The sequence below is a fragment of the Stenotrophomonas acidaminiphila genome, from assembly GCF_001431595.1.
Lineage (GTDB): Bacteria > Pseudomonadota > Gammaproteobacteria > Xanthomonadales > Xanthomonadaceae > Stenotrophomonas > Stenotrophomonas acidaminiphila.
On sequence record NZ_LDJO01000019.1, the window covers coordinates 54,133 to 110,121 of the forward strand.

The window sequence follows — 55,989 nt, forward strand, 5'->3', positions numbered from 1 at the left end:
GGCGCACCCGTACGCGGCCGTCCGGACCTTCAGCTGGCCCAGGGCGGGCTGTAGGCGAGCTTGACGCGGCGTACCGCGGGGTCCTCGCGCAGGGCGTCGAGCAGTTGCGTGCTGACCCGCACCGCACCGGCGCCGCCGAGGTCGAGCATGCCGGCGACACCGCCGTCCCTGCCCTTCAGCAGCAGGTCCAGGCGGATCGGCGTGCGCCCGGGGCGGTGCGTGGCCAGCAGCGGCTCGATGCGCTGCCAGATGGGGCCGCCGCGGCCGTCCACGCGCAGCGACAGGCGCACCGCGTGGTCGGCGCACAGCTGCTCGAAATCCCAGCACTGGCGGATGCGCAGGGCATAGCCACCGTTGAATTCGTCCTCGCGCAGGCCGCCCTTGACCACCAGGATGCGGTCCTTGGTCATCAGGTGGCCGAATTCGGCCAGGCCATCGGAGAAGGCGCTGCACTCGACCCGGCCCTTGCCGTCCTCCAGCTGCACGAACACCTGGCTGTCGCCCTTGCGGCGCATGCCCACGACCATGCCGGCCAGGATCACCTGCGCTTCCTGGCGCCAGCCGCGCTTTTCGCCGTCGCGCGGTGGCGGTGCCGGCGCCACCAGCTTGTCCAGCGCGCCCAGGTCGGTGCCGACCAGTTCCTTGACGTCCTCGGCATACGGGTCGAACGGATGGCCGCTGAGGTAGAAGCCCAGCGTCTCGCGCTCGCCGCCCAGCAGCTGCGCCACCGGCCATTCGCGGCTTTCCGGCAGGTCCAGCTGCGCGGCGGCGTTGACCGGGTCGGGCGCGCCGAACAGTGAGTTCTGGCCCGATGCCTTCTCGCGCGCCATCTGGTCGGTGGCCTTGAGCACCTCGGGCAGCTGCAGCATCAGCGAAGCGCGGTTGCGGCCCAGGCCGTCGAGCGCGCCGCACTGGATCATCGCCTCCAGGGTGCGCCGGTTGAGCTTGGCCGATTCCACCCGCGCGCAGAAATCCAGCAGCGAGCCGTACTCGCCGCCGCGCAGGCGCTCGGCCACCACTGCTTCGCAGGCGCCCTGGCCGACGCCCTTGATCGCGCCCAGTCCGTAACGGATGGTGTCGGCCGAGGACGCCTCGAACATGTAGGCCGATTCGTTGACCCGTGGCGGCTCCACGCGCAGGCCGAGGTTGCGTACCTCGGCCAGGAAGCCGACCACCTTGTCGGTGTTGTCCATGTCCGAGGACAGCGTCGCGGCCATGAACTCGGCCGGGTAGTGGCGCTTGAGCCAGGCGGTCTGGTAGCTGACCAGGGCGTAGGCGGCGGCGTGCGACTTGTTGAAGCCGTAGCCGGCGAACTTCTCCATCAGGTCGAAGATCTCGTCGGCCTTGGGGCCGTCGACGCCGCCCTTGGCCGCGCCTTCGCGGAAGATCTCGCGGTGCTTGGCCATCTCCGCCGGCACCTTCTTGCCCATCGCGCGGCGCAGCAGGTCGGCGCCGCCCAGCGAGTAGCCGCCGACGATCTGCGCCATCTGCATCACCTGCTCCTGGTACACCATGATGCCGTAGGTGTCCTTCAGGATGGCTTCGGTGCGCGGATCGGGATAGATGATCTCTTCCTGGCCGTGCTTGCGCGCGTTGAACGAGGGGATCAGGTCCATCGGGCCGGGGCGGTACAGCGACACCAGCGCGATCAGGTCCTCGAAGCGGTCCGGGCGCGCGTCCTTCAGCAGCCGGCGCATGCCCGAGGATTCGAACTGGAACACCGCGCCGGTGTTGCCGTTGGCGAAGATGTCCTTGTAGGTGGGCGCGTCGTCGAGCGGGATCGCGGCGATGTCTACCGGCGGGATGCCGGCGCGTTCGTGGCGCCGGTTGATCGCCTTCACCGCCCAGTCGATGATGGTCAGCGTGCGCAGGCCGAGGAAGTCGAACTTCACCAGGCCCACTTCCTCCACGTCGTTCTTGTCGAACTGGGTGACCGGGTTCTTGCCCAGGCTGCCTTCGTCGTGTTCGGCGTACAGCGGGCAGAACTCGGACAGCGGCTCGGGCCCGATCACCACGCCGCCGGCGTGCTTGCCGGCGTTGCGGGTCAGGTCTTCCAGCTGCAGCGCCAGGTCGATCAGGTCGCGGACGTCGTCCTCGCTCTGGTAGCGCTGGATCAGCTCGGCCGAGGCCATTTCCGAATCCGGCCCTTCCTTGCCCTTGCCCAGCGCGTCCTTCAGGCCGATGCCGAGGATGTTGGGGATCAGCTTGGACACGCCGTCGACCAGGCCGTACGGGAAGCCGAGCACGCGCCCGGAGTCGCGCACCACCGCCTTGGCCGCCATGGTGCCGTAGGTGATGATCTGGCTGACCCGCTCGCGGCCGTACTTGCGCGCGACGTAGTCGATCACCTCGTCGCGGCGGTCCATGCAGAAGTCGATGTCGAAGTCGGGCATCGACACGCGTTCCGGGTTGAGGAAGCGCTCGAACAGCAGGTTGTACGGCAGCGGGTCCAGGTCGGTGATCTTCAGCGCCCACGCCACCAGCGAGCCGGCGCCCGAGCCGCGGCCCGGGCCGATCGGGATGCCCTGGTTCTTGCCCCACTGGATGAAGTCGGCCACGATCAGGAAGTAGCCGGGGAAGCCCATCTTGATGATGGTGTCGAGCTCGAATTCGAGCCGCTCGAAATAGTCCTCGCGGGTCTTGCCCGGCGCCAGCGGGTTCTTCTGCAGGCGTTCTTCCAGGCCTTCGCGCGACTGCTTCTGGATCCAGGTGTCCAGGGTCTCGTCGTCGGGCACCGGGTAGTTGGGCAGGAAGTAGGTACCCAGCCGCATCTCGACGTTGCAGCGCTGCGCCAGCGCCAGCGTGTTGTCGATGGCGTCGGGGATGTCGGCGAACAGCTCGCACATCTGCTGCGGCGATTTCAGGTACTGCTCGCGGCTGTACTCGCGCGGGCGCTTGGGGTCGTCGAGCACCCGGCCGGTGGAGATGCACACCCGTGCCTCGTGCGCGTCGAAGTCCTGCGGCGACAGGAAGCGCACGTCGTTGCTGGCGATCACCGGCAGGCCGCGCTGGCCGGCGGCCATCAGCGCGAACTGGTTGAACGCTTCCTCGCCGTCGCGGCCGGTGCGGGTCAGCTCCAGGTGCAGGCCATCGCCGAACACGCGCTGCCAGTCGGCCAGCTGCTGTTCGGCCAGGTCATGGCGGCCTTCGCCGGCCAGGCGTCCGGCCAGGCTCTGGCGCCCGGCCAGCGCGAACAGGTTGTGGCAACCGTCCTTCAGCCATTGCGGGTGGACGGCGACGCCGCCCTCGGGGCGATGGCCTTCCAGCCAGGCCCGGCTGAGCAGGCGCGACAGGCTCAGGTAGCCGTCGCGGTCGCGGCACAACAGGGTCATGCGCCACGGGTCGTGGCCATCCTCGGCGATCAGCACGTCGGCACCGGCGATGGGCTTGATGCCCACGCCTTCGGCGGCCTTGTAGAACTTCACCAGCGCGAACATGTTGTTCAGGTCGGTGACCGCAAGCGCCGGCGCCTGCATTTCCACCGAACGGCTGAGGAGGTTGGCCTGCTTGGCCTTCTTCGGATCGGCCTGGTCCGGCTTGGCCGGGACGCGGATGGTGGAGTCCACCATCGAGAATTCGGTGTGGACGTGGAGGTGGACGAAGCGGGGAGTGCTCATGCCGGATCACTGCGGTGAAAGGGCAGGGTAGCGGCGGGGGGCGGAGCGGACAAGGCTTGACGGGCGGCGAATGCGCCCGCGGGCAGGGGCTACGCCAGGGCCAGCGCGTCGCGGACCGGCGCGAAACTGCGCCGGTGCTCGGGGCAGGGGCCGTGCGTGCGCAGTGCGGCCAGGTGGGCCGGGGTGCCGTAGCCCTTGTGCTGGTCGAAGCCGTATTCGGGATGGCGCAGGTGCAGGTCCAGCATGTAGCGGTCGCGGCTGACCTTGGCCAGGATCGAGGCGGCCATGATCGCGCGGTCGATGGCGTCGCCGCCGACCAGCGCTTCGGCCGGGCACGGCAGGCCCTTGGGCACCTTGTTGCCGTCGATGCGCGCGAACTGCGCCACATGGGCCACGCCCTGCACGGCCCGGCGCATGCCCTGCATCGTGGCCTGGAAGATATTGATGTCGTCGATCTCGGCCACGTCCACCAGCACGATGCTGTAGGCCAGGGCGCGTTCGACGACACGCTCGAAGAGCTGTTCGCGGCGCGCGGCGGTGAGCGCCTTGGAGTCGTCCAGGCCGTTGATGCGCGGCCGCTGCGGGTCGAACACCACCGCAGCCACCGCCACCGGGCCGGCCAGCGGACCGCGTCCGGCCTCGTCCACGCCGGCGGTCAGGCGCGGGCCCTGGCGGGCGGCCAGCAGGCCGTCGTCGAACAGGGCCAGCGTTGCGGCCGCGTGCCGGCTCATGCCGATCGCGCCAGCAGCGATGCCACCGCGTCGGCGGCGCGGGCCGAGGCGTCCTGGCGCAACTGCAGGTGCAGGCGCCGGTAGTCGTCCTGCAGCCCCGGCACGTGGCCGGGGTGCTGGAACCACCGCAGTACGGCCGTGGCCAGCCGGTCCGGCGTGCAGTCGTGCTGGATCAGTTCCGGCGCCAGGTCGCGCCCGGCCAGCACGTTGGGCAGGGCGTAGCGGTCGACCTTGACCAGTTTCAGCGCCCGGGCGATGCGGTAGGTCAGTTCCGACACGCGGTAGCCGACCACCATCGGCCGCTTGACCAGCATGGTCTCCAGGGTGGCGGTACCCGACGCCAGCAGCACCACGTCGGCGGCGGTCAGCGCGTCGCGGGCCTGGCCGTCGAGCACGTGCAGGCGCGCGGCCGGCAGCGCCGAGGCGGCGATCTGCTGGTCGAGCAGCTGCCGGCAGCGGGCATTGGCTGCCGGTACCACGATATGCAGCCCGGGCATGCGCTCGGCCACCTGCCAGGCGGCCTCGAAGAAGGCCGGGCCGAGCCGGCCGACCTCGCCCAGACGGCTGCCCGGCAACACCGCCAGCACCGGCGCGGTGGCCGGCAGCGCCAGCCGGGTGCGGGCATCGGCACGGTCGCTGTCCAGCGGGATCGCATCGGCCATGGGGTGGCCGACGAAGCGTGCGTCGACGCCATGGCGCGCGTAGATCGGGGGTTCCATCGGGAACAGGCACAGCACCATGTCGGCGCTGCCGCCGATCTTCTCGGCACGCTTCTCGCGCCAGGCCCAGACCGAGGGGCTGACGTAGTGCACCGTGCGGATGCCGCGCTGCTTGAGCCAGCGCTCGACGCCAAGGTTGAAATCGGGCGCGTCGATGCCGATGAACACGTCCGGGCGCCAGTCGAGCACGCGCTCGCGGAAGGCGCGGCGCAGTTTCAGCAGGCGCGGCAGGTGGCGCAGGATCTCGGCCAGGCCCATCAACGCCAGCTCGCTGGCATCGAACCAGGTCTGGCAGCCGGCGCCACGCATGGCGTCACCGCCGATACCGGCGAATTCGGCATCGGGGAAACGCTGGCGCAGTTCGGCGATCAGGCCGGCGCCGAGCTGGTCGCCGGAGGTTTCCCCGGCCACCAGCGCGATGCGCGGGCCGCGGCCCACGCGCGCGCGCGCGGCGGCGATGGCCGCCGCGCCGCCGTCCCCGGGCCCTGCGTGCCCGTTCACGGTGCTGCCTTCGGCACTCATCGCTGCAGCGGACGGTCCGCGTGTTCGATGAAGTCCAGCATCTGCCGGACGTCGTCGCTGTCCCGGGCCTGCTCGGCCAGCTGCTGCTTGGCCTCGGCCAGCGGAATGCCGGCCACGTACAGGGTGCGGTAGGCGCGCTTGATGGCGCCGATGCGCGCGGGGTCGAAGCCGCGGCGCTTGAGGCCTTCGCTGTTGATGCCGCGCGGACGGCCGTGGCCGTCGATGCCGACCATGGTGAACGGCGGGATGTCGCCGGTCACCAGCGCACCCATGCCGAGGAAGGCGTGGTCGCCGATGCGGCAGAACTGGTGGGCACCGGCGAAGCCGCTGATGATCACCCAGTTGCCGACGCTGACGTGGCCGGCCAGGGTGGTGTTGTTGGAGAACACGCAGTGGTCGGCGACATCGCAGTCGTGGGCGACATGGGTGTAGGCCAGCAGCCAGTTGTCGTTGCCGATGCGGGTGACGCCGCCGCCGCCGCCGGTGCCGCGGTTGACGGTGACGAACTCGCGGAACACGTTGCGGTCGCCGATCACCAGTTCGGTGCGTTCGCCGGCGTATTTCTTGTCCTGCGGCTCGCCGCCGATGGCGGCGTGGCCGATGAAGCGGTTGTCGCGGCCGATGCGGGTCGGGCCGTGGATGCTGCAATGGGGGCCGACCACGGTACCGGCGCCGATCTCGACCTCGGCGCCGATCAGGCTGAACGCGCCCACGCGGACGTCGTCGGCCAGCCGCGCCGACGGGTCGATGACCGCGGTGGGGTGGATCAGGGGGGCGCTGTCATTCATGCGCGGGCTCCGGTCGGGATCATTCGCGGGTGCCGGCGCACAGCACCTCGGCATGCGCCACCACTTCGCCGTCCACCTTGGCCTCGCCGTAGTAGACGGCCATGTTGCGGATAACGCGCTTGACCTGCACGTGCAGCTCCAGCACGTCGCCGGGCACCACCTGCTTCATGAAGCGCACGTTGTCCACCTTGACCAGGTAGAACAGCTTGGACTGCGCGTCACGGCCCAGGCTCAGCTGGGTCAGCACGCCGCCGGCCTGCGCCAGCGCCTCGATGATCAGCACGCCCGGCATGATCGGCTGGGAAGGGAAGTGTCCCTGGAAGAACGGCTCGTTGATGGTGACGTTCTTGTGCGCGACGATCGTCCTTGCCTCGGTGTCCAGCGCGACCACCTTGTCCACCAGCAGGAACGGATAGCGGTGCGGGATCAGCGTGCGGATCGTGTTGACGTCGATGGGCAACGGCAGCGGTGAGTTCATTCCTTCTCCTTGCTCACAGCCAGGACCCGGCGCGCCAGGCTGTCCAGCTGCTTGAAGCGCGCGGCGTTCTTGCGCCACGTGCGGTTGTCGGTCAATGGGGTGCCGGACGAATACTCGCCCGGTTCGGTAATGGAGTTGCGCACGACCGACTTGCCGGTGACGACGACGTGGTCGCAGATTTCCAGGTGCCCGACCACGCCGACCGCGCCGCCGAGCAGGCAGTAGCGGCCGATCCGGGCGCTGCCGGCGATGCCGGTGCAGCCGGCGATCGCGCTGTGTGCGCCGATATGGCAGTTGTGGGCGATCTGCACCAGGTTGTCCAGGCGCACGTCTTCTTCCAGTACGGTGTCTTCCAGCGCGCCGCGGTCCACGCAGGTGTTGGCGCCGATCTCGCAGTCGTCGCCGATGCGCACGCCACCCAGCTGCGGCACCTTGATCCAGTGGCCGGCATCCATCGCCAGGCCGAAGCCGTCGGCACCGAGCACGGCACCTGGATGGATGCGCACGCGCTTGCCGAGGCGCACGCGGGTGACCAGGGTGACGCGGGCGATCAGTTCGCAGCCGGCGTCCAGCGAGCAGTCCTCGCCGATGATGCTGCCGGCGCCGACGATGCAGTTCTCGCCGACCACGCTGCGCGCGCCGATGCTGACGAACGGGCCGACGTGGGCGCTGGCGGCCACCTGCGCGGACGGGTCGATCACCGCGCTGGGATGGATGCCGGCCTCGCGCAGCGGCACCGTCTCGAACAGCGCGCCGATCTTGGCGAAAGTGGTGTAGGGGTCCTTGGCGACCAGGGCGGTGCCCGGGGCGGCCTCGGCGTCATCGGCGCGCAGCACGACGATGGCCGCCCTGCTCTCGGCCAGCTGCGCGCGGTAGCGCGGATTGGCCAGGAAGGTCAGCTGCCCGGGGCCGGCATGGGCCAGCGTGGCCACGCCGTGGATGACGGTGGACGGATCGCCGTGCACCTGCAGCCCGAAACGGTCGGCGAGGTCCTGTGCGGTATGGGTCGGAGTATTCACGCCGGGAGTTTAGCGTCTGGAAGTGGCGCGGTCATGCGGCGGCAGCCAAGAGTCCGCGTGGGGTGCGGGCGGCGGCCGGACCGTTCTGGAGGAAAGCCCCCTTTGGTGAAAGGGGGCGCGCCGAAGGCGGGGGGAATCGGAAGGCGGGGGCGCGACCCACCGGTCCGCCATGGCGGACCGACGGGTACCCGGGGCATTGCCCCCGGGTGCGCGGGCAGCGCCTTAGAACTGCCCGCCGAAGGTGAACTGCAGGCGCTCGATCTCGTCGCCTTCCTTCTTCTTGAGCGGGAAGGCATAGCTGATCGAGATCGGGCCGACCGGGGCGCGCCACAGCAGCGCGACACCGGCCGAGGCACGCAGCTCGCCCGCGTCGAAGTTGTCGGTTCCGTTGTAGACGTTGCCGAAGTCGAGGAAGGCCGATACGCGCGCCGACGGGCTGTCGAACAGCTTCGGGAAGTATGCCTCGACCGAGCCGACCGTCTTCAGCGAGCCACCCAGCGGCTGGCCGCGGTAGTAGCCACCGATGATCTCCGAGCGCGGGCCCAGGGTGTTGTCGCGGAAGCCACGCACCGAGTTGGTGCCGCCGGCGTAGAAGTTCTCGAAGAACGGCAGCCCCGACGCCTTCACCTGGCGGTGCTTGGCGGTGGGGTTGGTGGCGCAGTCCACCACTTCGGTGGTGCCTGGCGTGCCCGGGACGGCCGGCTTGTCGCCATCGGCCGGAATGCCGGGGACCGCAGGCGTCTCGAACCAGCAGATGTCGCGCACCTTGTCGTTGCCGTACGAGTCGCCGTAGCCGAACTCGACGCGGGTGTTGATCACCAGCGACGGCATGATCGGCCAGTACTTGGAGATCTGGTAGCTGAGCTTGTAGTACTCGGCGGTGGAGCCGGGCAGCGTGGCTTCCAGGCCCAGGCGCTGGTAGGTGCCGCGGGTCGGCATGAAATAGTCGTTGCGGGTGTCGCGCGCCCAGCCCAGTTCGGTACGCCAGGAGTGGAAGGTGCGCGTGCCCATCGCGTCGATGTAGTCGATGATCGACTGCGGGGTGTAGGTCGGGTACGTGGTGATCTGGTTGCTGTCGATGCCGAACATCAGCGAGAAGCTGTCGTTCTCGGTGATCGGCACGCCGAAGATCATCTGCGCCGAGCCGTTGGTGCTGTTGTACTGGGCGGTGTTGAAGTCCGAGTAGTCCAGCTCGCGCCAGGACAGGTTGTAGCCCAGCGAGACGCCGTCGTCGGTGAAGTACGGGTTCATGTACGAGAAGCCGTAGCGCTGCAGGTAGCTGCTGCGCGAGGCCTCGACCGACACGCGGTTGCCGCCGCCCAGGAAGTTGTTCTGCGACAGCTGCACCGAGGTGGTCATGCCGTAGGACTGCGAATAGCCCAGGCCGAACACGAAGCTGCCGGAGGTGGTTTCCTTGACGTTGTAGACCACGTCGACCTGGTCGTTGCTGCCGGTGACCGGCGAGGTCTCGACGTCGACCGATTCGAAATAGCCCAGGCGCTGCAGGCGGATCTTGGAGCGGTCGATGGCGGCCTGCGAGTACCAGGCGTTCTCGAACTGGCGCATTTCGCGGCGCAGCACCTCGTCGGCGGTGCGGGTATTGCCCTTGAACACGATGCGCCGCACCGACACGCGCGGGCCCGGCACCACCTGCATGTTGACCGCCACCGTGCGTTCGGCGCGGTTGCTGGTCGGGATCGGGTTGACCTTGGCGAAGGCGTAGCCGACGTTGGACAGGGTATTGGTGATCGCGTCGGCGCTGAACTCCAGCAGGCCGCGCGAGAACGTGTCGCCGGCCTTCTGGAACACCATGCGCTCGACGTCTTCCTGCGGCAGGATGGTGTCGCCGGTGACCTTGATCTCGGAGATCTTGTACTGCTCGCCCTCGGTCACCCCGGCGGTGATGAACATGTCGCGCTTGTCGGGGCTGATCGAGACCTGAGTGGAATCGACGCTGAAATCGACGTAGCCGCGGTCCAGGTACCAGGAGTTGAGCTTCTCCAGGTCGCCGGACAGCTTTTCCTTGGAGTACTGGTCGTCGCGGCGGTACCACGAAGCCCAGTTGTGCTCCTTGGATTCCCAGGTATCGAGGATGTCCTCGGACTCGAACTTCTCGGTGCCGACCAGGTTGACGTGGCGGATCTTGGCCGCCTTGCCTTCCTTGACCGCGATGGCCACGTCCACGCGGTTGCGGTCCAGCGGGCTCACCGTGGGGGTGATCTCGACGTTGTACTTGCCGCGGTCGTTGTACTGGCGGCGCAGCTCCTGGGTCACGCGGTCCAGGCTCAGGCGGTCGAAGGTGCCGCCCTCGTTCAGGCCGATGTCGGCCAGGCCCTTGAGCAGCTGCTCGCTCTTGATGTCCTTGTTGCCGGTGACCGTGAGCTTGTTGATCGCCGGGCGTTCCTTGACCGTGACCACCAGGATGTCGCCCTGGCGGTCCAGCTGCACGTCCTCGAAGAAGCCGGTCTTGTACAGGGCGCGGATGGTCTCGCCGACCTTGGCGTCGTCGACGCGGTCGCCGCGTTCCACCGGCAGGTAGGTGAAGACGGTGCCGGATGAGATGCGCTGCAGGCCGTCCACGCGGATGTCGCTGGCGGTGAAGGGCTCGGCTGCCTGTGCGAGCGCGGGCGCGGCCAGACCGGCGGCGAGGGCGAGGGCAAGCAGGCGGCGATTGGGAAGTCGCGTCATGTCACGTCCGGTTGGAGTCGATTTCATTGTTGCGTGGGTGCCGGCGTATGACGACGTCAGCGGGAAAAAGTTCATCTTGGGAACAGCCCGAGGATGTCGTTGTAGAACGCCAGCCCCATCAGCCCGGCCAGCAGCGCCAGGCCGACATATTGCCCGGCGGCCATGGCGCGTTCGCTCAGTGGGCTCCCCTTGAGCAACTCGATAAGGTAATACAGCAGGTGACCGCCGTCCAAGATCGGGATCGGCAGCAGGTTGATGATGCACAGGCTCAGCGACAGCAGGGCCAGGAAGTACAGGAACCAGTCCACCCCGCGCTCGGCCGAGGCATTGGCGACGCGGGCGATGGTGATCGGGCCGGAAATGTTCTTGACCGAGGCGTGGCCGGTCAGCATCCGCCGCATCATGCCCAGCGAGTCGCTGGCCAGGCGGCCGCTCTCGCGCACCGCGGCCGGCAGTGCCGCCAGCGGACCATACTGCTGGCGCGCATCGTAGGCCGGTGCCTGGCCGCTGACGAAGCCCACGCCCAGCAGCCAGCGGCCGTCGCCCGCCCCGCCTTGCGCCTTGCGCGGCAGCACTTCCAGGGCCAGGCGCTGGCCGTCGCGCTCGACCTCGATCATGCCCGGGCCGCCGCGCTCGCCCAGCTGCTGCACCAGCGGCGCGACCTGGTCGGCGCTTTCCACGCGCTGGCCGTCGACGGCCAGGATCAGGTCGCCGCGCTGCAGGTGGCCGCTGGCGGCCGAGTCTTCGGTGACCGAGTCGACCTGTGCCGGCTGCAGCTGGAACTGCCAGGCCAGGCCGGCCTGCTGCGGCACCGTGCGCTCGTCGAACCCGGCGGGCAGGGTGGACAGCGGCAGCACCCGGGTACGCGGGGTGTCGAGCGCGTCGAGCACCCGGACGCGGGCGTCCTGACGGTCCATGGCGGCGGTGGTCAGGGCCATGCTGGCCTCGGCCCAGGTCGCGACCGTGCGGCCGTCGATGTCGATGATGCGGTCGCCGGCCTCGAGTCCGGCGGCCGCGGCCATGCCGGCGCTGCGGCCGAGGGTGGCCGAGTAGTCCTGGCGGCCGATCACGAACATCGCCCACAGCAGGGCGATGCACAGCAGCAGGTTGGCGGCCGGTCCGGCAGCCACGATCGCGATGCGCTGCCACACGCTCTTGTTGTTGAAGGCCACGGCACGCTCGCCGGCCGGCACTTCGACCTCGCGCTCGTCGAGCATCTTCACGTAGCCGCCCAGGGGAATGGCGGCGATGGCGAATTCGGTGCCGTTGCGGTTGCGGCGGCTCCACAGCGGGCGGCCGAAGCCGACCGAGAAGCGCAGCACCTTCACCCCGCAGCGCCGCGCCACCCAGTAATGGCCGAATTCGTGGAAGGTCACCAGCACGCCGAGGCTGACGATCATCCACCACACGGAACCGAGGAAGTCAGCCATGGGCGTGGCTCGGATGGAAGACGGGGTCAGGCATGGGGCAGGCGGGCGATGGCGGTGGAGGTGACCTGGCGGGACCGGGCGTCGGCCGCCAGCAGGGCGTCCAGTGTATCGGCAGCCATGTAAGGCAGTGTGGACAGCGCATGTTCCACCAGCGCGGGGATCGACAGGAAGCCTATGCGGCCCTGAAGAAAGGCTGAAACGGCAACTTCGTTGGCGGCGTTCAGGATCGCCGGGGCGCTGCCGCCGGCCTCCATGGCCTGCCAGGCCAGGCGCAGGCAGGGGAAAGCGTCCAGGTCGGGTGCCTCGAAATCGAGCCGGCCCTGGGCCAGCAGGTCGAGCCCGGCCACGCCCGATTCGACGCGCCGCGGCCAGCCCAGGCCCACCGCCAGGGTGGTGCGCATGTCCGGCAGGCCGAGCTGGGCCAGGGTGGAGCCGTCGATGAACTCGACCAGCGAGTGCACCAGGCTCTGCGGGTGCACCAGTACGTCGATGCGCGCACCCGGCACCCCGAACAGGTGGTGGGCCTCGATCACCTCCAGGCCCTTGTTCATCAGCGTGGCCGAATCGACCGAGATCTTCGGCCCCATCGACCATTTCGGGTGCGCCACCGCCTGTGCCGGGGTCACCGCCTCCAGCTCGGCGCGGCTGCGGCCGCGGAACGGGCCGCCGGACGCGGTGAGCAGGATGCGCCGCACGCCCGCGCCCTCGACGCTGGCATCGCGCGAGCGCAGGCACTGGAAGATGGCGTTGTGTTCGCTGTCGATCGGGATGATTTCCGCACCGGCCGCCGCCGCTTCGCGGGTCAGCAGTTCGCCGGCCAGCACCAGCGATTCCTTGTTGGCCAGCAGCAGGCGCTTGCCGGCGCGGGCGGCGGCGAGCGTCGAGGACAGCCCGGCCGCGCCGACGATGGCGGCCACCACGGTGTCGCAGGCGTCGCCGGCGGCAAGCGCGTCGATGGCCGCGGCGCCGGCGTGGGCCGCGGTCGCCAGGCCGGCATCGCGCAACCCGTCGCGCAGGCGCTCGTACAGTGCCGGATCGGCGATGGCGGCGTGCTCGGGGCGGTGGCTCCGGCACAGTGCGATCAGCGCGTCGACGTTGTTGCCGGCGGCCAGCACGCTGGCGCGCATCTGCCCCGGGTGGCGGGCGATGACGTCCAGTGCCGAGCTGCCGATCGAGCCGGTGGCGCCCAGGATCGCGACCCGTCGCGGGCCGGCCTGGTTGGGAAGCGGGTTGGCGGACATGTCAGAAGCCGAAGATTTCCTTGCCCAGCGCGAATACCGGCAGCGCGGCAAGCACCCCGTCGATGCGGTCGAGCACGCCGCCGTGGCCGGGGATCACGTTGCCCGAATCCTTGAACCCGGCGTGGCGCTTGAGCAGGCTTTCGAACAGGTCGCCGAGCACCGAGGCCAGCACCGTGATCGTGGCCACCAGCAGCAGCCAGCCGATGGCGCCGGGCTGCACGCCGGCCAGCCAGCCGAAGCCGACGGCGACGACCAGACCGGCGACCAGCCCGCCCAGCAGGCCCTCGATGGTCTTGTTCGGGCTTACCCGCGGCGCCAGCTTGTGCCGGCCGAACGCGCGCCCGGCGAAGTACGCGCCCGAATCGGCGGCCCATACCACCGCCAGTGCGGTCAGCAGCCAGCGGTTGCCGTGCGGCTCGCCGGCATGGATCAGCACCAGCGCCGCCCAGGCCGGGACCACCGCCAGGGTGCCCGCGGCCAGCTTGAGCATGCGCGCGGCGCTTTCCTCGTGCGCGCCGAAGTTGAAGAAGCGCAGCCACAGCAGCGCGAGCAGCCAGAAGCCGACCCCGATCAGCGAGGCCAGCTGGAACAGCACCAGGCTGCCGGCCGATGCCCATACCAGCAGCACCATCAGCAGCAGGTTCAGCACCAGCAGCACGGTACGCGGCAGCCCGTCCACGCCGGCCATCCGGAACCATTCCCAAAGCCCGGTCAGGAACACCAGCGCGGCGGCGGCGGCCAGCCATTGCGGGGGCAGCAGCAGGATCGCGCAGATGGCCGTCGGGGCCATGATCAGCGCGGCGATGACTCGGGTCTTGGTCATGGGGAAACGGTCTCCGGGGCCGCCGCGGCGACCTGTGCGCTGGTCAATCCATAGCGGCGTTCGCGCCGCGCGTAGTCGTCCAGGGCCTGCTGCAGGATGCCTGCGTCGACATCCGGCCACAGCACGTCGGTGAACCACAGTTCGGTATACGCCAACTGCCACAGCAGGAAATTGCTGATGCGGGTATCGCCGCCGGTGCGTATGAACAGGTCCGGTGGCGGCAGGTCGGCAAGCGCGACGTGGCGGCCGATCAGGTCTTCATCGATCTGTCCGGGCTGCAGGGCGCCGGCGGCGACCTGTTCGGCGAGCAGCCGCGCGGCATGGGCGATGTCCTGGCGGCCGCCATAGCTGGCGGCCACGTTCAGGGTCATGGCGTCGTTGCCGGCGGTGCGCTGTTCGGCCCGCTGCATGCGCTGGACGATGCCGGCGGCAAAGCGCGAACGTTCGCCGATGAAGCGCACGCGCACGCCGCGGCGGTCGAGTTCGTCCACCTCGCGGTCGAGCGCGCCGAGGAACAGCTTCATCAGTGCATCCACTTCTTCCTGCGGCCGCCCCCAGTTCTCGCTGGAGAACGCGAACAGCGTGAGCGCGGCGATGCCGCGCTCCAGGCAGAAGTCGATGGTGCGGTTGACCGCGCGCGCACCGGCGCGGTGGCCGATCATGCGCGGGCGGCGCCGCTGCTGCGCCCAGCGGCCGTTGCCATCCATGATGATGGCAACGTGCGCGGGCAAGCCGGGTGCTGGCATGCCGTTGGGCATGGCGGAAGGCACCGGTCAGACTGCCATCAGTTCCTGTTCCTTGAGCTTGACCACTTCGTCGACGTCCTTGATCGCCTTGTCGGTCAGCTTCTGGATCTCGTCCTGCGCGCGACGGTCCTCGTCCTCGGTGATCGCCTTGTCCTTGAGCAGCCTGGCCACTTCCTGGTTGGCGTCGCGGCGGACGTTGCGGATGGCGACCTTGCTGTCCTCGCCTTCCTTGCTGACGGTCTTGGCCAGCTCCTTGCGGCGCTCCTCGGTCAGCGGCGGCAGGTTGAGGCGGATGGTGGTGCCCACCGTGGTCGGGGTCAGGCCCAGGTCGGAAGCGTAGATGGACTTCTCCACTTCCTTGATCATGTTCTTGTCGAACAGGGTGATGACCAGCGAGCGGCCTTCGGAAACGCTGATGCTGGCCACCTGGTTCAACGGCGTGTCGGTGCCGTAGGCCTTGACCTTGATGCCGTCCAGCAGGGCCGGCGACGCGCGGCCGGTGCGGATGGTGGTGAGGGTGTGGCGCAGAGCGTCGATGCTCTTGGCCATGCGCGCCTGCGCATCTTGCTTGATGTCGTTGATCATCGCCGGAATCCTGGATGTTTCTGGAACCGGCCGATTATAGGCGAACAGCCCTGCTGGCCGGGCGGGAATCGTGAAGCGGGGCGCGGCCGATCCCCGCGCGCCCGGTGCGTGGCGCCGCGCGCGGCGGCCGCCGGCATGGCCCGCATCGCGGGCCGGGGGTCAGTGGGCGTCGCGGCCGTGCACCAGGGTGCCGATGTTCTCGCCGCGCAGGATCTTCAGCAGTTCCCCGGGCTGGCCCATGTCGAACACGCGCAGTGGCAGGTCGCTGTCGCGGGCCAGGGCGAAGGCGGCGGTGTCCATGACCTCCAGGCCCTGGCTGATCACCTGGTCGTAGCTCAGGGTGTCGTAGCGCACCGCGTCGGCATGCTTGTTCGGGTCCTTGTCGTAGACACCGTCGACCTTGGTGGCCTTGAGCAGCAGGTCGGCGCCGATCTCGATGGCGCGCAGCGCGGCACCCGAGTCGGTGGTGAAAAACGGGCTGCCGACGCCGGCGGCGAAGATCACCAGCCGGCCCTTCTCCAGGTGGCGGATGGCGCGGCGGCGGATGTAGTCCTCGCACACGTCGTTGATCTTGATCGCGCTCATCACGCGCGCCTTGGCGCCGAGCTTCTCCAGCGCGTCCTGCATGGCCAGCGCATTGATGACCGTGGCCAGCATGCCCATCTGGTCGCCGGTGACGCGGTCCATGCCGCCGGCGGCCAGGCCGGCACCGCGGAAGATGTTGCCTCCGCCGATGACCAGCGCCACCTCGGCGCCGGCCTGCTGCGCCTCGATGACCTCGCGCGCCAGGCGGTTGATGACCTTGGGGTCGATGCCGTAGTCCTCGTCTCCCATCAGCGCCTCCCCGGAAAGCTTCAGAAGGATGCGTTGGTAGGCGAGCTGGGACATGGGCGACCTCGATGGCTGGAAAACGCGGGAATTCTAACGGATCGAAGGCCTGCCGGGCAGCGCTTTTGTTGCACTGCAATGACGAACTCCGCTTCTGTGCCCGCCCGTGTTCAGCCGGAAGCCGGTTGCGGCTCGGGGGCGCGGGCGATCACCCGGTTGCGGCCCAGGCTCTTGGAGCGGTACAGCACGTCGTCGGCGGCCCTGAGCAGGTCCTGCACGTTGGCGAAGCGCTCGTAGTCGCCATGGGTGGCCACGCCGGCGGAAAAAGTGACGTGCAGCGGCGCGCCTTCGATCTCGGCCATCGGCGTCTGCGCGATGGTGTCCAGTACCCGCCGCACCACTTCCAGTGCGATGCGTTCGTTGGTGTCGGGGAACAGCACCACGAACTCCTCGCCGCCGAAACGGGCGACGGTGTCGCTGGTGCGCAGCTGCTCCTGCAGGTGCGATGCGAACGACTGCAGCACCCGGTCGCCGGCCAGGTGGCCGTGGGCGTCGTTGATCTTCTTGAAGTCGTCCAGGTCGATGAAGGCGATCGACAGGGGCCGGTTCATGTGCGCTGCGCGGGCGAACTCCTGCTCCAGCACGGTCTCCAGGTGCCGGCGGTTGAGCACCCCGGTCAGGGCGTCCAGGTGCGCCTGCTCGGCCAGGCGCCGGGCCATCAGTTCGAAATCGTCGGCACGCCGGCGGGTGGCCGAGGCATCCTGCAGTTCGCGCAGGTTGCGCAGCTCCTTCAGTTCCTCGGCATGGTCGAGCAGGAAGCGCAGGCGCGCGGAACTGGGCACCGGCACGTCGAGCAGGGCGCACAGCTCGGGCAGCATCTGGCTGACCCGCTGCAGCACCAGCTCGAAGCCCTGGCTGTCCATGCCCAGCTCCCGGTAGGCCCGCTGCAGCGCATGGCTGCGCGCGGCGTCGGCGTCGGCGGCCAGCCAGATCTCGGCCACGCAGCCGGACAGCGCGATGCAGCGCTGGAACAGGTCTTCCGGTTCTGCCGGCGGTTCGCTGTTGGCGATGGCCTGGACCAGATAGCGCGGCAGGTGCCACTGTTCGCACAGCTGGGCACCGGCATCGGCATGGCTGCAGCCGAGGATCGCGCGCTCGTGGAGCAGCAGCTCCTCGTTGCTGGCGGCGTTGTCGAACAGTGCCGGGTAGGTGTCCGGGCTGGCCTGCATCAGCGCCAGCGAGCCCACGTCCTGCAGCAGCCCGGCGAGCATCAGTTCCTCGACGCGGCGCACTCCGCTGCCGAGGCCTAGGAACCGCGCGGCCAGCGCACACAGCACGCTGCGGCGCCAGATGCGCTCCAGCAGGCGCGGGTCCAGGCCGTCCTTGCCCACCGCGTTGGCCAGCGAGAAGCCGAGCGCCAGCTGCAGGGTCGCGTTCAGTCCGAGCATGGTCAGCGCCTGGCCGAGGTTCTCGATGCGGCGCCGGCTGGCATACAGCGGGGAGTTGGCGATGCGCAGCATCCGCGCGCTCAATGCCATGTCCATCGCGATGGCGTCGGCCGCGGTGGCGATGTCGGTCTCCGGGTCCTGCGCCAGCTCGATGATGCGGATGGCGATGCCCGGTGGCGAGGGCAGGTTGCGGCAGAGTGACAGCGCTGCGTTGAGCTCGGGGGACATGTCGGGGAGGTGTTCAGCAGGCCATCAAGGATACAGGCGGGGCGGGTACAAGGATGTTTGCGTCACAGTATCGGGCAAAGGGACTTGAAGTCCACAGGAAAAGCCGGGTTGGCCCGGATGGCGGAAAAAAAGAAGCCGCGGAGTCCGCGGCTTCTTCTGGGTTCCGGATCGGGGTCTGGTCAGACCTGCATCGCCTTGGCGACTTCGGCGGCGTAGTCCTCGACCACCTTCTCGATGCCTTCGCCGACCATCAGGCGCTGGAAGCCGACGACGTCGCCACCGGCGGCCTTCACGGCCTGCTCGACGGTCTTGTCGCTGTCCAGCACGTAGTTCTGGCCGTACAGGGTGACTTCGCTGATGATCTTGTTGATCTTGCCGCTGATGATCTTCTCCAGGATCTCGGCCGGCTTGGCCTTGTCCTTCTCGCTCATCTTGGCCAGCTCGATTTCCTTTTCCTTGGCCACGAACTCGGCCGGCACGTCGGCGGCCTTGTTGTGCGGCGGGTTCATCGCGGCCACGTGCATGGCCAGGCCGTTGGCCAGCTCGGCGTTGCCGCCGGCCAGGTCGACCAGCACGCCGATCTTGCCGTTGCTGTGCACGTAGGCACCGACGGTGTTGTTGCCGTCGACCTTGGCCAGGCGGCGGATCTGGATGTTCTCGCCCAGCTTCTGGATGGCGGCGGTGCGGGATTCCTCGACGGTCTCGCCGGAAGCCAGCTTGGCCGACTTCAGCGACTCGATGTCGCTGGCGCCGGAGGCCAGGGCGGCAGCGGCGACGGCGTCGACGAATGCCTTGAAGTTGACGTCGTTGGCGACGAAGTCGGTTTCCGAGTTCACTTCGACCAGCACGGCCTTGCCACCGTTCACGGCGACGCCGATGCGGCCTTCGGCGGTGACGCGGTCGGCCTTCTTGTCGGCCTTGGCGGCGCCGGACTTGCGCAGGGCTTCGGCAGCGGCGTCGATGTCGCCGTTGTTTTCGGCCAGGGCCTTCTTGCATTCCATCATGCCGGCGCCGGTGCGCTCGCGCAGTTCCTTGACCAGGGAAGCGGTGATTTCAGCCATGGGATTACCTCAACGATAGAAAGGGGCAGGCCGGCGATGATCGCCGGCCGTTGTTACGTGGCCCTGTCAGTGGCCGGCGCCGCTGGGCGTCGCTGCAGGGGAGGCGGGCGCCGGGCGCCCGCCGGGTGTGCATCAGGCCGAAGCCTCGTCGCCCTTCTTGGCGCCCTTCTTGGCCGGAGCGCGGCGGGCCGGCTTGGCTTCTTCGGCGGCAGCGGCGTCGGCGAACTCTTCCTCGCGCACCGAAGCGGCGTTCGGGGCCGAAGCCTTGCCTTCCAGCACGGCGTCGGCGGCGGCGCGGGCGTACAGCTGCACGGCGCGGATGGCGTCGTCGTTGCCCGGGATGGCGTAGTCCACCAGTTCCGGGTTGTAGTTGGTGTCGACCACGGCGATCACCGGGATGCCGAGCTTCTTGGCTTCCTTGATGGCGATGTCTTCATGGCCGATGTCGATCACGAAGATCGCGTCGGGCAGGCGGTTCATGTCCTTGATGCCGCCCAGCGAGGCTTCCAGCTTGTCGCGCTCGCGGCGCAGGCCCAGCACTTCGTGCTTGACCAGGCGCTCGAAGGTGCCGTCGGTTTCGCCGGCTTCCAGTTCCTTCAGGCGGGCAACCGACTGCTTGACGGTGCGGAAGTTGGTCAGGGTGCCGCCCAGCCAGCGCTGGTTCATGAACGGCATGCCGCAACGCTCGGCCTCTTCCTTGATGGCATCGCGCGCGCTGCGCTTGGTGCCCAGGAACAGGATGGTGCCGCGCTTCTGGGCAACGGACGAGATGAAGTTCATCGCGTCGTTGAACAGCGGGACGGTCTTTTCCAGGTTGATGATGTGGATCTTGCCGCGGGCGCCGAAGATGTACGGGGCCATCTTCGGGTTCCAGTAACGGGTCTGGTGGCCGAAGTGGACGCCGGCTTCCAGCATCTGGCGCATGGTGATCTGGGACATTGCAGAACTCCTGACGGGGAACCGGCGATTCCGCCCGCGGGCAAAGTGTGCGGGACGCGTGGAAGCGCGATGGGTTCCGGGGTTGGGCTTCCCTGCTGCCTCCGTGGCCGAACTCCTCGCGGAGCACCCCGGCACGGATGGGGGCAGCAGGTGTGGATTCACCGGTGACGCCCGGCGTGGGCGGCCCGCGCTGGCACGGGGCCGGCAACGGAGCCGCGGAATTATAGGGTGCGCGGGGGCGCGGCGCAAATTGCCCGGGCGGCCGGGTGGCCGGGGCGCGGGAAAACTCGTTCAGGCAGGCGCCGATGGGTGATAATGGCGGGCATGAGCGTGAACCTGAAAACCCCCGAAGAAATCGCCAAGATGCGCATCGCCGGCCGGCTGGCGGCCGAAGTGCTGGACATGATCGGCGCGCACGTCAAACCCGGTGTCACCACCGAGGAACTGGACCGCATCTGCCACGACCACATCGTCAACGTGCAGGGTGCCGTCCCGGCCAACGTGGGCTACCGCGGCTTTCCCAAGACCCTGTGCACCTCGGTCAACAACGTCATCTGCCACGGCATCCCCAGCGAGGCCAAGGTGCTCAAGGACGGGGACATCGTCAACATCGACGTGACCGTCATCAAGGATGGCTGGCACGGCGACACCAGCCGCATGTACTACGTCGGCACGCCCTCGGTGATGGCCAGGAGGCTGGTGGAGACGACCCGCGAAGCCATGTGGCGCGGCATCCGTGCGGTGCGGCCCGGCGCCACGCTGGGCGACATCGGCCATGCGATCCAGGAATACGCCGAATCCGAGCGTTTCAGTGTGGTGCGCGAGTACTGCGGCCACGGCATCGGCAAGGTCTACCACGACGAGCCGCAGGTGCTGCATTACGGCCGCCCCGGGCAGGGGCTGGTGCTCAAGCCGGGCATGACCTTCACCATCGAGCCGATGATCAACGAGGGCACCCGTTACACCAGGGTGCTGCCCGATGGCTGGACGGTGGTCACCAAGGACCGCAAGCTCTCGGCGCAGTGGGAGCACATGGTGGCGGTGACCGAGGATGGCGTGGAGGTGCTGACGCTGTCGCCGGCCGAGGCCGAACACGCGCGATCCGGGGCGGCATGAGTCCACAGCCGGCGGATCTGGTCCAGCACGTACCGGACGCGCCGGCCGACCCCGCGGGCGACGCGCAGTGGGCGGCCACGGCGCGGCAATCACTGGCCCACGCCGATGCGCGGCTGTGCCGGCGCTTCGAGCAGGGCGACAACATCGAGCGGCTGCTGGCGCTGCGCACGCGCTGCGTCGACCAGTTGATCCAGCAGGCCTGGCGGCGCTGCCTGGCCGGTGCTGACGGCCTGTCGCTGTTCGCGGTCGGCGGCTACGGCCGCGGCGAACTGTTCCCGCGCTCGGACATCGACCTGCTGGTCCTGGGCGAGCCGCACGTGCAACAGGCCAGCGAGGCCGCGCTGGCGCGGCTGTTCGCGCTGTTGTGGGACGCCGGATTGCCGGCCAGCCATGCAGTGCGCTCGGCCGCGCAGTGCGTGCAGGCCGCAGCCGACCAGACCGTGCTCACCGCGCTGATCGAGGCACGGCCACTGTGTGTCGCCGCGGGGGCACAGCAGGCGCTGGCGCGCGCGGTATCGCCGACCCTGATCTGGCCGGCACGCGACTACTTCCTGGCCAAGCGCGAGGAACTGCTGCTGCGCCACCAGCGGTTCGGCGACACCGCCGACAACCTGGAACCGGACATCAAGGATGGCCCCGGCGGCCTGCGCGACCTCAATACCCTGGGCTGGATGGCGCTGCGCGCGTTCGGCGTGGGCGACATCGACGCGCTGGTCGGGCTCGGCCACCTCGGGCTGGACGAGGCCGCCGCGCTCAAGCGCGAGCGCGCGGTGCTGGCGCGACTGCGCTTCGGCCTGCACCTGGTCGCGCAGCGCGCCGAGGAACGGTTGCGCTTCGACTACCAGAAGGCGCTGGCCGAGCGCATGGGGTTCGCCGACGACGCCGGCAACCTCGGCGTGGAAAAGATGATGCAGGGCTTCTACCGCAGCGCGGCGGTGGTGCGGCGGATCAGCGACCGCCTGCTGCAGCGCTTCGAGGAGCAGTTCGACGGCGAGGCGTCGCCCGAGCCGGTCGGCGATGGTTTCTCGCTGCGCCGCGGCTACCTGTCGGCCGACGATCCGCTATGGCCGCATGGCGACATCGCCCGCATCTTCGCCCTGTTCGCCTGCTGGGCACGCACGCCGCAGGTGCGTGGCCTGCATTCGCTCACCGCGCGTGGCCTGGCCGAGATGCTGGACGAGATTCCGGCCTATACCGAAGTGGACGCGGCGGTGCGCGAGCAGTTCATCGCCCTGCTGCGCGGCCCGCGCGCGGTGGACACGCTGGCGCGCATGGCGCGGCTGGGCGTGCTCGGGCAGTGGATACCGGCCTTCGCGCAGGTGTCCGGGCGCATGCAGTTCGACCTGTTCCACGTCTACACCGTGGACCAGCACACGCTGATGGTGCTGCGGAACATCGGCGTGTTCGCCGCCGGCCGCGCCGATGAGCGGTTCTCCATCGCCCATGAAGTCTGGCCGCGGCTGCGCAAGCCCGAACTGCTGCTGCTGGCCGGGCTGTTCCATGACATCGCCAAGGGCCGTGGCGGCGACCATTCCGAACTCGGCGCGCTGGATGCACGCGCGTTCTGCGCCGCGCACGGCCTGAGCGCCACCGACACCGACCTTGTGGCCTGGCTGGTGGAGCAGCACCTGCGCATGTCGGTCACCGCACAGAAGCAGGACATCACCGACGCGGAGGTGATCCACCGCTTCGCCGGGCTGGTCGGCAGCCGCGAACGGCTGGACTACCTGTACCTGCTTACCTGCGCCGATATCGCCGGCACCAGTCCCAAGCTGTGGAACGCTTGGAAGGACCGGCTGCTGGCCGACCTGTATTTCGCCGCGCGCCGCGCCCTGCGCGAGGGCCTGGAACAGCCGCTGCCCGAGGCCGAGCGGGTGCAGGAGGCGCGCGCCAGCGTGCGCGAGCTGATGCGCGCGCTCGGCCATGCCGATGCGGTGATCGAGCGCCAGTTCAGCGCGATGCCGGACGAGAGCTTCGTTCGCTTCCGCCCCGAGCAGCTGGTGTGGCAGGCCACCTCGCTGATGGAAGTGGCGCGTGGCGGCACCCTGGTCAGGGCACGTCGGATCGCGCCGGAAAGCGACGCGCTGGAAGTGTTCGTGCACTCGCCCGACCGCGACGGCCTGTTCGCCGCGATCGTGATGACCCTGGATCGCGCCGGCTACAGCATCCACCGCGCGCGCGTGCTCGACGGGCCGGAAGACACCATCTTCGATACCTTCGAGGTGACCCCGGCCGGCAGCTTCGCCGACGGCGACACCGCGCGCCTGGAACTGCTGCTGCGCAAGGCGCTGGCCGGGAACATCCTGGTGCTGCGCCCGGCACGGCGGGTGATTCCGCGCCAGCTCCGGCATTTCCGCTTCGCGCCGCGCATCGAGTTCATCGAGAACGCCGAGCATGCGCGCACGGTGTTGAACCTGGTGGCGCCGGACCGGCCGGGCCTGCTGGCCGATGTCGCGCACGTGCTGCGCGACCAGCAGCTGCGGGTGCAGGATGCGCGCATCGCCACCTTCGGCGAGCGCGCCGAGGACCAGTTCCAGCTGACCGACCGCCACGACCGCCCCCTTACCGAAACCTCCCGGCAGGCCCTGCGCGATGCATTGCTGGCCTGCCTGGAGCCCGACAGAACGCCAGGAGACCCCCGCTGATGGCCACCCGGAAGCCTACCGCCAAGAAGACCGCCCCGAAGAAGACCGCGCCGAAGAAGGTTGCGCCGAAGAAGGCCGCTGCCGCGGCGGTGCCGGCCAGCAGGCCGGCCAGGGCCGCGCCCGGGAAAACGTCCGCGGCCAGGCCGAAGGCGATGGAATCGATCGGCCCGCGCAGCCTGCGCAAGCCGCCGGCGCCGGGCGTTGCGGAAATGAAGTTCGGCATCGAGAGCGCGTTCGAGCGCCGCGCGATGCTGACCATGGACGAGATCGAGGGCTACACCCGTCCGCTGGTCAACCGCGTCATCGACGGCCTGGAGTCGGGCGAGTTCCGGGTCGCCGAGCCGGATGGCAATGGCGGCTGGAAGGTCAATGAGTGGTTGAAGAAGGCGGTGCTGCTGTACTTCCGCGTCAACGACATGAGCGTGATGGATGGCCGCCCGGCGCCGTTCTGGGACAAGGTCGAATCGCGCTTCGCCGGTCATGGCGAGGCCGAGTTCCGCGCTGCCGGGGTACGCGTGGTGCCCGGCGCCATCGCCCGCCGCGGCTCCCACTTCGGCCGCGACGTGGTGCTGATGCCGAGCTTCACCAACATCGGCGCGTACGTGGGCGAGGGCACCATGGTCGATACCTGGGCCACGGTCGGTTCCTGCGCGCAGGTCGGCAAGCACTGCCACCTGTCCGGCGGCGCCGGCATCGGCGGCGTGCTGGAACCGCTGCAGGCCAGCCCGACCATCATCGAGGACCACTGCTTCATCGGTGCGCGCTCGGAAGTGGTGGAAGGCGTGGTGGTCGGCCACCACAGCGTGATCGGCATGGGCGTGTTCCTGAGCCAGAGCACGCGCATCTACAACCGCGCCACCGGCGAAGTCAGTTACGGCTACATCCCGCCCTACAGCGTCGTGGTGTCCGGCTCGCTGCCGAGCAAGGACGGCACCCACTCGCTGTACTGCGCGGTGATCGTCAAGCAGGTCGACGCCCGCACCCGCAGCAAGACCAGCGTCAACGACCTGCTGCGCGGCCTGGCCGACTGATGTTCCTCCTCTCCCTCGCCGGAGAGGGCAAGCCCTGGATCCTGCAATGACCACTCTTTACGGACTCAAGAACTGCGACACCTGCAAGAAGGCCAGCAAGTGGCTGGACCGTTTCGGCGTCGCCTACACCTTCATCGACTACCGCGAGCACAAGCCCAGCCCCGAGACCCTGATTGAATGGGCGGGCAAGGCCGGTGGTTTCGAGGCACTGGTCAACAAGTCCTCGACCACCTGGCGGCAGCTGCCCGATGCGCGCAGGGCGCCCGGCTCCGAGGCCGAGTGGAAGCTGCTGCTGCGCGAGTACCCGCAGCTGATCCGGCGCCCGCTGGTCGTCACCGATGACGGCGCGCTGAGCCAGGGCTTTTCCGACAACGGCTTCAAGCAGCGCTTCGGCGTGGGGTGACGGCATGCGGCCGATGAGCGACGTGGTGGAGCTGGCCTGCGAACTGATCGCGCGGCCGTCGGTGACGCCGGACGATGCCGGCTGCCAGCAGCAGGTGGCCGACCGCCTGCAGGCGGCCGGTTTCCAGTGCGAACACCTGCGCCTGGGCGAGGTCGACAACCTGTGGGCCACCCACGGCAGCGGCGCGCCGGTACTGGTGCTGCTGGGCCATACCGACGTGGTGCCCAGCGGCCCGGTCGCGGCATGGCGCAGCGACCCGTTCCGGCCGGAGGTACGCGATGGCGTGCTCTATGGCCGTGGCGCGGCCGACATGAAGGGCAGCGTGGCCGCGTTCGTGGTCGCCGCCGAGCGGTTCGTCGCCGACCACCCCGACCATCCCGGCACCCTGGCGGTGCTGCTGACCAGCGACGAGGAAGGCGACGCCATCGATGGCGTGCGCCACGTCGCGCGCCTGTTCCGCGAGCGCGGGCAGCGCATCGACTGGTGCATCACCGGCGAGCCCTCGTCCACCGCGACCCTGGGCGACCTGCTGCGCGTGGGCCGCCGCGGCAGCCTGTCGGCGAAGTTGCAGGTCAGGGGCGTGCAGGGCCATGTCGCCTATCCGGACAAGGCGCGCAACCCTATCCACCTGGCCGCCCCGGCGCTGGCCGAGCTGGCGGCGCGGCACTGGGACGATGGCTACGAGAGCTTCCCGCCGACCAGCCTGCAGATCTCCAACATCAATGCCGGCACCGGCGCCGGCAATGTCATCCCCGGCGACCTGCAGGTGATGTTCAACCTGCGCTACAACCCGCACTGGGACGCCGGGCGGCTGGAGGCGGAGATCGCCGCGCTGCTGGATCGCCACGGCCTTGATTACACGCTGCAATGGCACCGCAGCGGCGAGCCGTTCTATACCCCGGAAGGCCGCCTGCGCAGCGTCGCGCGCGAGGTGCTGGCCGGGTTCGCCGGCGCCATGCCCGAGGAAAGCACCGGTGGCGGTACCTCCGATGCCCGCTTCATCGCGCCGCTGGGCGCGCAGTGCATCGAGGTGGGGCCGGTGAACGCCAGCATCCACCAGGTGGACGAGCACGTGCGCCTGGACGACCTGCGGGCGCTGCCCGACCTGTACCGGCAGTTGATCGCGCGGTTGCTCGCCTGATCCGCGCCCGGCCGCCGCAGGGGCGTGCGGACGGGCGCATCGGTTGCCCACGAAACAGTTGCACGCCATCGCGGGGCCACGCTATCGTCGGCCCCATGAACCGCAACGCCTGCGCCAACGTGAACGTGTCGAACAATCGCAATAATGCGGTTGCGAACAATCGCGCGCGGCCGATGCGGGTCTGCGACTGAGCCACAAGCACCATACGCCCAGTGACCAGAAAACCCGCATCGGCCGATGCGGGTTTTTTGTTGCGCGTGTGGTTCCCCCCACAGGAACCCGGCCCTCCATGGCCGGGAATTCAACGAAAAACCCCCACAACCAGGAGCAGTCCCCATGTGTTCCATCTTCGGCATCTTCGGCCTGCAACCGGGCGACGACCTGCAGGCGCTGCGCCGGCAGGCACTTGAGCAATCGCAGCGCCAGCGCCACCGCGGCCCCGACTGGAGCGGCGTGTACGTGGACGAGCGCGCCATCCTCGTGCACGAGCGCCTGGCCATCGTCGACCCGGCCGGCGGTTCGCAGCCGCTGCTGTCCGAGGACGGCACGCTGGCGCTGGCGGTCAACGGCGAGATCTACAACCACCGCGAACTGAAGCAGGAACTGGTGCAGCCCTATGCGTTCCAGACCGGCTCGGACTGCGAGGTGATCAATGCGCTGTACCGCGAGGACGAACCTGCGTCGTTCCTCAACCGGCTCAACGGCATCTTCGCCTTCGCCCTGTGGGACAAGCGCGCCGGACGCGCGATCATCGCCCGCGATCCGATCGGCGTGGTGCCGCTGTACTGGGGCCACGACAAGCAGGGCCGCCTGTGCGTGGCATCGGAGATGAAGTCGCTGGCCGATACCTGCGCCGACGTGGCGCAGTTCCCGCCGGGGCACTGGTACGACAGCGCCACCGGCGAGCTGGCCCGGTACTACGAGCGGCCGTGGCGCGACTACGACGCGGTGCAGGGCGTGGAGGTGTCCCGGCAGGAACTGCGCGAAGCCTTCGAGGCCGCGGTGCACCGCCAGCTGATGACCGACGTGCCCTATGGCGTGCTGCTGTCCGGCGGCCTGGATTCGTCGCTGGTGGCGGCCGTGGCCGCGCGCTATGCACGCCATCGCATCGAGGATGGCGACCGCAGCGAGGCCTGGTGGCCGCGTCTGCACAGCTTCGCCATCGGCCTTGCCGGGTCGCCCGACCTGGCCGCGGCGAAGATCGCCGCCGACATGCTCGGCACCGTGCACCACGGCTTCGAGTACACCTTCGAGGAAGGCCTGGACGCGCTGCCGGAAGTGATCCGCCACATCGAGACCTACGACGTCACCACCATCCGCGCCTCCACGCCGATGTTCCTGCTGGCGCGGCGGATCAAGGCGATGGGGGTGAAGATGGTGCTGTCCGGCGAGGGCAGCGACGAGATCTTCGGCGGCTACCTGTACTTCCACAAGGCGCCGAACGCGCGCGAGTTCCACGAGGAGCTGGTGCGCAAGCTCGACGCGCTCAACAACTACGACTGCCTGCGCGCCAACAAGTCGATGATGGCCTGGGGCGTGGAGCCGCGCGTGCCGTTCCTGGACCGCGCCTTCCTCGACGTGGCGATGCGCATGGACGCCAGCCACAAGATGGTGGACAAGGCCAGCGGCCGCATCGAGAAAGCGGTGCTGCGCGAGGCGTTCGAGGGCTACCTGCCGAAGGAAATCCTGTGGCGGCAGAAGGAGCAGTTCAGCGACGGCGTCGGCTACGGTTGGATCGACGGGCTGAAGGCGCATGCCGAGGCGCAGGTGAGCGACCGCGAACTGGCCGCCGCCGACAAGCGCTTCCCGTACAACCCGCCGCAGACCAAGGAGGCGTACTACTACCGCAGCCTGTTCGAGCAGTTCTATCCGACCCCGGCCGCGGCCGAGACGGTGCCGGGCGGCAAGTCCATCGCCTGTTCCTCGCCGGCGGCGATCGCCTGGGACGCGAGCTTCGCGGCCATGGCCGACCCGTCCGGCCGTGCGGTGGCCGGTGTGCACGCGCAGGGACTGGCGGGGTGAGCCGGGGGGCGGCGCGCGCCGTGCGCCGCCCTGTCTTCATCCACCGCCCGACGCGCCTGTCCCCGGGGACGGGCGCGTCCGTTCCCATCGCGCCGTTGGCGGCCCCTGCCGGAAGCCGCCATCGCCGCTCATCTCTCTCCGGTCAACGGCGCTTCCGATGCGTGCGTGTTGGTTGCTGGTATCGGGTCTGCTGTGCGTTCCGCCTGCCCGCGCCGCGGAGGTGCCGCTGGAGCGCCACGCGCTGGGCAGCTGGGAGGCGGATATCGGCTATGCCGGCGTGGTGCGCGACGGCGACACCCTGCATGTCTCCGGCGTGCCCTGCCGCGGCCGGGACATGCAGGCGGCGGTACAGGCGTGTTATGGCGCGCTCGCGAAGATCCTGCAGCGCTTCGGTGCCGACAGCAGCCAGGTGGTGAAGGAAACCGCGTATACCACCGACATGGACGCACTGGTCAAGGCCATTCCCGCGCGCAAGGCGTTCTTCGCCGACGGCAGGTACCCCGCCGCGAGCTGGGTGCAGGTCAGCGGCCTGTTCAACGCGGGGGACATGCTCGAGATCGAGTGGACGGTGCGCCTGGAATAGCCCCGTCCACCTGCGGGCCGGCATGTCGCCCGCGCTGTTTCAGCGCGGGCGCAGTACCAGGGTGTGGGTGGTGGCACCGGGCAGGAACGGTGTCGGCCGGCCCTGTACCCAGTCGTCGTGGCCGGCGCCCCAGAACGGCGACAGCGGATGTCCGCTCTGGCCACCGGGCATGTGCACGATGCCGTCGGCCTCGAAGCCGGGCGAGACCACCATGCGCTCGGATGCGCCGAAGTCCGGCGTCTGCACCCGCGGCATGTTGCCGTCGCCGGGCAGTGCCTGCGCCGGCATGCACAGCCAGCGCTTGAACAGGGCGGGCAGCGCGCGCGACAGCGGGTGGCAGATGGCGGCGGTGTTGCGCTCGCCCCAGGTGCGCGCGGCGAGGTCGTGACCCTGTGCGGCCAGGTCCGCTTCCAGTTGCCGCGCGCTGTGCGCCAGCAGTTCGTCCCAGCGCTTGAACGGCGGCGGCAGCAGGTGCGGCGGGCGCTGTTCCAGCAGCGGCCAGGCCACGCCTTCCAGTTGTGGCAGGCGTGGCGCCACGAAGTCCTCGCCGAGCCGCTGGCGCGCGGGGGCCAGCAGGCCGGCTTCCAGCGTGTCCAGGGTGATGCCGCGGAAGCCGCGGGCGATACGGTAGCTGGCCGAATCGACCGCGGCGCGGCCGTCCCACTGGCGGCTGGCCGCTTCCAGCCGGCGCAGCGCCGGATCGTCGCTGTGCTCGACGGTGGCGCGCAGCAGTTTCCACCAGCGCTCCATCAGCACGGCACGATCGTCGAGCTGGATGGCGAGCAGGTCGCGCTCGTCGAACTGTTCGCGCGCGAACAGGCCGTCGCGGACCTGGCGTGCCCGCGCGCCCAGGTCGTAGCCGCCATCGCCGGCCTCGGCCAGCATGGCGCCGTCGAGCACGCGGCCATTGGCGGTCCACAGGCGGTGGTTGGCGGGATCGACCAGCGACGGCGCCTGGTCCGTGCGCAACGGCCACGGGTAGCAGGGCTCGTTGAAGGGCGACGTATCGGGCGGCAACGGCGCGTCGGGTGTGTTGGCGATGCCATCGGCCGTGCAGGTACCGCTGCGATCCGGGCGTGCGCCGGCCAGGCGCCAGGCGATGCGGCCATGGCGGTCGGCCAGCAGCAGGTTCTGCGCGGGAATGCCGGCGCGGTCGGCCACTGCCAGTGCGGCGTCCAGGTCGGCCGCGCGGGCCATGTCGGCGAAGTCCAGGCGCACCGCGCCCGGCAGCTGCGCGGTCCAGCGCAGCGCCAGCCGGCTGCCATCGGCGTTTTCATGCAGCACCGGGCCCCAGTCGCTTTCGCGCACGACCAGGATGTCGGCCGGCGCACCGGCCACCGCAATGGTTTCGCGGTATTCGCGCAACGGCGCGGTGGCCGGCAGGCGTGCGAAATCGGCGGTGTCGATGTAGCTGTTGGTGAAGCCCCAGGCCACGTGGGTATTGCTGCCGACGATGACCACCGGCAGCCCCGGCAGGCTGAAGCCGGCCACGTCGACCTTGCCGCGTGGCGCGGACGCATCGGGATGGCGCAGGCGCACGCGGAACCAGAGGTTGGGTGCGCGCAGGGCCAGGTGCATGTCGTCGGCCAGGATCGCGCGGCCATCGCGGGTGAGTGCGCCGGCGACGGCGAAGTTGTTGCTGCCCGGCGAGCTGTCGGCCGCCTCCGGTGGCCAGCCGATCCCGCTGTCCCGCAGTGGCACGGGGGTACGGGCAAGGCGGGCGACCGCGGCGTCGCCACCGCCACTGCCGGCCAGCTGGCGCAGGTCCAGTGTCGCGGCATCGGGCAGCGGTGCATCGCCGCGCGCGGCGCCGAACAGCGGCGCATCCCAGCTGCTGCCGTCGTGCGCGAGCAGGGCATGGAGCGCGGGTGGCACCACCTCGCGGATGCGGGCCAGGGCCAGCTCGCGGCTGTTGCCGGGGTCCTGCAGGTCGGCGTACATCGCCAGCCCGGCCAGCACCGAGTCCTCCAGGCTCCAGGCACGCGGCCGCTGGCGCAGCAGCAGGTAGGGCCAGGGTCGTACCGGCAGCGCCGCCAGCCCGGCGTTGACGCCGTCGCGGTAGGCCTCGAGCACCGCGCGACGGTCGCCCAGGGCGATGTCCAGGTTGTCGTGCGCGCGCGCGCGCAGGCGGTGCACGCGCATGCGCCGGTCCAGCGGCAGGGCATTGGCGCCGAACAGTTCGGACAGCTCGCCGGCGGCCGAGCGCCGCATCAGGTCCATTTCGAAGAAGCGTTCCTGCGCATGCACATAGCCCAGCGCGCGGGCCATGTCGCGCTCGTCGGCGGCATCCACCGTGACCACGCCGTTGCCGTCGCGCTGCACCTGGACCGGGGCCGACAGCCCGGGCAGGGCGAGCTCGCCGTCCAGTTCCGGCAGGCTGCCGCGCAGCAGCAGCCAGATACCACCCGGTACAAGGATCGAAAGCCCCAGCACGACCCACAGCGAACGCAGCAGCCAGCGCCTCATGCGCCTCTCCCCGGTCCCAGGAAAGGCCGATTGTAGGGGAGCGCGCTGCCGCACGCAGGGCGCAACTGAAACTGATTCCGATTAGATCATCGCCGTGCCGGATCGGGCATCCTGTGCGCATACGAACATCAGGAGCACCCCCATGCAGGGACACCCGGAAGTCATCGAATGCCTGAAGGAGCTGCTGCGCGGCGAACTGGCCGCGCGCGACCAGTACTTCATCCATTCCCGCCGTTACGAAGACCAGGGCCTGCATGCGCTGTACGAGCGCATCGGCCACGAGATGGAAGAGGAAACCGGGCATGCCGACGCGCTGCTGCGGCGGATCCTGTTCCTGGGCGGCGACCCGGACATGCGTCCGCACGTCTTCGCCCCCGGCAAGAGCGTGGTCGAGATGCTGGAGAAGGACCTGCAGACCGAGTACCAGGTGCGCGCCAACCTGGCCGCGGCGGTCAAGCTGTGCGAGTCGCACGGCGACTACGTCAGCCGCGACATCCTGATCGCGCAGCTGCGCGACACCGAGGAAGACCATGCCTGGTGGCTGGAGCAGCAGCTGGGCCTGATCCGGCGCATCGGCCTGGAGCTGTACCAGGCCAGCAAGATCGACGCGAAGGGCGCGCCGGCGCATTGAGCCGCGGCGGGTGCATCGCGCAGGCAAGGCCGGGTATTCCCGGCCTTTTGCGTTCATGCGGGGCGGAATTTCAGCCGGCGTTGCGCCGCATGCGGTAGACCGCGGTGGCCAGCGCGCTCACGCCTTCGGCGCGGAAGCCGGGCTCGTGCGCCAGGATGTCGCGGCGCTCGGCCAGTTCCACCTGCCAGGCTGGCGCGAACGCGTCCACTTCCGCCTGCGCCACAGAGAACGGCGGGCCGGCCTTCTCCGCCTGCGGGTACTCGAGGGTGATCAGCAGCGCGCGGCAGCCGGCCGGCAGCCGCATGTACACGGTGTCGCGATAGCGCTGGCGCAACGCCGGCGGCAATGCGATCAGCGCGGCGCGGTCGTAGAGCCCGGCGATGCCGGCCAGGGTCTGGTCGTCGAGGGTGAAGGCGTCGCCGAGGAGGATCTCGATCGGTCCGGCGCTGAAATGCTCGCCCAGCGCGCTGCTGCGGCGTTCGGGCCGCAGCCCGGCCTCGTCGAAGAACTGCTGCACCGCCAGCGGCGAGAGCTCGACGCCGAGCACGCGGTAGCCCTGCGCGGCCAGCCAATGCATGTCCAGGCTCTTGCCGCACAACGGCACCAGTACCCGGCTGCCGGCCGCCACCTGCAGCGATGGCCAGTGTTCCTGCAGCAGCGGCATCACCTGGTCGCGGTGGAAGCCGATCTGTCCCTGTTGCCAGCGTTGCAGCCAGAAATCGGGTTGCATGGGGGTCTCCTCAGCGGGTCTTGCGCCAGCCGTTCTCGGGGGTGATCCGGGCCAGCGCCTCGTTGCCGGCGTAGAAGCGGACCAGGCCGCAATCGCGGCAGACGACACTGCGCATCTTGGCACTGGCGAACACGCCGCTGGCGCCGGGCAGCAGGTCGGGGCCGTAGCCACCGCGGGCATTGACGCCGCCATGGGCATACAGATTGTCGCCATGGCATTCGGGGCAGGTGCTCTGCGCTGGGGTGTCGTGCGTCGTCGTCATGGGGTTCCCTGTAGAACGGATTCGGCGGCTGTTGCCACGGCCGCTGCACAGTATGGCTCGCCACGCCGCGCAGCGGTGAAACGGCCCGTTGCCGGTCCATGCCGCGCCACGCATGCACATGGCGACGACAATGCCTGCCGCGCCGCTGCGCGCCAGTGAGCTGGCTTACTGAACGTCGAGCCCCTCGACCTTCTGCCGCGCCACGCATGCACATGGCGACGACAATGCCGGCCGCGCCGCCGCGCGCCAGTGAGCCGGCTTACTGGACGTCGAGCCCCTCGACCTTCTGCCGCGCCACGCATGCGCATGGCAACGACAATGCCTGCCGCGCCGCCGCGCGCCATTGAGCCGGCTTACTGGACGTCGAGCCCCTCGACCTTCTGCCACCCCCTCGGCAACAGATGCCCGCGGCTGGCCCGCGCACCCACGTACGCATCCAGTTCCTTGAACGACAGGTTCATGGTGCGCTGGCCGCTGCGGACCTGCAGGGTGGCGCCCGGCGATACCGCGACCACCGCGACCACGCGCTCGGTGGCGAGCTTGGCCTTGGGGATCTCGATGATCTTGTTGCCCTTGCCCTTGTCCAGCTCGGGCAGTTCGGTGGCCGGGATGGCAAGCATGTTGCCGGCGCTGGTGACCGCGACGATGCGATCGGCCTGCGGGTTGGCCACCACCATCGGCTGCAGCACCGCCGCACCGGGGGACAGGTTGAGCATGGCCTTGCCGGCCTTGTTGCGGCCGGTGAGGTTCTCGAAGCGGGTGACGAAGCCGTAGCCGTGCGAGGAGGCGAGCACGAAGCGGGTGTCGTTGTCGCCGCTGGCCAGGGTGACGAAACTGCTGCCGGCGGCCGGCGAGAAGCGGCCGGTCAGCGGCTCGCCGTTGCCGCGTGCAGAGGGCAGGGTATGCGCCGGCGTGGAGTAGGCGCGGCCCTCGCTGTCGAGGAACGCCACCTGCTGGGTGCTGCGCCCGCGCACCGCCGCCAGCAGGCTGTCGCCCTCGCGGTAGGACAGGCCGGCGGCGTCCACGTCATGGCCCTTGGCCGCGCGCACCCAGCCCTTTTCCGACAGCACCACGGTGACCGGTTCGCTGGCCACCAGTTCGGTCTCGTCGATGGCCTGGGCGGCGTCGCGCTGCACCAGCGGCGAACGGCGCGCGTCGCCGAACTTCTTGGCGTCGGCCAGCAGTTCGTCCTTGACCAGCTTCCTGAGCCTGGCGGCGCTGCCGAGGATGGACAGGATCTTCTCGCGCTCGGCGGCCAGCTCGTCCTGCTCGCCGCGGATCTTCATTTCCTCCAGGCGCGCCAGCTGCTTGAGCTTGGTCTCCAGGATGTACTCGGCCTGGTCCTCGGACAGGCCGAAGCGGGCGATCAGCGCCGGCTTCGGTTCGTCCTCGGTGCGGATGATGCGGATCACCTCGTCCAGGTTGAGGAAGGCGACCAGCAGGCCTTCCAACAGGTGCAGGCGGCGCTCGACCTTCTGCAACCGGTGGTTGAGGCGGCGGGTGACGGTGTCCTGGCGGAAGCGCAGCCACTCGCCCAGCAGCTGCCGCAGGTTCTTGACCTGCGGGCGGCCGTCCAGGCCGATGACGTTGAGGTTGACCCGGTAGCTCTTCTCCAGGTCGGTGGTGGCGAACAGGTGGCCCATCAGCTGCTCGGCGTCGACGCGGCTGGAGCGCGGGATCAGCACCACGCGCACCGGGTTGGCATGGTCGGATTCGTCGCGGATGTCCTCCAGCCAGGGCAGCTTCTTGGCGCGCATCTGCTGGGCGATCTGCTCGATCACCTTGGACGGCGACACCTGGTGCGGCAGCGCGGTGATGACGATGTTGCTGGCTTCCTTCTGGAACGTGGCGCGGGCACGCACGCTGCCATTGCCGGTCTCGTAGAGCTGCCGCAGGTCGCTGGCCGGGGTGATGATCTCGGCGGTGGTCGGGTAGTCCGGGCCCTTCACGTGCTCGCACAGGTCGGCGACGCTGGCGTCCGGGTCGTCGATCAGCCGCACCAGCGCGCTGACGATCTCGTTCAGGTTGTGCGGCGGCACGTCGGTGGCCATGCCCACGGCGATGCCGGTGGTGCCGTTGAGCAGCAGGTGCGGCAGCCGCGCCGGCAGCCAGCTAGGCTCCTCCAGCGTGCCGTCGAAGTTGGGCGACCAGTCGGTGGTGCCCTGGCCCAGTTCGCCCAGCAGCACTTCGGCGATCGGGGTCAGCTTGGATTCGGTATAGCGCATGGCCGCGAACGACTTGGGGTCGTCGCTGGAGCCGAAGTTGCCCTGGCCGTCGATCAGCGGGTAGCGGTAGGAGAACGGCTGGGCCATCAGCACCAGCGCCTCGTAGCAGGCGCTGTCGCCATGCGGGTGGTACTTGCCGATCACGTCGCCGACGGTGCGCGCGGACTTCTTCGGCTTGGACGCGGCGTTCAGGCCCAGCTCGCTCATCGAATAGATGATGCGGCGCTGCACCGGCTTGAGCCCGTCGCCGATGAAGGGCAGGGCGCGGTCCAGTACCACGTACATGGAGTAGTCGAGATAGGCGCGCTCGGCGTACTCGCGCAGCGGCTGCTGCTCGAAGCCGTGGAAGGCGGGGCGTACGAGTTCGGTCATGCGGGGCTGTTACCTGGTGCTGGGGGGCGGCGACGGCCGTCGCCCCCGCGAGCCGGTGATTATCCGGATGCGGTCGGGGATGCCAAGCCACGGGCCGTGCCCCGGCCCGGCAGGGGGCGGGATTGATCCAGTGCTGCAACAGCGCATTTCATGCCGGATGGAATATTTCCATTGAGAATTATTCTGGATGGAATAAAATCTCCGCCCATGATCTGCTCGACCTCCAATCCCCCCAGCTTCGGCCTCCTGCTGCGCCAGACGCGCGATGGCCTGGCCCGGCAACTCGACGCCTCGATGGCCGAAGAAAACATCGGCATCGGCTTCACCCATTTCGTGGGCCTGAAGACGCTGGCGCACATGGCCCCGTGCACCGCCAACGAACTGGCGCAGGCGCTGGACCAGGTGCCCAGCGCGGTGACCCGCCTGCTGGACAAGCTCGAATCGCTGGGCTGCGTGCGCCGCGAAGCGCATGCGCAGGACCGGCGCGCACTGCAGATCGTGCTGACCGAGCAGGGCCGCGAGCTGTGCGCGCGGCTCAAGAAACGCGGCGACGCGGTGATGGATTACGCGATGCGTGACCTGAGCCCCGACGAACGCGAGCAGCTGATGTCCCTTCTCACCCGCATCCGCGACTCCCTGACGCCCCCATGACCCTCTCTTCCCTCTCCCCCTCCCTGCGCCGCCGTTGCCGGCCGCTGTTGCCGGCAACGCTGCTGCTGGCGCTCGCGGCCTGCGCCAGCAGCGGCGGACTGCAGCCGCAGGGGCGGCTGCTCGATGCCGACAGCCTGCACAGCGAACGCACGTTGGCGACCAGCGACCTGGCCGTGGCCGCGTTTCCGGCCAGCGACTGGTGGCGCGCCTTCGGCGACCCGCAGCTGGATGCGCTGGTGGCCGAGGCGCTGGCCGGCCATCCCAGCCTGGATGCGGCCGATGCGCGCCTGCGCCAGGCCCAGGCCCAGGCCGGCGTCGCCCGCGCCGACCGCCTGCCCAGCCTGTCCGTGTCCGGTGGCTACACCGGCGTGCGCCTGCCCGAATCGATGGTCGGCGAGGAGCTCGGCGGCCGCTACATGGGCAGCGGCCAGGTCGCATTCGATTTCAGCTACGGGGTCGACCTGTGGGGCGGCAAGCGCGCCAGCTGGGAAGCGGCGGTGGACACGGTGCATGCCGCGGCCGTCGATGCCCAGGCCGCGCGCCTGAAGCTGGCCTCGGGCATCGTCCAGGCCTATGTCGAACTGGACCGGGCCTGGCGTGCCAACGACATCGCCGAGCAGGAACTGGAGCGTGCGCGCAAGACCGTGCAGCTGGTGCGCCAGCGCCGCGCCGCCGGCATCGACAGCGACCTGCAGGTGCGCCAGGCCGAAGCCCGCATTCCCACTGCGCAGCAGCAGCTGCAGGCCGCGCAGCAGCAGATCGACGCCGCGCGCACCGCGCTGGCCGCGCTGCTGGGGCAGGGCCCGGATCGTGGCCTGGGCATCGCCCGTCCGCAGGCGCTGGACGTGGCCGCGCTGCAGCTGCCGGGCGTGCTGCCCAGCGAACTGCTCGGGCGGCGCCCGGACATCGTCGCCGCACGCTGGCGCGTGGAAGCGGCCGGCAAGCAGATCAAGGTCGCCAAGGCCCGGTTTTACCCCAGTTTCAACCTGACCGCGCTGGCCGGCGTGGTCGCCCCCAACGTCGGCGACCTGCTCAGGAGCGGCTCGACCTTCGCCTACCTCGGCCCGGCGCTGAGCCTGCCGATCTTCGAGGGCGGGCGCCTGCGCGCCGGCCTGTCCGGTGCCGACGCCCAGTACGACCTGGCGGTGGCCGGCTACAACCAGGCACTGGTCGATGCGCTGCGCGAGGTGGCCGACCAGGTCAACGCGGTGCGCTCGCTCGAGCAGCAGGTGCAGTCGCAGCAGCAGGCGGTGGCCACCGCCGGCTCCGCCTTCGAGCTGGCCGGCCAGCGTTACCGCGCCGGCATCGGCAATTACCTGGACGTGCTGTCTGCGCAGTCGCAGTTGCTCGGTGCGCAGCAGGCGCTGGCCACGCTGCATTCGCAGCAGCTGCTGGCCGCGGCGCGGCTGACCCAGGCCCTGGGCGGTGGTTACGCGCCGCCGGCCGACGGCGTCGCCGCCCCGGTGTCTTCCTCCTCCTCCGTGTCCCCGCATTCCTGAGAAACACCCCATGAGCCAGACCCACACTCCTGAAGCCCCCGTCGTTGGCAGCCGCCGTGGCCGGCTGCTGCGCGGACTGCTTGCCATCATCATCCTGCTGCTGGCGGCGTTCGCGCTGTGGTACTTCGCCTTCGGCCGCTGGTTCGAGGAAACCGACGATGCCTACGTGCAGGGCAACCAGGTGCAGATCACCCCGCAGGTGGCCGGCACCGTGGTCGCCATCGCCGCCGACGACGGCATGCGCGTGGAGCGCGGCCAGCTGCTGGTGCAGCTGGACCCGGCCGACACCGAGGTGGCGCTGCAGCAGGCCGAAGCCAATCTGGCCCGCACCGTGCGCCAGGTCCGTGGCCTGTACCGCACCGTGGAGGGCGCGCAGGCCGACCTGAACGCCCGCCAGGTCACCCTGCGGCGCGTGCGCGAGGACTTCGCCCGGCGCCGGGACCTGGCCGCCAGCGGCGCGATCTCCAACGAGGAACTGGCCCATGCCCGCGACGAGCTGGCCGCGGCCGAAGCCGCGGTGGCCGGTTCGCGCGAAACGGTGGAGCGCAGCCGCGCGCTGGTCGACGACACCGTGGTCGCCACCCAGCCTGACGTGAAGGCCGCCGCCGCGCAGCTGCGCCAGGCGTGGCTCAACAATGCCCGCGCCGGCATCGTCGCGCCGGTCGCCGGTTATGTCGCGCGGCGCTCGGTGCAGGTCGGCCAGCGCGTGCAGCCGGGCACTGCGCTGATGGCGGTGGTGCCTGCCGAGCAGATGTGGGTGGATGCCAACTTCAAGGAAACCCAGCTGCGGCACATGCGCCTGGGCCAGGAAGTGGAGCTGCGCTCGGACCTGTACGGCGGCGACGTGAAGTACAAGGGCCGCATCACCAGCCTCGGGCTGGGGACCGGGTCGGCGTTCTCGCTGCTGCCGGCGCAGAACGCCAGCGGCAACTGGATCAAGATCGTGCAGCGCGTGCCGGTGCGCATCGCCATCGATGCCAGGCAGCTGGCCGAGCATCCGCTGCGCATCGGCCTGTCGATGAAGGCCGAGGTGAGCCTGCGCGACCAGAAGGGCGAGGTGCTGCCGGCCACGCCGGCCAAGGGCAACGTGTTCGACACCGACGTCTACGCCAGGCAGCTGCATGATGCCGACGCGGCGATCGCGCGGATCATCCACGACAACCTGCCGCGCCAGGCCCGGGCCGGCTGAGGTCGCCGCGCATGTCCGCTCAAGCTCCGGCCCTGCCGCAGCCGGCCGCCGGCTTCGCGCCGCCCAGCGTGGCGCTGTGCACCATCGGCCTGGCGATGGCCTCGTTCATGCAGGTGCTCGACACCACCATCGCCAACGTCTCGTTGCCGACCATCGCCGGCAACCTCGGCGCCAGTTCGCAGCAGGCGACCTGGGTGATCACCTCGTTCGCGGTCAGCACCGCCATCGCGCTGCCGCTGACCGGCTGGCTCAGTCGCCGTTTCGGCGAGCGCAGGCTGTTCGTGTGGGCGACGCTGGCCTTCGTCATCACCTCGCTGCTGTGCGGCCTGGCCCAGAGCATGGGCATGCTGGTGCTGTCGCGCGCGCTGCAGGGGTTCGTCGCCGGGCCGATGTACCCGATCACGCAGTCGCTGCTGGTGTCGATCTACCCGCGCGAGAAACGCGGCCAGGCACTGGCGCTGCTGGCCATGATCACGGTGGTCGCGCCGATCTGCGGGCCGATCCTCGGTGGCTGGATCACCGACAACTACAGCTGGGAATGGATCTTCCTGATCAACGTGCCGCTGGGCATCTTCGCGGCGCTGGTGGTCGGCAGCCAGCTCAAGGGCCGGCCCGAGCACATCGACACGCCGAAGATGGACTACGTCGGCCTGGTCACCCTGGTGATCGGCGTCGGCGCGCTGCAGCTGGTGCTGGACCTGGGCAACGACGAGGACTGGTTCGCCTCGACCAAGATCGTGGTGCTGTCGTGCGTGGCGGTGGTGTCGCTGGCGGTGTTCCTGATCTGGGAGCTGACCGACAAGGACCCCATCGTCGACCTGCGCCTGTTCCGCCATCGCAACTTCCGCGCCGGTACCCTGGCGATGGTGGTGGCGTACGCGGCGTTCTTCAGCGTGGCGCTGATGATGCCGCTGTGGCTGCAGCGCGACATGGGCTACACCGCGATCTGGGCGGGCCTGGCGACGGCGCCGATCGGCGTGCTGCCGGTGATCCTGGCGCCGTTGGTGGGCAAGTACGCGTCGCGTTACGACATGCGCATGCTCGCCTCCATCGCCTTCGTGTTCCTGTCGTTGACCAGCTTCATGCGCTCGGGCTTCAACCTGCAGGTGGACTTCCAGCACGTGGCCGGGGTGCAGCTGATCATGGGCGTGGGCGTGGCCCTGTTCTTCATGCCGGTGCTGCAGATCCTGCTGTCGGACCTGGACGGGCGCGAGATCGCCGCCGGCTCGGGCCTGGCCACCTTCCTGCGCACGCTGGGCGGCAGCTTCGCCGCGTCGCTGACCACCTGGCTGTGGGCGCACCGCACCCAGCAGCACCATGCGCACCTGACCGAGCACGTCTCGGCGTATACGCCGGGCATGCAGGAGCAGGTGCTGGCGATGGGGCGTGGCGACCTGCAGCACGGCGCGGCGCTGTTGAACAACATCATCGACCACCAGGCCTCGCAGATGGGCTTCAACGACATCTTCTACCTGCTGGGCTGGACCTTCCTGGCGATCATCGCCTTCCTGTGGCTGGCCAAGCCGCCGTTCGGCGCCGGTGCAGGCGCGGCCAGTGCCGGCGGCCATTGAGTCACTGCGATCCCCGCCCGCAAGGCGGGGATCGTCGTATCCGGGCAGGGGCGCTGGGCTGGACGCAACGTCGACGGAGTCGCAGCGGGCCGCAGATACGAAAAAACCCGCTTTCGCGGGTTTGATCTGTTGAGTCGTGGTGCCCAGGAGAGGACTCGAACCTCCACGGTTTTACCCGCTAGTACCTGAAACTAGTGCGTCTACCAATTCCGCCACCTGGGCGACTCAGGGCGGCAATTGTGCCGATGGGCGGACGCGGTGTCAACGCTTCGTGCAGGCGTTCGCGCGCAGGGTGCAGCCGATGGCGCGGGAAAGGACGCGTGCGCTGCGGGGCGTGCGCGCCGAAGCGGAAGCGCGTCCGGGCGCCACCTGTCGATGGCCACCCGAAGCGTCATGCAAAAAGGAGGGCGGGCAGCCACTTTCCAGGGAGTCCACCGCAGCGTGGCGCTGGTGGCCGCAGATACGAAAAAACCCGCTTTCGCGGGTTTGATCTGTTGAGTCGTGGTGCCCAGGAGAGGACTCGAACCTCCACGGTTTTACCCGCTAGTACCTGAAACTAGTGCGTCTACCAATTCCGCCACCTGGGCGACTCAGGAGCGGAATTATGCAGGGCATTCGCAGGGGCGTCAACAACGGGCTGCAGTGCGGGCCACTGCCTTCCGTCGCCCATGCCACCGGCGGCATGCCTCGGTTCCGTTCCACGGCGCAGGGCGCCGCATGCGGCTCGGGCATGGGCCGCACGCGGGCAACAAAAAACCCGCTTGCGCGGGTTTCTTCGTCTCGAATCGTGGTGCCCAGGAGAGGACTCGAACCTCCACGGTTTTACCCGCTAGTACCTGAAACTAGTGCGTCTACCAATTCCGCCACCTGGGCGATCCGAGCCGGAGATTCTGCTGACCGTGCCCGGGTTTGTCAACGTATTTCGGCATGGCGGTGGCCGTGCGGCGTACGCACTTCCTCCACGCCGCAGCGGGTACCATGGGGGCTGATGAAAAACAAAAAGACCCCCGGGGCCGGCAAGGCCCCCAAGTCCGCCCCCGGCGCAACGCCGGGCACGCCCCGCAAGCCGGCCAAGCTGCCGCCGTGGATGCCGGAGAGCCTGGCCACGCCCGCCAAGGGCGGCCGCGGCAAATCCCGCGACAGCGCGCCACCGAAGAGTTTCGTGCGTGGCCGCTCGCGGCCGGCGCCGGCCGCGGTCCTCGACGACCCCTATGCCGCGCGTGAAGCCGAGCGCTACGCCCAGCCCATTGCCAGCCGCGAGGCGATCCTGCAGCTGCTGGACCGCTGCGACGGGCCGCAGAACGCCGAGGAGATCGGTGCGCGGCTCGGCCTGACCGAACCGGAGCGCGCCGACGCGCTGGCCAAGCGCCTGGGCGCGATGGTGCGCGACGGGCAGCTGGTGCAGAACCGCCGCGGCGGCTTCGCCCCGGTGCTGGTCACCAACCTGATTCCCGGTGTGGTCATCGCCAACCCGGAAGGGTTCGGCTTCCTGCGCCCGGACGAAGGTGGCGACGACCTGTTCCTGCCGCCGTACGAGATGCGCAAGGTCATGCATGGCGACCGCGCGCTGGCCAATGTCACCGGCATCGACCGCCGCGGCCGCCGCGAAGGCAGCATCGCGCGCGTGCTCGAGCGTGGCGTCAACCGCCTGATCGGCAACTTCAGCGTCGAGCTGGGCATCAACTACGTGGTGCCCGACGACAAGCGCATCCAGCGCAGCATCCAGATCCCGGCCGACGCCACCGGTGGCGCGAAGGACGGCCAGCTGGTGGTGTGCGAACTGACCCAGGCGCCGGATACGCGGCGCCCGCCGATCGGCAAGGTCATCGCCGTGCTCGGCGACAAGCTGACCCCGTCGCTGGTGGTGGAAACCGCCATCCACGGCCACGACCTGCCGCATGAGTTCCCGCCGGAAGTGCTCGACGAGGCGACGGCGATCCCGATGACGGTGGACCCGACGATGATCGGCACCCGCGTGGACCTGCGCGCGCTGCCGCTGGTGACCATCGACGGCGAGGACGCCAAGGACTTCGACGACGCGGTGTTCTGCGAGCCGAACCGGGACGGCTTCCGGCTGGTGGTGGCCATCGCCGACGTCTCGCACTACGTGCGCCCCGGCACGCCGCTGGACGATGAGGCGCTCAAGCGCGCCACCTCGGTGTACTTCCCCGGCTACGTGGTGCCGATGCTGCCGGAGACGCTGTCCAACGGCATCTGCTCGTTGCGGCCGAAGGAAGACCGCATGTGCTTCGTCTGCGACATGCAGGTGGACCGCAAGGGCGAGGTGGTGCAGTCGCGCTTCTACGAGGCGGTGATGAACTCGCATGCGCGCCTGACCTACACCCAGGTGTGGAACGCGGTGGGCGAGGACGACGCCGACGCCAAGGCGTTCATCGGCCCGCTGCTGCCGCAGATCCAGAGCCTGCACCAGCTGTACCGCATCCTGGCCAAGGCGCGCGAACGCCGCGGCGCGATCGAGTTCGAGTCCTCGGAAGTGCGCTTCGTGCTGGACAACCGCGGCGAGGTCACCCAGGCCGGCATGCTGGTGCGCAACGACGCGCACAAGCTGATCGAGGAGTGCATGATCGCGGCCAACGTCGAGGCCGCGCGCTACCTGCTGGCGACCCATATCCCGGCACCGTTCCGGGTGCACGAGCGGCCGCCGGAATCCAAGTTCGCCGACCTGCTGGAGTTCCTCAAGGAATTCAAGCTGAGCCTGCCGGCGTGGAGCAAGGTGCAGCCGGGCGACTACACCCGGTTGCTGAAGAAGGTGCGCGAGCGTCCGGACGCGGCGCTGCTGGAGTCGGTGCTGCTGCGCAGCCAGTCGCTGGCGGTGTACTCGCCGGACAACAACGGCCACTTCGGCCTGGCGCTGGAGGCCTACGCGCACTTCACCTCGCCGATCCGCCGCTATCCGGACCTGCTGGTGCACCGTGCCATCAAGTACGCGCTCACCGGCGGCCCGCGCGACAAGTACACCTACACGCCGCGCGAGATGGCGGCGCTGGCGCTGCAGTGCTCCGAGCGCGAGCGCCGTGCCGACGAAGCCGAGCGCGAGGTGGACGAGCGGTTCCGCGCCGCCTGGATGGAGAAGCACGTCGGCGGCCAGTTCGATGGCGTCATCAGCGGTGTGACCAGCTTCGGGCTGTTCGTGGAGCTGGACGAATCCAAGGTCAACGGGCTGGTACACGTCACTCAGCTGCCGCACGACTATTACCAGTTCGACCCGATGCGCAAGACGCTTACCGGCGACCGCCGCGGCAACCAGTTCCGGCTGGGCGACGGGGTGCGCATCCTGGTGCTCAAGGCCAGCATGGAGGACCGCAAGATCGACTTCCGCCTGGTCGAGCGGCTCGATGGCGACGCCAGCGCGGCGGACCAGGGCCTGCCGCCGCTGCCGGCGCGCGGCAAGCCGGCCAAGCGCGCCAAGCAGAAGTACTGACGCGGCGGCGGCCGGTGCCCGCACCGGCCGTCTGCGTTGCGCGGCGGGCCCGGCGGGAGCCGTGCGGGTCGCGCGTGGACCGCCTGCTCCCCGGGGCGGGCGGGCAGGCCCCGCCAGCGCGTGCGGGCCACCCGGGCAATACGGCCAGCAAGGCCAGCAGGGCCATACCCGGCCATGGCGCCGGCAGCCGCCTGCCGCAGCATCCGGCTTGGCGCAACCGGCCACGCGGCGGCCCGCAGGGGCGGATCGGGCACGGCCGGGGCCGGGCCATGCCCCGGCGTCCGTTCGGCCGGCACGGTGCCGGCCGGGCCGATGCACTACCATTACGCGCCCAACTCCCCCTCGCGCGGTCGCAATGAGCAAGCAGAACCAGTGGATCGTCGGCGTCAATGCCGTGGCTTCGTCGATCGAGAAGGACCCGGACAACGTCCGCGAGGTGCTGATCGAGGCCGGCAGCAAGAACGCGCGGCTGGTGGAGATCGAGGAGAACGCGCGGCGCAAGGGCATCGACGTGCGCCGCGTGGCCGCGCAGGCGCTGGGCGGCGTGGCCGGGCAGGTGCGCCACCAGGGCGTGGTCGCGCGCTACGCCGCGGCCAAGCTGTGGGGCGAGAACGAGCTGGAAGGGCTGGTCGAGGCTGCCGAGGGCAAGGCGTTGCTGCTGGTGCTGGACGAGGTGCAGGACCCGCACAACCTCGGCGCCTGCCTGCGCAGCGCCGCCGCCGCCGGCGTCACCGCGGTGGTGATTCCCAAGGACAAGAGCGCGCCGGTCAACGCCACCGTGCGCAAGACCAGTGCCGGCGCGGCCGACCGCATCCCGGTGGTGGCGGTGACCAACCTGGTGCGTTGCCTGAAAGACCTGCAGAAGCAGGGCGTGTGGCTGTACGGGCTGGCTGGCGAGGCGGAGCAGACCATCCACCAGCTGGACCTGCGCGGCAACGTGGCGCTGGTGATGGGCGGCGAGTCCGACGGCCTGCGCCGGCTGACCCGCGAGACCTGCGACGGCCTGGTGCGGATCCCGATGCCGGGCGACGTGGAAAGCCTCAATGTGTCGGTGGCCACCGGCGTGGCGCTGTTCGAGGCGGTGCGGCAGCGGCTTTGAGCAGCGCCGGCAGCTGACCGGCGCCGCACGCGGAAACGCCGGGCCTGGCCCGGCGTTCGCGTATCAGGTGTTGTCGACCGTGCTGGTCTCGTCGCGCTTCTCGCGCGGCGGCAGCGGTGCGTCGCCATGGACCAGGAACCAGACGTTCTCGGCGATGTTGGTGGCGTGGTCGCCGATCCGCTCCAGGTTCTTGGCCATGAACAGCAGGTGCGTGCACGGGGTGATGTTGCGCGGGTCTTCCATCATGTAGGTGAGCAGCTCGCGGAACAGCGCGGTGTACTGCGCGTCCAGCCGGGCGTCGTCCTCGCGCAGCGCCTGGGCCGCCTCGGCGTCGTTGTCGCGATAGGCGTCGAGTGCGCGCCGGACCTGCTGCGCGGCGAGCCGGCCAAGCGCGCGCAGGCCCTGGACCTGCGGCAGCGGCGGTACCGCGGCCAGCGCGATGGAGCGCTTGGCGACGTTGGCGGCGTAATCGCCGATGCGCTCGATATCGGCCGGGATGCGCAGCCCGGCGAGGATCTCGCGCAGGTCGCGCGCCATCGGGCCGCGCAGGGCCAGGCGCATCACGTCGTGGCTGATCTGCTGCTCCAGCGCGTCGATGGCCTCGTCGTTGGCGATGATGCGCCGCGCGGCGCTCTCGTCGCGGCGTTCGATCACGTCCAGCGCGGCCTCGAGCTGGGCGACGGACATCTCGCCCATGCGCACGATCTCGGCCACCAGGCGGTGCTGTTCCTCGTCGTAACTTCTCACGATGTGGTCGTTGGGATGGGTGTTCATGGGCGTCTCTGGGCTATGACGGAAGCGGGAGTACGGAAGGTGGCTCGTTCGAAGCAGATCGCCGCTGCCGCACCGGCATTCGATTCGCTGCGGCCGTGGCGGCGGCAGCGCCCGGGTGCGTGGCCGGCGCACCGCATGGTGCAGCCTGCCGGTCGCGGCCGATGCCGGCGGTGCATCGACCAGGCGCGCGCCTTCAGCCGAACCTGCCGGTGATGTAGTCCTCGGTCTGCTGCCGGGACGGGTTGGAGAAGATCACGTCGGTGCGGTCGTGCTCGATCAGGTCGCCCAGGTACATGAAGGCGGTGTAGTCGGACACGCGCGCGGCCTGCTGCATGTTGTGGGTGACGATGGCGATGGTGTAGTCGTTCTTGAGTTCCTCGACCAGCTGCTCGATGCGGCTGGTGGAGATCGGGTCCAGCGCCGAGGTCGGTTCGTCCAGCAGCAGCACGTCGGGCTTGAGCGCCACCGCGCGGGCGATGCACAGGCGCTGCTGCTGGCCGCCGGACAGGCCCAGCGCGCTCTGGCCCAGCTTGTCCTTGACCTCGTCCCACAGCGCGCCCTGGCGCAGCGCGTGCTCGACGCGGTCGGCCATGTCGGCCTTGGACAGCTTCTCGTGGTGGCGGATGCCGTAGGCCACGTTCTCGAAGATGGTCATCGGGAACGGCACCGGCTTCTGGAACACCATGCCGACCTTGGAGCGCAGGCGGTTCATCGGGTACTTCGGCGAGAGGATGTTCTCGCCGTCAAGCAGTACTTCGCCGCGGGCTTCGAGCTTGGGGTACAGCGCGTAGATGCGGTTGAAGATACGCAGCAGGGTGGACTTGCCGCAGCCGGACGGCCCGATCAGCGCGGTGACGCGCTTTTCCGGGATTTCCAGGTTGATGTTCTTCAACGCATGGAACTGGCCGTAGTAGAAGTCCAGGCCGCGCGCGGCGAGCTTGACCGGTGCCGGGGTCTGCAGGTCCTGGTGCGCGGAGGGCACGGCGATGCGCTGCATCGGCACGGCATTGGTGAGGTCGTTCATGGGCAGGTCCATGGAAGGAAGTCGGTCGTTCGGATCAGTCGTTCGAGATGCGGTTGCGCAGCAGCAGGCCGCGCGCGGACAGGCTGACCAGCAGCACGAACACGGTCAGCACCAGGGCGCCGGCCCAGGCCAGCACCTGCCACGATTCATAGGGGCTGCCGGCGAACTGGTTCATCACCACCGGCACCGAGGCCATCGGCTGGAACACGTTGCTGTTCCAGTACTGGTTGCCGAAGGCGGTGAACAGCAGCGGCGCGGTCTCGCCGCTGATTCTTGCCAGGGCGAGCAGGATGCCGGTGACGATGCCGGCCATGGCGCTGCGGTACAGCACCTGCACGATCACCTTCCACTGCGGCACGCCCAGCGCCAGCGCCGCCTCGCGCATCTGCACCGGCACCAGCCGCAGCATCTCGTCGGTGGTGCGGATGACCACCGGCAGCACGATGAAGGCCAGCGACAGCGCGCCGGCGAAGGCCGAGAAGTTGCCGCCGGTCTGCATCACGTACAGGGTGTAGACGAACAGGCCCAGCACGATCGACGGCGCCGACAACAGGATGTCGTTGACGAAGCGCACCACCGTGCCGGCCTTGCGCGCATTGCCGTACTCGGCCAGCCAGGTGCCGGCGGCCACGCCCAGCGGGGTGCCGATGGCGATGGCCAGGGCGCACATCACCGCGCTGCCGAAGAAGGCGTTGAGCAGGCCGCCTTCCTGCATCGGTGGCGGCGTCATCCTGGTGAACAGGTCCAGGTTGATGCCCGGCAGGCCCTTGGACAGCAGGGTCCACAGGATCCAGCCCAGGAACAGCAGGCCGAACGCGGCGGTGGCACAGGCCATCAGCAGCGCGGCGCCGTTGACGATGCGGCGGCGCAGGTACAGCGCGTCGCTGGTTTTCATGGCGGCGGACATCAGTTGCCCTCCTTGCGGGACAGGCGCAGCAGCATCAGGCGGGCGATGGCGAGCACCACGAAGGTGACGATGAACAGCACGAAGCCCAGCAGCAGCAACGCCGAGCGGTAGGTTTCGGTGGCTTCGCCGAAATCGTTGGCGATCAGTGCGGCGATGGTGGTGCCCGGCTCCAGCAGCGACGGCGTCAGGCGCACGCTGTTGCCGATCACGAAGGCCACGGCCATGGTCTCGCCGAGGGCGCGGCCGAGGCCGAGGAAGATGCCGCCGATCACCGCCGAGCGGGTGTAGGGCAGGACGATGTCCCAGCTCACTTCCCACTTGGTCGAGCCCAGCGCGTAGGCCGACTCCTTCAGGCGGGTCGGCACGGTGAGGAACACCTCGCGCATCACCGAGGAGATGAAGGGGATCACCATGATCGCCAGCACGAAGCCGGCGGTGAGCATGCCGATGCCCAGCGGCGGGCCCTGGAACAGCACGCCGATCACCGGCAGTTCGCCCAGGTGGTCATTTAGGAACGGGGTGACGTACTCGGTCATCACCGGCACCAGCACGAACAGGCCCCACATGCCGTAGATGATCGAGGGAATGCCGGCCAGCAGCTCGATGGCGGTGCCGACCGGGCCGCGCAGCCAGCGAGGGGCGACTTCGGTCAGGAAGAAGGCGATGCCGAAGCTGACCGGCACCGCGATCAGCATGGCGATGACGGCGGTGACGATGGTGCCGTAGATCGGCGCCAGCGCGCCGAACCGGTTTTCGACCGGGTTCCAGTCGGCGGTGTAGAAGAAGCTCAGCCCCTGTTCCTGCAGGGCATGGCGTCCGCCCCACAGCATCGACAGCGCGGCGCAGGCCAGTGCGGTGAGCACCAGCACCACGGTGACGATCAGGAACCCGCGGAACAGGCGGTCGTTGCGTGCGTCGCGCTGGTCGCGCGTGCTGGGCAGTGCAAGGGACGATGCGGTGGCGTTCATGGCTGCGGCATGGCCTGAGGGGGAGGGTGGCGGGAGGTGGAGCGGAACGCCGCGCGTGGTGGGCGCGGCGTCCTTTCACGGGGTCCCGGTCACTTGAACTCGCTGGCCCAGTAGCCCTCGATCTGGGTCACCAGTTCGGCAGGCAGCGGCACGTAATGCAGGTCGTTGGCCTGCTGCCGGCCGTTCTCGAACGCCCACTTGAAGAACGCCAGCGTGTCCTGGTTGCGCTTGGCATCCTTGGGCTGCTTGCGCATCAGCATGAAGTTGGTGGCGGTGATCGGCCAGGCGTTGGCGCCCGGGGCATTGGTGATGACCAGGTTGAAGTCCCTGGCGCTGGCCCAGTCGGCGCTGGCGGCCGCGGCGGCGAAGGTCTCGGCGGTCGGCTGCACCCAGTTGCCGGCGGCGTTCTGCATCGACGCGTACGGCATGTTGTTCTGCAGCGCATAGGCCAGCTCGACGTAGCCCAGCGAGCCCTTGATCTGCTGCACGTAGGAGGCGACGCCTTCGTTGCCCTTGCCGCCGACGCCGTCCGGCCACTGCACCGAGGTGCCTTCGCCGACCTTGTCCTTCCACTCGCCGCTGACCTTGGACAGGTAGTTGGAGAAGTTGAAGGTGGTGCCCGAGCCGTCGGAGCGGTGCACCAGGGTGATCTTGGTGGCGGGCAGGGCCACGCCGGGGTTGGCGGCGGCGATGGCCGCGTCGTTCCAGGTCCTGATCTTGCCCAGGAAGATGTCGGCCAGCAGCGCGCCGCTCAGGCGCAGCTGGCCCGGCTGCAGGCCTTCCAGGTTGACCACCGGGACCACGCCGCCGATCGCCGACGGGAACTGGCCCAAGCCGGCCTGCGCCAGCTCCTCGGAGGACAGCGGCTTGTCGGACGAGCCGAAATCCACGGTGCCGGCCTTGATCTGGGCGATGCCGCCACCCGAGCCGATGGACTGGTAGTTGATCCTGGCGCCGGTGGCGGCGTTGTAGTCGGCCGACCACTTGGAGACCAGCGGGAAGATGAACGAGGCGCCGGCACCGGAGATCTCGGCGGCGACCTTGTCGCCGGCGGCCGGTGCCGCTGCCGTTGCGGCCGACTGGCCGCTGCTGGTGTCGCTGCCGCCGCCGCAGGCCGACAGGCCCAGCGCGATGGCCAGGGAAAGGGCGGCAAGGCCGGTCGTGTGCAGTTTCATGCGGGGCTCCATGACGGGAGAAGTGCCGGCGGTGCCAGCGGATGCGGCTATGAAATGATGTTTTTGTTACAGGCTGATTACATGGGACCGGGCGGCGGGCCGGCGCCCATGAAAAAAGGCGCGGATCGTTCGATCCGCGCCCGAGGCGACGAGGGAGAGAGGGACCCGCCGGCTCTTTGCCCGTTTACTTCAGGTTCTGCTGGTTCCAGTAGGTCTCGATCTGGCGCACCAGGGTGTCCGGCAGCGGAACGTAGTCCAGCGCCTTGGCCTGGTTCTTGCCGCTGCTGTAGACCCAGCGGAAGAAATCGGTGGTGTTCTTCAGGCTGCCCGGCTTGGAGCGCTTGCGCACCAGGATGAAGTTGGTGGCGGTGATCGGCCAGGCGTTGGCGCCCGGGGCGTTGGTGATCACCAGGTTGAAGTCGCGGGCATTGGCCCAGTCGGCGCTGGCGGCCGCGGCGGCGAAGCTGTCGTCGCTGGGCTGCACGAAGCGGCCGGCGGCGTTCTTCATCTGCGCGTAGGCCAGGCGGTTCTGCAGCGCGTAGGCCAGTTCGACATAGCCGACGCCGCCGCGGATCTGCTTGACGTAGGCGGCCACGCCTTCATTGCCCTTGCCACCGATGCCCACCGGCCACTGCACGGTGGTGCCTTCGCCGACCTGCTTCTTCCAGTCGGCGCTGACCTTGGACAGGTAGTTGGTGTAGTTGAAGCTGGTGCCCGAACCGTCCGAGCGGTGCACGACGGTGATCTTCAGGTCGGGCAGGGCCAGGCCGGAATTCAGTGCGACGATCGCCGGATCGTTCCACTTGCTGATCTTGCCCAGGAAGATGTTGGCCAGGGTCGGGCCGTCCAGCTTCAGCGCGCCCGGCTGCAGGCCCGGCACGTTGGCCACCGGCACCACGCCGCCGATCACCGACGGGAACTGCGCCAGGCCCGAGGACGCCAGGTCTTCGGACTTCAGCGGCGCATCGGAGGAACCGAAGTCGACGGTGCCCGCCTTGATCTGGGCGATGCCGCCGCCCGAGCCGATGGACTGGTAGTTGACCTTGTTGCCGGTGGCGGTGGCGTAGTCGGCCGACCACTTGGACATCACCGGGAAGACGAACGACGCACCTGCGCCCGTGATATCGGCGGCCTGCGCGGCCAGGGCGAACGAGGCAATGGCGGCGCCGGTGAGCAGGCGGAGTTTGAAGGAAGACATCGCGGTGTGGCTCCTGAGGGTAATGGTGACCGGCGCTGGCCGGCAGACCGCTATTGCAGGGGCTGTCGATGAATCTTTTGCGACCCGGCGATGACGGTTCGATGACAGGCGCTACGCTGGGTGCTGTCGCGCCCGCGTCATCGTGTTGTCGCATTGCTGTCACATGATTAACGGAATCTTCGCAAAACGCTTGCCCGGCGGTCGTGCTGGACGGGCGTCCACCTGAAGCCCTTCCACATCCCTTGGAGAGATCCCCGATGCGTTCCCATTCGCTCGCCCTGGCAGTCGCCGCCAGCCTCGGCCTGGCCTCGGCGCCGGCCCTTGCTGCCGGTCCCGCCGTGACTCCCGCGCAGATCGAGCAGTTGCAGGCGCAGATCGCCGCCCTGCAGGCGCAGGTGCAACAGCTGCAGACCCAGTCCGAATCGCTCCAGGCCCAGTCCGACGCGCAGTCGGAAGTGAACATCACCCAGGCGCAGGCGCTGGAATCGTCGCAGAAGACCCAGACCAACGTCGACAAGCTGGCCAAGCTGGTCAATGACAACAAGATCGGCGGCCGCATGTTCTTCGACGTCAGCAGCATCGACCAGAAGACCAACGGCAAGAAGACCGATGCCACCGGCACCGGCTTCGACGTCAAGCGCTTCTACCTGACCGTCGACCACAAGTTCAACGATATCTGGTCGGCCAACCTGACCACCGACTTCCAGTACAGCTCGGCCATCGGCAATACCGAACTGTTCATCAAGAACGCCTATGTGCAGGGCACGTTCGACCCGGCCTTCGTGCTGAAGGTCGGTGCGGCGGGCATGCCGTGGACCGGTTACGTCGAGAAGTACTACGGCATGCGCTATGTCGAGAACACCCTGACCGACCGCCTGAAGTACGCCAACTCGGCCGACTGGGGCGCGCACGCCAGCGGCGACCTCGGCAACGGCTTCAACTACGCCGTGGCGGTGGTCAACGGTGCCGGCTACAAGAATCCGAGCCGCAGCAAGGGCGTGGACGTGGAAGGCCGCCTGGCGTGGGAGATCACGCCCGAGTTCGCGGTCGCCGTTGGCGGTTACAGCGGCTACCTGGGCCAGGAGAAGCAGAACAACGACGCCGAGAAGCGTTACAGCCGCGGCGACGTGATGGTGGCCTATGCCGGCCCGATGTTCCGCCTGGGTGGCGAGTACTTCACCGCCAAGAACCTGGGACAGGTGCAGCAGACGGCAGTGCCGGCGGTCAGCGACAAGGCCACGGGCTGGTCGCTGTGGAGCAGCGTGCGCCTGGCGCAGACCGCCAATGGCGACGTCAGCGTGTTCGGCCGCTACGACAAGACCGACACCAGCAAGACGCTCAACCCGTTCCGCGAGGACACGTACTGGAACGTCGGCGTCGAGTACCCGGTGCTGAAGAACTTCAAGCTGGCCGCGGTGTACAAGGACACCGACGCCACCGTGGGTTCGCTGGCCAGCCCGTCGCAGACCAAGACCAAGGAACTGGGCATCTGGGGCGACCTGAAGTTCTGAGGTCAGGCACCACGCCACAGGCACACGACGGCGGGCTTCGGCCCGCCGTCTTCGTTTCCGGCAAGCGGCCCGCAGCAGTGGATCGGCATCATCGGGGTCGATGCCGCGCCCGCGGCTGGCCCTGCCGCCGCATCAGGCGACGGTCTTGTCCCTGTAATGGCACAGGTCGCGGATGACGCACTGCGGACAGTCCGGCTTGCGTGCCGGCCCGCAGCGACGGATCGGCGCCATTGGGTCGATGCCGCGCCCGCGGCTGGCCCTGCCGCCGCATCAGGCGACGGTCTTGTCCTTGTAGTGGCACAGGTCGCGGATGACGCACTGCGGGCAGTCCGGCTTGCGCGCCGGCCCGCAGCGACGGATCGGCGTCATCGGGTCGATGCCGCGCCCGCGGCCGGCCCTGCCGCCGCCTCAGGCGATGGTCTTGTCCTTGAAGTGGCACAGGTCGCGGATCACGCACTGCGGGCAATCCGGCTTGCGCGCCGGCCCGCAGCGACGGATCGGCGCCATTGGGTCGATGCCGCGCCCGCGGCCGGCCCTGCCGCCGCCTCAGGCGATGGTCTTGTCCTTGAAGTGGCACAGGTCGCGGATCACGCACTGCGGGCAATCCGGTTTGCGTGCCTTGCACACATAACGTCCATGCAGGATCAGCCAATGATGCGCATCCTGCAGGAACTCCCCCGGAATCACCTTCAGCAGGCCATCCTCCACCGCGCGCACGTCCTTGCCCGGCGCCAGCCCGGTGCGGTTGGAGACGCGGAAGATATGGGTGTCCACCGCCATGGTCGGTTCGCCGAAGGCGGTGTTGAGCACCACGTTGGCGGTCTTGCGGCCGACCCCGGGCAGGGCTTCCAGTGCTGCGCGGTCGGCGGGCACTTCGCCGCCGTGCTTCTCGACCAGGATCGCGCAGGCGGCGATCACGTTCCTGGCCTTGGCATTGAACAGGCCGATGGTGGAGATGTAGGGCTTCAGCCCGTCCTCGCCCAGGGCGAGGATGGCCTGCGCGGTATTGGCCACCGGGAACAACTTGCGGGTCGCCTTGTTCACGCCGACGTCGGTGGCCTGCGCCGACAGCGTCACCGCCACCAGCAGTTCGAACGGCGTGCGGTACTCCAGCTCGGTGGTCGGGTGCGGATTCAGTTCGCGCAGGCGGGTGAACATCTCGCGCACTTCCGCGCCGTTCATGCGCCTGGCGCGGGACGCGCGCGCGACCGGGCGGGATGCCGGTGCCGGGCGTGGGTGCCTGGTCTTCGCCGCGGTCTCCGCATCGGCCCGGGGCGTGGCCCCCGCCTTGGCCCGGACGCGGGGTGTCGCCGGCTTCGTCGGCTGCGTCATGGCTGCCTCGCCTTTGCCTGGGCACGGGCCAGGATGGCCGCCGCGGCCGGGGGCAGGGCGGGCTTGCGGTCCGGGGCCGGTGGCGGTGCGCGGCGTGCCTCGCGCTCGGCGGCGCGGCGCGCCAGGCGCACGGCGCGGGCGCGGTAGCGCGCGCGCGCGGCCCAGGCCGTGCGCAGGCGCTGCTGGGCCTGCGCCAGCCGTTGCGGCAGGTCCGGGTGCCGCGGGTCCAGCGCCGCGTCGCCGGGCTGTGGCGCGTAGTCCATCAGGCCTGCGTCCAGTGCGGCGTCCAGGTCGTCGTCCAGCACGTACTGCAGCAGTTGCCGGGGGGATGCGGAGGGAGCGTGCATCACGGCGCGGGTCAGCAGTTCTGGAATTCCGGGGCGCGGCGTTCGAGGAAGGCGCGGGTGCCTTCGCGCATGTCCTGGGTGGAGAACATCAGCCCGAACTGCGCGCTTTCGTATTCCAGCCCCTCCTCGATGCCGCATTCGCCGCCGACGTTGACCGCATCGAGCATGCCGCGCAGGGCCAGCGGCGCGGCCTTGGCCAGCTGCGTGGCGATCTTCAGGGTCTCCGCTTCCAGGTCGGCCGCGGCGACCACGCGGTTGACGATGCCCAGCTGCTGGGCGCGGGTGGCGTCGATCGGCGCGCCGAGCAGGCACAGCTCCAGGGTGGCGGCGCGGCCGGCCAGGCGCAGCAGGCGCTGGGTGCCGCCGAAGCCGGGAATCAGGCCGAGGTTGATCTCCGGCTGGCCGAGCTTGGCGCTGTCGGCGGCGATGCGCAGGTGGCAGGCCATGGCCAGTTCCAGGCCGCCGCCCAGGGCAAATCCGTTGACCATCGCGATCACCGGCCTGGGCATGCGCTCGATGCGCCGCATCAGGCGCTGGCCGAGCAGGGAGAAGTCGCGCCCCTGCACCGCGCTCAGGCCGTTCATCTCGGCGATGTCGGCCCCGGCCACGAAGGCCTTGGCGCCGGCACCGGTCAGGATCACGACCCGGACGTCGCCGGCCGCGGCAGCCTCGGCGAACGCCGCATCCAGCGCTTCCAGGGTCTGGCGGTTGAGCGCATTGAGCTTTTCCGGGCGCTGCACGGTGATGGTGCGCACGCCATCGCGGGTGCTGATCGAAACCGGTGCCTCTGACATGCTGACTCCAGGAAAAAGTTAAGAAAAAGTGATTGGGGAACTCCAGCCACGACCGTTGGTCAGAAGCCCTTGTCGTCAGTGGCGGTCCGCCGTTGTGGCGGCTATCCTAACCCGTCGCCTCTAGCGGCATGGTTGCCCTGAGACATCTTTCCTGGAGAACTGTTTGATGAAGTTGCGTTCTATCGCGGTCGCCGTGGCCGCTCTGGCCCTCACCGGCACTGCAATCGCCCAGGACGTCTCGTCCGAGAAGGGCAAGCTGAGCTACTACTTCGGATACGACTACGGCAACAACCTGGCCGAGCTCACCGGCCGCGGCGAACAGCTGGACATCGCCTCGGTGGTGAAGGGCCTGCAGGACGCTTACGCGAAGAAGCAGCCGGCGATCACCAGCGACCAGCTGAAGCCGGCCGTGGAGGCGTTCCAGAAGCGCGAGCAGGGTCGTGCCCAGGCCGCCAAGGCCGAGTACGAAAAGGCCGCCGCCGAGAACAAGACCCGCAGCGACCAGTTCATGGCCGCCAACAAGGCCAAGGCCGGTGTGCAGACCCTGCCCAGCGGCGTGCAGTACCGCGTGATCGAGGCCGGTGCCGGCGCCAAGCCGACCCAGGCCAGCACCGTGGCACTGGAAGTGGCCGGTCCGTTCCCGTACGGCCAGCGTCCGCAGGAAGCCCGCCCGGCGCAGCAGATCCCGTCGATCAAGGTCAGCGAAGTGGAAATGCAGGCCATGCGCGATACCCTGCTGCAGATGCCGACCGGCGCCAAGTGGGAAGTCACCCTGCCGCCGGAAAAGGCCTACGGTGCCGATCCGCGCACCCCGTTCCCGCCGAACGTGGCCGTGCAGTTCGAGATCAAGCTGGTCAGCGTCAAGTAACCCGTAGTGATGCGACGACGCGCCGGTGGCCTCCACCGGCGCGTTTTCGTTTGTGCGGCCCGCGGTCCCCGCGGCGCAGGTCCGTCCGTGCAGCCACCGTCGCGTTGCCGGCGGTTGCAGTA

General features: G+C 69.3%; 48 protein-coding genes and 3 tRNA genes. 16 read left to right on the forward strand and 35 right to left on the reverse strand.

Going from position 1 to position 55,989, the window contains the following annotated elements:
• Positions 1 to 29: 29 nt before the first annotated feature.
• The 16 genes from dnaE to rpsB form a co-directional block, all read right to left on the reverse strand.
• Positions 30 to 3,617: a DNA polymerase III subunit alpha gene (gene dnaE / locus ABB33_RS05765; protein WP_056931460.1), complete on the reverse strand. Its 3,588-nt coding sequence runs from the start codon at positions 3,615 to 3,617 to the stop codon at positions 30 to 32.
• 89 nt (positions 3,618 to 3,706) lie between these two features.
• A complete protein-coding gene (locus ABB33_RS05770; RefSeq protein ID WP_056931461.1) occupies positions 3,707 to 4,348 on the reverse strand; it encodes a ribonuclease HII in 642 nt (213 codons plus the stop codon).
• Entirely contained in the window at positions 4,345 to 5,568 is a 1,224-nt protein-coding gene (gene lpxB, locus ABB33_RS05775) for a lipid-A-disaccharide synthase (protein WP_380610524.1), read from the reverse strand. Before lpxB ends, ABB33_RS05770 begins: the two co-directional genes overlap by 4 nt.
• A 17-nt stretch (positions 5,569 to 5,585) precedes the next feature.
• Positions 5,586 to 6,377 carry an acyl-ACP--UDP-N-acetylglucosamine O-acyltransferase gene (lpxA, locus tag ABB33_RS05780; RefSeq protein WP_054666839.1) on the reverse strand — a complete coding sequence of 264 codons (792 nt, stop codon included), beginning with the start codon at positions 6,375 to 6,377 and terminating at the stop codon, positions 5,586 to 5,588.
• 19 nt (positions 6,378 to 6,396) lie between these two features.
• Positions 6,397 to 6,855: a 3-hydroxyacyl-ACP dehydratase FabZ gene (fabZ, locus tag ABB33_RS05785; protein ID WP_054666837.1), complete on the reverse strand. Its 459-nt coding sequence runs from the start codon at positions 6,853 to 6,855 to the stop codon at positions 6,397 to 6,399.
• Positions 6,852 to 7,874 carry a UDP-3-O-(3-hydroxymyristoyl)glucosamine N-acyltransferase gene (gene lpxD, locus ABB33_RS05790; RefSeq protein ID WP_056931463.1) on the reverse strand — a complete coding sequence of 341 codons (1,023 nt, stop codon included), beginning with the start codon at positions 7,872 to 7,874 and terminating at the stop codon, positions 6,852 to 6,854. Before lpxD ends, fabZ begins: the two co-directional genes overlap by 4 nt.
• Before the next feature lie 222 nt (positions 7,875 to 8,096).
• Positions 8,097 to 10,562: an outer membrane protein assembly factor BamA gene (gene bamA / locus ABB33_RS05795; RefSeq protein WP_056931464.1), complete on the reverse strand. Its 2,466-nt coding sequence runs from the start codon at positions 10,560 to 10,562 to the stop codon at positions 8,097 to 8,099.
• Between the two features lie 71 nt (positions 10,563 to 10,633).
• A complete protein-coding gene (rseP, locus tag ABB33_RS05800) occupies positions 10,634 to 11,992 on the reverse strand; it encodes an RIP metalloprotease RseP (protein ID WP_056931465.1) in 1,359 nt (452 codons plus the stop codon).
• Positions 11,993 to 12,018: 26 nt separating this feature from the next.
• On the reverse strand, positions 12,019 to 13,233 hold the full coding sequence (locus ABB33_RS05805; RefSeq protein ID WP_056931466.1) for a 1-deoxy-D-xylulose-5-phosphate reductoisomerase: 1,215 nt from the start codon (positions 13,231 to 13,233) through the stop codon (positions 12,019 to 12,021).
• Position 13,234: 1 nt separating this feature from the next.
• The gene (locus tag ABB33_RS05810) at positions 13,235 to 14,056 is read right to left on the reverse strand and encodes a phosphatidate cytidylyltransferase (protein WP_054666828.1); all 822 of its coding nucleotides are present in this window, start codon (positions 14,054 to 14,056) and stop codon (positions 13,235 to 13,237) included.
• Positions 14,053 to 14,802, reverse strand: coding sequence for a polyprenyl diphosphate synthase (uppS, locus tag ABB33_RS05815; RefSeq protein ID WP_054668728.1), 750 nt, complete (start codon positions 14,800 to 14,802; stop codon positions 14,053 to 14,055). Before uppS ends, ABB33_RS05810 begins: the two co-directional genes overlap by 4 nt.
• A gap of 27 nt (positions 14,803 to 14,829) precedes the next feature.
• Positions 14,830 to 15,387: a ribosome recycling factor gene (frr, locus tag ABB33_RS05820; protein ID WP_054666826.1), complete on the reverse strand. Its 558-nt coding sequence runs from the start codon at positions 15,385 to 15,387 to the stop codon at positions 14,830 to 14,832.
• Positions 15,388 to 15,546: 159 nt separating this feature from the next.
• Positions 15,547 to 16,275: a UMP kinase gene (pyrH, locus tag ABB33_RS05825; protein WP_054666822.1), complete on the reverse strand. Its 729-nt coding sequence runs from the start codon at positions 16,273 to 16,275 to the stop codon at positions 15,547 to 15,549.
• A gap of 110 nt (positions 16,276 to 16,385) precedes the next feature.
• On the reverse strand, positions 16,386 to 17,891 hold the full coding sequence (locus tag ABB33_RS05830; protein WP_056931467.1) for a GGDEF domain-containing protein: 1,506 nt from the start codon (positions 17,889 to 17,891) through the stop codon (positions 16,386 to 16,388).
• 179 nt (positions 17,892 to 18,070) lie between these two features.
• Complete coding sequence (gene tsf / locus ABB33_RS05835) at positions 18,071 to 18,952, reverse strand: translation elongation factor Ts (RefSeq protein ID WP_056931468.1); 882 nt, start codon at positions 18,950 to 18,952, stop codon at positions 18,071 to 18,073.
• A 132-nt stretch (positions 18,953 to 19,084) separates the two neighbouring features.
• On the reverse strand, positions 19,085 to 19,891 hold the full coding sequence (rpsB, locus tag ABB33_RS05840; RefSeq protein WP_054666816.1) for a 30S ribosomal protein S2: 807 nt from the start codon (positions 19,889 to 19,891) through the stop codon (positions 19,085 to 19,087).
• 324 nt (positions 19,892 to 20,215) lie between these two features.
• Here rpsB and map point away from each other — a divergent pair, with 324 nt between their 5' ends.
• From map to ABB33_RS05875, 7 genes are all read left to right on the forward strand, one after another.
• Positions 20,216 to 21,007, forward strand: a complete 792-nt coding sequence (gene map, locus ABB33_RS05845) for a type I methionyl aminopeptidase (protein ID WP_054666814.1) — start codon at positions 20,216 to 20,218, stop codon at positions 21,005 to 21,007.
• Positions 21,004 to 23,652 (forward strand): [protein-PII] uridylyltransferase, encoded by a 2,649-nt coding sequence (locus ABB33_RS05850; protein ID WP_056931469.1) that lies wholly within the window; start codon positions 21,004 to 21,006, stop codon positions 23,650 to 23,652. Before map ends, ABB33_RS05850 begins: the two co-directional genes overlap by 4 nt.
• The gene (dapD, locus tag ABB33_RS05855; RefSeq protein ID WP_056931470.1) at positions 23,652 to 24,683 is read left to right on the forward strand and encodes a 2,3,4,5-tetrahydropyridine-2,6-dicarboxylate N-succinyltransferase; all 1,032 of its coding nucleotides are present in this window, start codon (positions 23,652 to 23,654) and stop codon (positions 24,681 to 24,683) included. Before ABB33_RS05850 ends, dapD begins: the two co-directional genes overlap by 1 nt.
• Before the next feature lie 46 nt (positions 24,684 to 24,729).
• A complete protein-coding gene (locus tag ABB33_RS05860; protein ID WP_056931471.1) occupies positions 24,730 to 25,086 on the forward strand; it encodes an arsenate reductase in 357 nt (118 codons plus the stop codon).
• Positions 25,087 to 25,099: 13 nt separating this feature from the next.
• Positions 25,100 to 26,227: a succinyl-diaminopimelate desuccinylase gene (dapE, locus tag ABB33_RS05865; RefSeq protein WP_056931472.1), complete on the forward strand. Its 1,128-nt coding sequence runs from the start codon at positions 25,100 to 25,102 to the stop codon at positions 26,225 to 26,227.
• A 336-nt stretch (positions 26,228 to 26,563) separates the two neighbouring features.
• On the forward strand, positions 26,564 to 28,249 hold the full coding sequence (gene asnB / locus ABB33_RS05870; RefSeq protein ID WP_056931473.1) for an asparagine synthase B: 1,686 nt from the start codon (positions 26,564 to 26,566) through the stop codon (positions 28,247 to 28,249).
• A 157-nt stretch (positions 28,250 to 28,406) separates the two neighbouring features.
• Positions 28,407 to 28,832, forward strand: a complete 426-nt coding sequence (locus ABB33_RS05875; protein ID WP_082595002.1) for a RidA family protein — start codon at positions 28,407 to 28,409, stop codon at positions 28,830 to 28,832.
• Positions 28,833 to 28,871: 39 nt separating this feature from the next.
• On the opposite strand, the gene ABB33_RS05880 is transcribed toward ABB33_RS05875, so the two are convergent.
• Positions 28,872 to 31,298 (reverse strand): penicillin acylase family protein, encoded by a 2,427-nt coding sequence (locus ABB33_RS05880; RefSeq protein WP_056931475.1) that lies wholly within the window; start codon positions 31,296 to 31,298, stop codon positions 28,872 to 28,874.
• A gap of 142 nt (positions 31,299 to 31,440) precedes the next feature.
• On the opposite strand from ABB33_RS05880, the gene ABB33_RS05885 reads away from it, so the two are divergent.
• On the forward strand, positions 31,441 to 31,929 hold the full coding sequence (locus ABB33_RS05885) for a bacterioferritin (RefSeq protein WP_056931476.1): 489 nt from the start codon (positions 31,441 to 31,443) through the stop codon (positions 31,927 to 31,929).
• A 70-nt stretch (positions 31,930 to 31,999) separates the two neighbouring features.
• Here the strand turns inward: ABB33_RS05885 and ABB33_RS05890 are convergent, their stop codons facing one another.
• The 3 genes from ABB33_RS05890 to parC form a co-directional block, all read right to left on the reverse strand.
• The gene (locus ABB33_RS05890) at positions 32,000 to 32,659 is read right to left on the reverse strand and encodes a thiopurine S-methyltransferase (protein ID WP_054666791.1); all 660 of its coding nucleotides are present in this window, start codon (positions 32,657 to 32,659) and stop codon (positions 32,000 to 32,002) included.
• A 10-nt stretch (positions 32,660 to 32,669) separates the two neighbouring features.
• Entirely contained in the window at positions 32,670 to 32,921 is a 252-nt protein-coding gene (locus tag ABB33_RS05895; protein ID WP_054666790.1) for a hypothetical protein, read from the reverse strand.
• 353 nt (positions 32,922 to 33,274) lie between these two features.
• On the reverse strand, positions 33,275 to 35,518 hold the full coding sequence (parC, locus tag ABB33_RS05900; RefSeq protein ID WP_056931477.1) for a DNA topoisomerase IV subunit A: 2,244 nt from the start codon (positions 35,516 to 35,518) through the stop codon (positions 33,275 to 33,277).
• A 207-nt stretch (positions 35,519 to 35,725) separates the two neighbouring features.
• Between parC and ABB33_RS05905 the strand changes: the two genes are divergently transcribed.
• The 4 genes from ABB33_RS05905 to ABB33_RS05920 are packed head-to-tail and all read left to right on the forward strand — an operon-like array spanning position 35,726 to position 40,428.
• Positions 35,726 to 36,169: a MarR family winged helix-turn-helix transcriptional regulator gene (locus ABB33_RS05905; RefSeq protein ID WP_054666787.1), complete on the forward strand. Its 444-nt coding sequence runs from the start codon at positions 35,726 to 35,728 to the stop codon at positions 36,167 to 36,169.
• Positions 36,166 to 37,668, forward strand: coding sequence for an efflux transporter outer membrane subunit (locus tag ABB33_RS05910; RefSeq protein ID WP_056931478.1), 1,503 nt, complete (start codon positions 36,166 to 36,168; stop codon positions 37,666 to 37,668). Before ABB33_RS05905 ends, ABB33_RS05910 begins: the two co-directional genes overlap by 4 nt.
• Before the next feature lie 10 nt (positions 37,669 to 37,678).
• Positions 37,679 to 38,857: an HlyD/EmrA/EmrK family protein gene (locus ABB33_RS05915; RefSeq protein ID WP_056931479.1), complete on the forward strand. Its 1,179-nt coding sequence runs from the start codon at positions 37,679 to 37,681 to the stop codon at positions 38,855 to 38,857.
• Positions 38,858 to 38,868: 11 nt separating this feature from the next.
• A complete protein-coding gene (locus ABB33_RS05920; protein WP_056931480.1) occupies positions 38,869 to 40,428 on the forward strand; it encodes a DHA2 family efflux MFS transporter permease subunit in 1,560 nt (519 codons plus the stop codon).
• Positions 40,429 to 40,565: 137 nt separating this feature from the next.
• On the opposite strand, the gene ABB33_RS05925 is transcribed toward ABB33_RS05920, so the two are convergent.
• From ABB33_RS05925 to ABB33_RS05935, 3 genes are all read right to left on the reverse strand, one after another.
• Positions 40,566 to 40,650, reverse strand: a tRNA-Leu gene (locus ABB33_RS05925).
• A 280-nt stretch (positions 40,651 to 40,930) separates the two neighbouring features.
• A tRNA-Leu gene (locus tag ABB33_RS05930) sits at positions 40,931 to 41,015 on the reverse strand.
• Positions 41,016 to 41,216: 201 nt separating this feature from the next.
• Positions 41,217 to 41,301 (reverse strand) — tRNA-Leu (locus tag ABB33_RS05935).
• Positions 41,302 to 41,416: 115 nt separating this feature from the next.
• On the opposite strand from ABB33_RS05935, the gene rnr reads away from it, so the two are divergent.
• Positions 41,417 to 43,870 carry a ribonuclease R gene (rnr, locus tag ABB33_RS05940; RefSeq protein ID WP_056931481.1) on the forward strand — a complete coding sequence of 818 codons (2,454 nt, stop codon included), beginning with the start codon at positions 41,417 to 41,419 and terminating at the stop codon, positions 43,868 to 43,870.
• 355 nt (positions 43,871 to 44,225) lie between these two features.
• Positions 44,226 to 44,969: a 23S rRNA (guanosine(2251)-2'-O)-methyltransferase RlmB gene (rlmB, locus tag ABB33_RS05945; protein ID WP_054666779.1), complete on the forward strand. Its 744-nt coding sequence runs from the start codon at positions 44,226 to 44,228 to the stop codon at positions 44,967 to 44,969.
• A 63-nt stretch (positions 44,970 to 45,032) separates the two neighbouring features.
• On the opposite strand, the gene phoU is transcribed toward rlmB, so the two are convergent.
• The 6 genes from phoU to pstS (ABB33_RS05975) form a co-directional block, all read right to left on the reverse strand.
• Positions 45,033 to 45,743 (reverse strand): phosphate signaling complex protein PhoU, encoded by a 711-nt coding sequence (gene phoU, locus ABB33_RS05950; protein WP_056931482.1) that lies wholly within the window; start codon positions 45,741 to 45,743, stop codon positions 45,033 to 45,035.
• 193 nt (positions 45,744 to 45,936) lie between these two features.
• Positions 45,937 to 46,767, reverse strand: a complete 831-nt coding sequence (gene pstB / locus ABB33_RS05955; RefSeq protein ID WP_054668727.1) for a phosphate ABC transporter ATP-binding protein PstB — start codon at positions 46,765 to 46,767, stop codon at positions 45,937 to 45,939.
• 34 nt (positions 46,768 to 46,801) lie between these two features.
• Positions 46,802 to 47,674, reverse strand: coding sequence for a phosphate ABC transporter permease PstA (gene pstA, locus ABB33_RS05960; RefSeq protein ID WP_054666772.1), 873 nt, complete (start codon positions 47,672 to 47,674; stop codon positions 46,802 to 46,804).
• Positions 47,674 to 48,642: a phosphate ABC transporter permease subunit PstC gene (gene pstC / locus ABB33_RS05965; RefSeq protein WP_054666769.1), complete on the reverse strand. Its 969-nt coding sequence runs from the start codon at positions 48,640 to 48,642 to the stop codon at positions 47,674 to 47,676. Before pstC ends, pstA begins: the two co-directional genes overlap by 1 nt.
• Positions 48,643 to 48,731: 89 nt before the next feature.
• Positions 48,732 to 49,817, reverse strand: coding sequence for a phosphate ABC transporter substrate-binding protein PstS (gene pstS / locus ABB33_RS05970; RefSeq protein WP_056931483.1), 1,086 nt, complete (start codon positions 49,815 to 49,817; stop codon positions 48,732 to 48,734).
• Positions 49,818 to 50,001: 184 nt separating this feature from the next.
• On the reverse strand, positions 50,002 to 51,015 hold the full coding sequence (gene pstS / locus ABB33_RS05975) for a phosphate ABC transporter substrate-binding protein PstS (protein WP_054666765.1): 1,014 nt from the start codon (positions 51,013 to 51,015) through the stop codon (positions 50,002 to 50,004).
• 257 nt (positions 51,016 to 51,272) lie between these two features.
• On the opposite strand from pstS (ABB33_RS05975), the gene ABB33_RS05980 reads away from it, so the two are divergent.
• Entirely contained in the window at positions 51,273 to 52,526 is a 1,254-nt protein-coding gene (locus ABB33_RS05980; RefSeq protein ID WP_054666763.1) for a porin, read from the forward strand.
• Positions 52,527 to 52,658: 132 nt separating this feature from the next.
• On the opposite strand, the gene ABB33_RS19170 is transcribed toward ABB33_RS05980, so the two are convergent.
• From ABB33_RS19170 to ABB33_RS05995, 6 genes are all read right to left on the reverse strand, one after another.
• The gene (locus ABB33_RS19170; RefSeq protein ID WP_225546636.1) at positions 52,659 to 52,757 is read right to left on the reverse strand and encodes a hypothetical protein; all 99 of its coding nucleotides are present in this window, start codon (positions 52,755 to 52,757) and stop codon (positions 52,659 to 52,661) included.
• A gap of 39 nt (positions 52,758 to 52,796) precedes the next feature.
• Positions 52,797 to 52,895, reverse strand: coding sequence for a hypothetical protein (locus ABB33_RS19175; RefSeq protein ID WP_225546635.1), 99 nt, complete (start codon positions 52,893 to 52,895; stop codon positions 52,797 to 52,799).
• A gap of 39 nt (positions 52,896 to 52,934) precedes the next feature.
• Entirely contained in the window at positions 52,935 to 53,033 is a 99-nt protein-coding gene (locus tag ABB33_RS19180) for a hypothetical protein (RefSeq protein WP_225546634.1), read from the reverse strand.
• 39 nt (positions 53,034 to 53,072) lie between these two features.
• Positions 53,073 to 53,708, reverse strand: a complete 636-nt coding sequence (gene nth, locus ABB33_RS05985; protein WP_056931484.1) for an endonuclease III — start codon at positions 53,706 to 53,708, stop codon at positions 53,073 to 53,075.
• 146 nt (positions 53,709 to 53,854) lie between these two features.
• Entirely contained in the window at positions 53,855 to 54,205 is a 351-nt protein-coding gene (locus ABB33_RS05990) for a hypothetical protein (RefSeq protein WP_152984980.1), read from the reverse strand.
• A gap of 11 nt (positions 54,206 to 54,216) precedes the next feature.
• A complete protein-coding gene (locus ABB33_RS05995; RefSeq protein ID WP_054666759.1) occupies positions 54,217 to 54,999 on the reverse strand; it encodes an enoyl-CoA hydratase/isomerase family protein in 783 nt (260 codons plus the stop codon).
• A gap of 166 nt (positions 55,000 to 55,165) precedes the next feature.
• Here ABB33_RS05995 and ABB33_RS06000 point away from each other — a divergent pair, with 166 nt between their 5' ends.
• A complete protein-coding gene (locus ABB33_RS06000) occupies positions 55,166 to 55,867 on the forward strand; it encodes an FKBP-type peptidyl-prolyl cis-trans isomerase N-terminal domain-containing protein (RefSeq protein WP_054666758.1) in 702 nt (233 codons plus the stop codon).
• Positions 55,868 to 55,989 lie beyond the last annotated feature (122 nt).

Bases quoted from the DNA above. Each gene is read 5' to 3' on its own strand.
- ABB33_RS06000 (WP_054666758.1), top strand. From the start codon at position 55,166: ATGAAGTTGCGTTCTATCGCGGTCGCCGTGGCCGCTCTGGCCCTCACC.
- ABB33_RS05915 (WP_056931479.1), top strand. From the start codon at position 37,679: ATGAGCCAGACCCACACTCCTGAAGCCCCCGTCGTTGGCAGCCGCCGT.
- tsf (WP_056931468.1), bottom strand. From the start codon at position 18,952: ATGGCTGAAATCACCGCTTCCCTGGTCAAGGAACTGCGCGAGCGCACC.
- ABB33_RS05850 (WP_056931469.1), top strand. From the start codon at position 21,004: ATGAGTCCACAGCCGGCGGATCTGGTCCAGCACGTACCGGACGCGCCG.
- ABB33_RS05885 (WP_056931476.1), top strand. From the start codon at position 31,441: ATGCAGGGACACCCGGAAGTCATCGAATGCCTGAAGGAGCTGCTGCGC.
- asnB (WP_056931473.1), top strand. From the start codon at position 26,564: ATGTGTTCCATCTTCGGCATCTTCGGCCTGCAACCGGGCGACGACCTG.
- ABB33_RS05875 (WP_082595002.1), top strand. From the start codon at position 28,407: ATGCGTGCGTGTTGGTTGCTGGTATCGGGTCTGCTGTGCGTTCCGCCT.
- dnaE (WP_056931460.1), bottom strand. From the start codon at position 3,617: ATGAGCACTCCCCGCTTCGTCCACCTCCACGTCCACACCGAATTCTCG.
- ABB33_RS05810 (WP_054666828.1), bottom strand. From the start codon at position 14,056: ATGACCAAGACCCGAGTCATCGCCGCGCTGATCATGGCCCCGACGGCC.
- ABB33_RS05995 (WP_054666759.1), bottom strand. From the start codon at position 54,999: ATGTCAGAGGCACCGGTTTCGATCAGCACCCGCGATGGCGTGCGCACC.
- ABB33_RS05905 (WP_054666787.1), top strand. From the start codon at position 35,726: ATGATCTGCTCGACCTCCAATCCCCCCAGCTTCGGCCTCCTGCTGCGC.
- ABB33_RS05910 (WP_056931478.1), top strand. From the start codon at position 36,166: ATGACCCTCTCTTCCCTCTCCCCCTCCCTGCGCCGCCGTTGCCGGCCG.
- dapD (WP_056931470.1), top strand. From the start codon at position 23,652: ATGGCCACCCGGAAGCCTACCGCCAAGAAGACCGCCCCGAAGAAGACC.
- pstB (WP_054668727.1), bottom strand. From the start codon at position 46,767: ATGAACGACCTCACCAATGCCGTGCCGATGCAGCGCATCGCCGTGCCC.
- pyrH (WP_054666822.1), bottom strand. From the start codon at position 16,275: ATGTCCCAGCTCGCCTACCAACGCATCCTTCTGAAGCTTTCCGGGGAG.
- parC (WP_056931477.1), bottom strand. From the start codon at position 35,518: ATGACCGAACTCGTACGCCCCGCCTTCCACGGCTTCGAGCAGCAGCCG.
- ABB33_RS19175 (WP_225546635.1), bottom strand. From the start codon at position 52,895: ATGACGCCGATCCGTCGCTGCGGGCCGGCGCGCAAGCCGGACTGCCCG.
- fabZ (WP_054666837.1), bottom strand. From the start codon at position 6,855: ATGAACTCACCGCTGCCGTTGCCCATCGACGTCAACACGATCCGCACG.
- frr (WP_054666826.1), bottom strand. From the start codon at position 15,387: ATGATCAACGACATCAAGCAAGATGCGCAGGCGCGCATGGCCAAGAGC.
- rseP (WP_056931465.1), bottom strand. From the start codon at position 11,992: ATGGCTGACTTCCTCGGTTCCGTGTGGTGGATGATCGTCAGCCTCGGC.
- pstA (WP_054666772.1), bottom strand. From the start codon at position 47,674: ATGTCCGCCGCCATGAAAACCAGCGACGCGCTGTACCTGCGCCGCCGC.
- lpxA (WP_054666839.1), bottom strand. From the start codon at position 6,377: ATGAATGACAGCGCCCCCCTGATCCACCCCACCGCGGTCATCGACCCG.
- ABB33_RS05990 (WP_152984980.1), bottom strand. From the start codon at position 54,205: ATGCACGCTCCCTCCGCATCCCCCCGGCAACTGCTGCAGTACGTGCTG.
- ABB33_RS19170 (WP_225546636.1), bottom strand. From the start codon at position 52,757: ATGGCGCCGATCCGTCGCTGCGGGCCGGCACGCAAGCCGGACTGTCCG.
- dapE (WP_056931472.1), top strand. From the start codon at position 25,100: ATGAGCGACGTGGTGGAGCTGGCCTGCGAACTGATCGCGCGGCCGTCG.
- ABB33_RS05880 (WP_056931475.1), bottom strand. From the start codon at position 31,298: ATGAGGCGCTGGCTGCTGCGTTCGCTGTGGGTCGTGCTGGGGCTTTCG.
- ABB33_RS05920 (WP_056931480.1), top strand. From the start codon at position 38,869: ATGTCCGCTCAAGCTCCGGCCCTGCCGCAGCCGGCCGCCGGCTTCGCG.
- pstS (WP_056931483.1), bottom strand. From the start codon at position 49,817: ATGAAACTGCACACGACCGGCCTTGCCGCCCTTTCCCTGGCCATCGCG.
- rnr (WP_056931481.1), top strand. From the start codon at position 41,417: ATGAAAAACAAAAAGACCCCCGGGGCCGGCAAGGCCCCCAAGTCCGCC.
- nth (WP_056931484.1), bottom strand. From the start codon at position 53,708: ATGAACGGCGCGGAAGTGCGCGAGATGTTCACCCGCCTGCGCGAACTG.
- uppS (WP_054668728.1), bottom strand. From the start codon at position 14,802: ATGCCAGCACCCGGCTTGCCCGCGCACGTTGCCATCATCATGGATGGC.
- ABB33_RS05890 (WP_054666791.1), bottom strand. From the start codon at position 32,659: ATGCAACCCGATTTCTGGCTGCAACGCTGGCAACAGGGACAGATCGGC.
- ABB33_RS05895 (WP_054666790.1), bottom strand. From the start codon at position 32,921: ATGACGACGACGCACGACACCCCAGCGCAGAGCACCTGCCCCGAATGC.
- pstS (WP_054666765.1), bottom strand. From the start codon at position 51,015: ATGTCTTCCTTCAAACTCCGCCTGCTCACCGGCGCCGCCATTGCCTCG.
- pstC (WP_054666769.1), bottom strand. From the start codon at position 48,642: ATGAACGCCACCGCATCGTCCCTTGCACTGCCCAGCACGCGCGACCAG.
- ABB33_RS05770 (WP_056931461.1), bottom strand. From the start codon at position 4,348: ATGAGCCGGCACGCGGCCGCAACGCTGGCCCTGTTCGACGACGGCCTG.
- ABB33_RS05805 (WP_056931466.1), bottom strand. From the start codon at position 13,233: ATGTCCGCCAACCCGCTTCCCAACCAGGCCGGCCCGCGACGGGTCGCG.
- ABB33_RS19180 (WP_225546634.1), bottom strand. From the start codon at position 53,033: ATGGCGCCGATCCGTCGCTGCGGGCCGGCGCGCAAGCCGGATTGCCCG.
- ABB33_RS05980 (WP_054666763.1), top strand. From the start codon at position 51,273: ATGCGTTCCCATTCGCTCGCCCTGGCAGTCGCCGCCAGCCTCGGCCTG.
- rpsB (WP_054666816.1), bottom strand. From the start codon at position 19,891: ATGTCCCAGATCACCATGCGCCAGATGCTGGAAGCCGGCGTCCACTTC.
- rlmB (WP_054666779.1), top strand. From the start codon at position 44,226: ATGAGCAAGCAGAACCAGTGGATCGTCGGCGTCAATGCCGTGGCTTCG.
- ABB33_RS05860 (WP_056931471.1), top strand. From the start codon at position 24,730: ATGACCACTCTTTACGGACTCAAGAACTGCGACACCTGCAAGAAGGCC.
- ABB33_RS05830 (WP_056931467.1), bottom strand. From the start codon at position 17,891: ATGTCCCCCGAGCTCAACGCAGCGCTGTCACTCTGCCGCAACCTGCCC.
- bamA (WP_056931464.1), bottom strand. From the start codon at position 10,562: ATGACGCGACTTCCCAATCGCCGCCTGCTTGCCCTCGCCCTCGCCGCC.
- phoU (WP_056931482.1), bottom strand. From the start codon at position 45,743: ATGAACACCCATCCCAACGACCACATCGTGAGAAGTTACGACGAGGAA.
- map (WP_054666814.1), top strand. From the start codon at position 20,216: ATGAGCGTGAACCTGAAAACCCCCGAAGAAATCGCCAAGATGCGCATC.